The following is a 57,671-nucleotide window of genomic DNA, read 5'->3' as shown; positions in this document are numbered from 1 at the left end:
TTTTAAATAGAGTAAGGAAAAACCATTTTGTATAGTCTAGGACACTAGAATTATTTGAAATATCAGGTAATTCAAAAATTGATTGACTTTCATCTCCTTCTAGAAATAATTTTATTGAATTGTAAAATTCTGTTTTAATTATTTTTTCTTGAGCAGCTATTAACGGTAAATTCCAATTATTTTGAAATTTAGCTTTTTCTTTTCCTATGATTTCTATTGCATCAAATGCTTTTTGTGCACTTGCATCTGTTATGATTGGATTTATATCATCAATCTTATCTTTATATTCTCCGGTAAGGTCAATTATTATAACTTTGGTATTATCCGAAATTATTTGCTTAATTAGGTTTCTAGTAAAAACAGATTTTCCAGAGCCAGTTATCCCTAATATTGCTGTATGGTGAGTTATTGCAGTTTCTTTATTAAGAATTACCGGATAATTTGTATTTGGAATATTTCCAATTGTGAATTCATTTTCTTCAATTGCAGTATCTTCAATTGAGGAGGATAAATAAATGGGCGAATTCACCTCTGGAACCCAACCAAATTGTTCAAATTGGAATTTTTCAGTGTCCCAAGTTCCTAATTGTATGGCCTCACCAACTATTATTCCGGTTTGGTTTTTGTTTTCTAGCTGTTCAATTTTTGTAATACCTTCTATTATTTGATAAAGAACTTTTTGTCCTTGAATTGAAACTTCTAAAAGCTGACCCTCACTAACTTTTATTTTTGAATTGTAAATGAAACGAATTTTAAAAATTGTACTGTTTTCGGTTACAATACCAATAAATCTTTTTAGATAATCATTTTCGGGAATATTATTAATTCTGTAAACAACATCCGATTTGTGATTTTCAAATATATTCTTGTCAAAAATTTTCTCGATTTCATTATTTGATAATACTTTAACCCATTGTTGTTGGTTTAATAAATACGTGTCTAATAATAAGCCTTTTCTCACCTTTTTATCTGTTGAATATTTAAATTCAACGAAGTCAAATATTCTTGTATTTACAATTCTCTCTGATGAATCATATAGTCGAATTAGAAAAGTATTTTTTGATTGAACGCCAAATATTTGTCCAAGTGCAAGTTTATTGCTTTTATCCTTGCCAATAGCAAACAAATCTTCTATCGATTTGGCTAATGAGGGAATATTTAAAATTATAAAAATTGCCCAAAATAATAATAATCCATTGAACTGATTGTTACCTGTTCCAAACTGTTTGTAAACTCCCCAAATGAAAAAGCTGGAAAAAAGTGTTTCAGGTTTTCCAATTTCTCTATTCACTCTAGCAATAAGACGAATAAACTTATTTTCTAAACCAAGACTCTTCTGTCTTAACCAAAGTAGTGCATAACTACTTATAGTTAGATAACTAATTATTGATAGAAAAACCCAAAAAATAAAATCTCGATTATTATCATCTACGATTAACAATGAAATTCCAGCTGTTATTGCATTGATAAAAATGTTTGAATCTTTGGAAAAATGTGGTTGGTCAATTAGCGAGAGAAGTATTAAAAGAAGCAATCCAGATGTAAACCAAAAATGATTTAGAAGGAATTCACAGCTTCCAGTCAATATATAACCTAAAATGGTTAAGGTAATAAATGAAATTCCTAAAAAAGAAAGCCTGTAAGTTTTACTCATAGTTGGTTTTCATAATGACTGGTCGCCATTGGATAAACGCAATGGCGTTTATTCCTATTATATTATTTTTAAAAGGTAATAATATATACCCATAAACCTAATACCGTAGTTATTAAAGCACAAGCATCCAAGATACCGTTTTAATTCAACAAATAAAATACGTAGTTATACGTAATTTTTGGCTCATAGCTCCGCAAGGTCTGCGTCAGGTTTCCTTAAGGTCTCCTTCAGGTCAACCCGTTGCATTCCTGCGCAGGCAGGAAATCGAAGATTCAGCGAAGCTAATCTCTTTTAGATCCTGAAACGAGTTCAGGATGACAAGAAAGTATAAACCAATTCCTGCGAAGTAGGAAGCAAGCGACCTATTAAATCTGGTCGTTAAGAATAGTCCATAAGAATCCGTTAAAAAGCTTCTGCTTGTTCGCATTCAGCGCAAGCTGAAAAGGTCAGAAGGTTTAGGATACGTTGGACTATTTAGACAAGATTTAGTAAGTCTAGCGTTTTTTGTTTCTTTTTTGGGCAATGCAAAAAAGAATACAGACAAAACAAAACACCAAACCACACTCTTTGTCTTTCCGCACTTGATGCGGAATCCATTTTAGATCCTGAATCAATACTGAAGCAAGTTCAGCACAAGGTTCAGGATGACAGGTTGTTTTTAGATTTATGTGCCACGTCAGTTCGAGTGTTCCGACCGCAGCGTCGGAATGTATCGAGAACCCTAAACCCGAATTCTTGTGCAGCAGGAAGCCGCTGTAGTCAGTATAGATAACCAAATACCGTAAAGAATTTTTGAAGCCTTGTAAAAAATTCAGGTATTTGGTTATGGTTTTTATGGTTAGCGAAGAACCATAAAAAATACCTATCTACAGCAAAAGTGCTTTTTGGTCCTTTTTTGCACTTTAAAAAAGGACATAACATCAATGACCAATAGGAATAAGTCTAGCGCTTTTTTTTTTCTTTTTTTGGCAATGCAAATGCGAAGCATTCATGAATACCTTTAAATAAAATAGTAAGCCATGAATAAAAAAGAATAGAAAACTATAAGTTAATGCACTACTTAATAAGCTGATACATCCCATTTACAAACTCATAATGCTTATACGGCAAATGGGTTTGATTCACAGAAACCACCATGGTAATACCCGCTTCCGGATTGTAAAACACATCACTACCCCAAAATCCCGAATGCCCATAAAAGCGCAAACCATCAAAATCATACAGAAACATACCAAAACCATAGCGGTCTCTAGAATCTGTAATCATGGCTTGAAACAAATGGTCTTGTTTGATAAGCTGTTTGCCAAAAAGCGCTTTCATAAACAAATTGAGGTCGTAGGTCGTAGATACCAGTCCGCCACCAGCCCAATCAAAAGACGTGTTGATGTTGGTGTTAACTTCTATATCGCCCATATACAAACTCGGAAACGCTAACGTGTTGGTAGCCGCTTCATGATACTCCAAATACGTATGGCTCATGCCTACAGGCTCTAAAATGTAGGTTCTATAAGCTTCCACAAGCGGCATAGCGCGATACTTTTCAATAATAAGCCCTAGCAGAAAGTAATTCATATCGGAATAGTAAAAGCTGTCTCCGGGTCTAAAATGCGCACGATGATGCAACCCAAACTGATAATAGGTTTCAAAAAGATCTTTAACCGACCATTGTTTTTGTGGGTTCTCAAAGATAAGGTTCATAAATTCCTCTTGCGTATCGGTAAAAATATCGGCTAATCCAGACGTGTGATTGAGCAACTGACGTACCGTAATGTCATGGCCAAAGTTTTTACCATCCAGCATCATCAGCTTGTCGAACCCCACAAATGTTTGGTCACCAATCAAGCTGATAATAGGGTCATCAAGCTTAAGCTTCCCCTCTTCAACCAATTGAAGCATGAGCGTTGCCGTAAACAGTTTCGTGATGCTGGCAATTTTAAACGGACTATTGGGACTTACAGCCGTATCATCTGAAACCGATAGGTTTCCAAAACCTTTATGGTAAACAAAATCCTTTTTCTCATTTTCCAGATAGACCAGTATGTTGGCAACAGGCTGATCGGGATTTTCCGATAGGTGTGCCTTAAAGAAGTTATCAAGGTCTTTTGTTAGTTTTTGTGCAGGCATCATGGCGATAACCGCAACAGTAAATAATAATAGGAGTAGGGTGGTTCTTTTCATCATGTTTTATATTTCTGGCAAAACTAAAGAGACCATTCCAAATGGTAATTGACCTAAGTCAATTCGTGCTTTTTTCGTATTCTGCTCAAGCGTTCTTTTGATATCCCTAGAAAAGAGGCAATATCTTTTAGAGGGATTTTATTCACCAGCTTGGGCTGTTTGAGCAACAAATTGATATAGTTCTCTTCGGCTGTATGGGCTTTAGATTCCAGATGCCGCTGAATCAACACATCAATATATTCTAACAATATAGATTGCATGATATGCTCTGAAAACTTTTGACTCTCGATTTGCTTATAAAAGGCCTCACGCGATATTTTTAGACAAGTAGTGTTGCAAATAGCATCAATGGTTTCTTTACTAGGTACAGCCGTAATAAAAGAAATGGGTGACGCTTCCAAGTCACCCGGAAAGGTGAAACCAAGCACTACTTCCTTATCATTAACAAGGCGCCAGGTTCTTAAGATACCTTCTTCCACCAAGAGTATAAAATCAGCTTTACCACCTTCCGTAAAGACCACATCATCCTTTTTATAAAATACTTGAGTACCAATAGCACGCAAAGCATCAAGAAACTTTTGATAATTATCTGGGTCTCTTATGGTGTTTGCCGTGTTTAGGTTGAGGTTCATTGGTTTTGAATAATGGTGTGAATTTAAATCATAAGAAGCTATAAAACATAGCCCAACTTTTAAGTAAACGAAGTTACTTTTTTAAAACCAGAAATTCAATATGCATCTATACGTAGTTTCTGGTCATAACTCCTTAAGGTCTACGTCAGGTTTTCTTAAGGTCTAATTAAGGTCTCCTTCAGGTCAACCCGTTGCATTCCTGCCTTTCGATATTTCGACAAGCTCAATACAGGCTTGCTCAAGATAAACTCCAGCAAGAAGCAAGTAGCTTACTCAATCTGGTCTTTAAAATAGCCCATAACCATAGCTTAAGAAAGGTTCACCCGTGTTTACGCCATACACTAGCCATACTTAAGCCATACTTAAGCCATGCACTAGCCGTACTTGATGGCTCGTCCTAAAATAGCTATATAGGTAATACATAAATACTGATATCCTTATACAATTGACCTATTCTAAAATACAAGTTATAATCAATCGCTTAAACCTTGTTTTCAAATTCTGGACAATCTAAACGAATGTCTGTATCTAACAAGGGCTCGTTTAATAGATTGCAAAAGTGGTTATCGTCTGGCTTACTGTAGTATTTGCAACCAAAGCACATACGTTGTACGCTTAATACACCCGTTCTGTTTAGGGTATAAATAACAGTACTTAAGGCCTTAAACAAATGGTCTTGTGCAAGTGGGTCTATACCGCTTAATGCCGTTTGAATAGGGTTGGCGAATTCTTCGGTTTCTTTTACAATACGTTTTCCAGAATCGGTTAATTGAACGGTATAGCTTCTGCTATCCGTTGTGGAGTATCCCTTTTCAATAAAGCCTTTATGGTTTAATACCTTAATGGCATCGCTAATGGTGGGTTTGGTTACATTAAACTCACTGGCCAAATGGCTAACGTTGCACAGGTCGTCATTATGGTTATCAACAAACAACACAATCTGAATTTGAATAGGGCTTAAGCCCAATTGCTTGGCTTTATCCCAAAGCAACACTTTAAAGGCTTCAGATATGCGCTGCAAGGCGACAACAATTTTACTGTTAGTGTCTTGGTTTTCTAAATTAAAGGGTGTGTTGGTCATAATACAAAAAGATGCCTATTAACGGTAAGCAGTCAATAGGCAAATCTAATAAATTTAGGAATCCTAACAAATAGGGATAAAAAAATTATCCTCTTACATCGGCAATAGAAGCCCCAAAGTTAATGTGCAGCACATTACCATTAGGTGTTACCATAGCTGGCACGGATTGTACGCCTGCTTTTTCGGCTTCATCAATGCGGTCTTTGGTTTCGCCAATGTTTACAATTTCTACATTGTTTTTGCCTACTAGTTCTACAATGTCGTGCTCTGCACTAACACAAATTGGGCATCCTGCGTGATAAAAAATGGACTTACTCATAATAGTTGTTTTTTTAAGTTATTAATTCTTTGACACAAATATAGTAAGGAATCCTAACTAAATAAAATATTTCTGAAAATTTAACATTTTGATGTTGTGGAACTTTTCATCATGCTTGAATAAACTTAAGTCCTAATACAGCTTTTTTAAGGTGTTTGTATGATGCTCCACATGGTAAGCAGACCACATAACGAGTTCGCGCACTGGCATTTTACCCATTAAAGGGTGAGGAAGAATTACGGTATTTAGGCTATTGTCTTTCCAACGTCGTGTTTTAGCCTGTAACTTTTTTTGTTCAATTTGTAAGCGGTTCAGCAAGTAGTCTTTATCCTTTATTGAAGGCACCTTCATGTTTTGGGAACCTTTAAAGGTTTTACCTTGGGCATCAACTAGCCGCTCATCGTAGCGTTTACACACCGTATCGTAGTTTCGGACGTCTCGGTTTGCCTTTCCAAATTTATATTTTAAAACGAATTTGGGCATACTCATGGCTTTGTTAAGTGGTTTAATACTTTGTAAAAGATGCAAGGTGTGTTGGCCTGTGGTCCATTTGCCTTCTGGACCAGTTTCCCACTTGCTATCGTCCTGTAGGTTGAGCCATTCAATAAGATTGCTGTATTTTTCTTCTAGCAGTTCAGCAATAGCTTCTTTTTCCATTATTTATCCTTTTTATACAAAGGAATAAGATAGGAAATATTATAACCGAAGCCAAAGCCAAAGTTGCTACTCTCAAAAACCTTGTTAAAGCCCGGGATGTATAAATTTTCAAATTGGTCAGGATGGCTTTGGGAAACCATGTATTTGAACTGTAGGTTGGCACCCAAGAACAAGTTGTTAAGGACTTCAGCTTTAATACCTGCTATAAACTCTACCCAAAAGGCATTAAGTCCTGAACTTTCTATTGGACTATTAGACGAGAATTGAGGTGTCCAATATTGGTTTTGATTATAAACCGTGAAACTATTTAAGGTTTGGCTAAATGTACTACCAGCTACACGAAAACCACCATAAATCATATTATCCATGCCGTACCAATTGTCGTAGGCATTATAATCTGCACCAGCTTTAAAATAAGAACCTTTGGCGGTAACGTTTAAAAAGTCTTCAACACTGGTTTGTTCCTGCACACCAAACTCACCGGCAATAAACCATTTACGTGTAATACGGTAATCACCCATAATTTCAAATCCGGTAAAATCTTCGTCTATAAACGAGGTAACAATTCGGCTCAAATCAGCCCCAACACGTAAACCGTATTTAAGTTGTGTTTTTAGGGTATCGGTTTCTTTGCTGTTTTTTGGAATGCTATCGTTTTGTGCAAATGTTGGCGCGCCAAACAAAACACAAAACACAAGGGTTTTAATGATATATATTGAAATTGGTCGCATTTTCATCTGCTATTATTTGGTTATCGTTTACGGTTTGAATGACTTGTATCCATCTATTGCCATCATCGGCCACACTCATGGTTATATTTTCAAAAACAGATTTAAACCCACACCCTCTGGAAACATATTCCTGACGTGTTGTATAGGTAATGGTTATGACATCTGGATTTCCAGTTACTGTTCCATTTTCATCTACTTGATAGTTTCTCCAAATAGTATATTCCGTTGTGAAGGATTCTCCATTAGGATCTTCAGTAGTTGTTTTTAAGGGTAGGAGGATTTTTTGTTTACGTGAGGTGCCATCTAGATCCGGTACAGGATTTTCGTTGTCGACACCTTGCGCTCGTAACCGAGCCACGTTTTTTGGGTTTTGATCCTCAATAGTTTCAATATCAAAGAATTCAATGGTTAATCGCGGTGTGGTTACTGTATCGTCTGGACAGATGTCGTCTTTTTCACATCCTAATGCCATAAGTAACACCAAAAAGAGGGCAATTTTTTTCATAAACTAGTTTCTTCTTTCCAAAAGTACAACATTTTCCACGTGATGCGTTTGTGGGAACATATCAACGGCTTGTGTTTTTGCAACTTTATATTGTGCATCCATTAACGCTAAATCGCGTGCTTGTGTTGCACTATTGCAACTTACATAAACTATTTTTTCTGGACTAATATTTAAAATTTGATTAACAACATCTTTGTGCATACCGTCACGAGGTGGATCTGTAATGATGATGTCGGGTTGCCCATGCGTGTTTATAAATTCAGTATTAAACACCGTCTTCATGTCGCCAACATAAAAATCGACATTGTTAATGCCGTTTAATTGAGCATTTTCTTTAGCAGCTGTTATAGCATCTGGAACCGCTTCGACACCAACGACTTTTTTGGCTTGTTTTGCCACAAATTGCGCGATGGTTCCCGTGCCTGTATATAAATCGTATACCAATTCGTTTCCGGTTAAACCAGCAAAGTTTCTGGTGATTTTATACAATTCATAAGCTTGTTCTGAATTGGTTTGGTAAAACGACTTGGCGTTTATTTTAAAACGCAGGCCTTCCATTTCTTCAAATATGTGGTCTTTGCCTTTATAACAAATTACCTCTTGATCGTAAATGGTATCGTTGGCCTTTTCGTTAATAACGTATTGTAAAGATGTTATTTCTGGAAATGATTCTGCTATATAATCCAATAACAACTCGCGCTTAACCTTATCATCTTTAAAAAACTGGATAAGCAACATAAGATCTCCTGTGGTTGAGGTACGAATCATCATGGTTCGCAAGAGTCCTGTTTGATTTCTGGTATTGAAGAATTCCAAGCCCTTATCAATGGCAAACTGTTTTACCGCATTCCGAATAGCGTTTGAAGGGTCTGCTTGCAGATGACACTTTTTTATATCCAAAATTTTATCCCACATACCTGGTATGTGAAAGCCCAATGCGTTTTTATCGCCTAAATCTTTATCCGATTGAATTTCCTCTAATGTCAACCAACGGCTGTCACTAAAAGAAAACTCCATTTTATTACGGTAAAAATAGGGTTCTTTGCAACCTAGAATTGGTGTAACTTCAGGTAGCTCAACATGACCAATGCGTGTTAGGTTGTTGGTTACTTCTTTTTGCTTGTAGTATAATTGGTGTTCGTAACCCATGTGTTGCCATTTACAGCCACCACAAGTTCCAAAGTGTTCGCAAACGGGTTCGGTACGCTTGTCAGATAGTTTGTGAAAAACGGAAGCTTTACCCTCGTAGTAGGCTTTTCTTTTTTTAAAGGTTTGCACATCAACTACATCTCCAGGAACAGCATTAGGTAAAAAAATGACTTTTCCGTCCGGTGCTTTAGCAACAACTTTGCCTTTAGCACCTGCATCAATAACTTCTACGTTAGTAAAAACTTGTTTTCTATTTCTTCTAGACATGCTGCAAAAATAATAATAGCTTTAAATAAAGTGTATGTAAATAGAATTATCTTTAATAAGATTTTTACTTTTTAAAGAAATAAATGAACCTTTTTACATTTTTTATGTCATTACTATAAAAGCGTTTACATGCTATGCAACAAAACAAAGCCACATCTGATGGTGATTTAATTAGAAGTTATCTAGAAGGTAATCCCGATAGTTTAAAGTTGCTGATTGAAAAATGGCATGTGCATTTTTGTAACAAAGCTTTTTGGATTGTTAAAAATGCAGACCTATCAAAAGATATAGCCCAAGACAGCTGGCAAGTTATATTGAATAAGTTGGTGGAGCTAAAACATCCGGATAAGTTTCAATTTTGGGCATCTAGAATAGTTTATAACAAATCTATTGATGCATTAAACAAGGCTAACAAAGAACTATTGGAGTTAAAAAGCTTCAAGTATTCAAACTCCATTTTGGATACAGATAATTCAGACAACGAGAAATTGAATACACAATTATTGAAAGCTATAAAAACATTGCCGGTAAACCATCAACAAGTTTTACATTTATTTTATTTAGAGCAGTATTCTATAGTTGATGTGGCAAAGAAGCTAAACATATCAAAAGGAACAGCAAAATCGCGTTTGTTTTATGCGCGTGAAAAGTTGAAGAACTACTTAAATGGAAAATATTATTAATAAGATTCCTGCCTTCGCAGGAATGACAAATAAATTATATTATGAAAACTAATATGGAAGACATTGACAAAATAATTAAGGACACCTTAACCCAAGAAGAAGCAAAATTTTATGATGCTTTAGATGAACAAAACGTTTTACAGATGGTTTTGGGTTTGTTTAAAGGCAAGAACAAATGGATTATGTTTTTAATGAATGTTATGACACTTGTGTTTTTTGCACTATTCATTTACTGTATCGTACAGTTTTTTAAAACCGATATTCAAAAAGATTATATAAAATGGGGCATAGGTAGTGTGGTATTCTTATTAGGAGTAAGTATGCTAAAGCTGTTTGCTTGGATGCAAATGGACAAGAACGCCTTATTGAGAGAGATGAAACGCTTGGAATTACAGATTTCATCATTATCTGGAAAAATCTCTGAATAACATTTTACCAAGCAGGTAATATTTAGTATTTTGCAAGCCCTAGGGATGATTTCTTTCCCACGCTGAATTTTCGAATCTTTTCGGAAGGATAAAGGTAGATAAGGAATGGTTATTTATTAATTTAAAACAAATTAAGATGGCTGTTTTAGACCACATTTCATCGCAAGAAGCGATGGCTTTAGAAAACAAGTATGGTGCTCAAAATTATCATCCACTTCCAGTTGTGTTGAGCAAAGGGGAAGGTGTTTATGTTTGGGACGTAGAAGGGAAGAAGTATTACGATTTTTTATCGGCTTACTCTTCATTAAATCAAGGGCATTGCCACCCTAAAATTGTACAGGCAATGACAGATCAGGCACAACGTTTAACCTTAACTTCCCGTGCCTTTTATAACGATATGTTGGGTAGGTACGAAAAGTACGCCACACAATATTTCGGGTTTGATAAAATGCTGCCTATGAACTCTGGTGCCGAGGCTGTTGAAACGGCTTTAAAGCTTTGCAGAAAATGGGCTTATGAAGTTAAAGGCATAGACCTTAATAAAGCAGAGATTATTGTTTGTAAAAATAATTTTCACGGTCGTACTACGACTATAATTTCTTTTTCAAACGATCCTGTTGCCCGTAAAAACTTTGGACCTTATACTGATGGCTTTATTAAAATAGAATACGATAATTTGGCTGAATTGGAAGCCGTGTTGAGTACAAATCCTAATGTAGCTGGTTTTATGGCAGAACCTATTCAAGGTGAAGCTGGTGTTTATGTGCCAAGCGAAGGGTATTTAGCCAAAGCTAAGGCACTATGTGAAAAGTATAATGTACTGTTTATTGCAGACGAAGTTCAAACGGGAATTGCTAGAACCGGTAAGCTGTTGGCAGTAGACCATGAAAATGTAAAACCAGATGTTTTAATTCTTGGTAAGGCCTTAAGTGGTGGCTTATATCCCGTTTCAGCAGTTATGGCAGATAATGATATAATGAACGTTATTCAACCAGGTAATCACGGTAGTACGTTTGGAGGAAACCCTATTGCCGCAGCTGTAGCTATTGCTGCTTTAGAGGTTGTTAAAGAGGAAAATTTAGCTGAAAACGCTGATTACCTTGGAAAAATATTTAGAGCAGAAATGAATAAGTATATTGAAACAAGCTCTATAGTTAATTTAGTAAGAGGTAAAGGTTTATTGAATGCTATTGTTATCAATGATGATGAAGATAGTGATACGGCTTGGAATATTTGTTTAGCGCTTCGCGATAATGGTTTGTTGGCTAAACCAACCCATGGAAACATAATCCGTTTTGCGCCACCATTAGTGATGACAGAAGAACAGTTGTTGGATTGTGTATCAATTATCACTAAAACCTTAAAAGAATTTGAAGAGTAAAACTATTTAGATTCGAAGTATAAAAAAAGCGACCTATAGGTCGCTTTTTTTTATTTAACTAATAAATTTAGTTAGCTTCTTTTACTCCTTGTTGATAGCCTTCCATAAACTCATTAAACATTTCTACCCGTTCTTGATAACCACCTGTTGCTAGATCATAAATGTTGTAAAGCAATGTGATTCCACAAATTATGGTTACCACTAATGCAACTGTTTTAGCTGTATTCATAGCTTTTAGATCTCCTTCATAATCGTCAGGATTTAATTGAGCATCTTTGATTTTTTTGTTTGCCATAAAATATGCAGGAGCAGACAATATAATTCCTAACCCACCAAAGCAGCAACACAAAAGACCAAAGATTGACAATACGTAGATGAGAGTTGTGTTAAGTTGTTTTTTCATAAAAGTCTTAATTGATTAATTTAATTATATAATTACCAACAATAATTGCAACTGAAACAATTGCCAGTATATTGATAACTCTTGTTGCGTGTTTAAATTTAAAGAAAATATTTAGGACTATAATTACGAATAGGGGAATTAACGTATATATAGCTGGATACATAAAAAAGGCTTCAACAAATTCGCCTTTAAAAATTAATGCTACTGAACGTTGTAAGCCACAGCCCATACATTCAAAACCAAAAAGTTTTTTGTTTAAGCAAGGAATCATGTAATCTTCTACAGAAGACATAAATGGTATTAATAAATTTCAATCAAAGGTATAAAACTACAACGAAGAATTAATTTTTATTTGCAACAATAACTTTTTTACTGATTTCTTCACCTGACTTGAGTTCAATTTTAGTGATATATACACCATCGCTTAAGCTTTGGGTAGAGAATTTATAGTTGTCTTTTAAAGGTAAATTTGTTTCGTTTAAAATGTGTTTACCAGTAATGTCAAACAAAGTAACTTGATTAATGCTTAATCGTTTAGGGTTTAAAATAGTAAGCTGCGAATTGGAATTATCCTGATATATTGTAAAATCATTACTAGTTATTTCATCGGTACTTAAAGATTCAGATGTAAATGTAATTTCAAATCTATCAGAATATAATCCTTGGTCTAAAATTAATTCATAGGCTTGAACTGTTAAATCAACGTACACATCGTTGTCTATATCGTGAATGTATATAGGTTGCGACTCCTCAAAATTTTGGACATCGTAGATTCCGAATCTAACCAATTGCTGATTTTGGACCTTTACCACCAAAGGAATGCTTAAGGTTTCATCAAAATTAAAAGCTTGAATGGTATATGGTGTACCCTCAAGTGTCCAATGCGCATCTGAATTTAGTAACTCGCTAATTTGGGCTTCTAAACCATAATCAAAACCGTTTGTAGCGGTACGATGAAAATTCATTAATAATTGTCGGGTATAAGAGCCAGAACCGTTGTTGTCAAAACCTACATTTATTCTAAAGCGTTTAAAGTCTTCAGGAACCACATTGTAACCTTCATCGGTATATTGTGTTTCTGAAGTTCTATTGGCGTGCGCCCCATCGGTTCTAAAGAAACTACTGTTGGCATCAGACTGCTTATAATACACTCTGTGTGAATTCTTAAAAATAACGCTACTTGCACTCCCAGAGCCCTCCATCATGAAACCCTGTCCAATAGGGATGTACCTATAGGCTGTTTTAGGCATGGAGTTCGCAATTGGTGGACCAGAAGCAATAGAGCCATCTAATAAATACATGTAAAAAACGGCAGGTGTAAAAGAATCTACCACAGTGTCATCGGTTAAATCGGCAGGTGTTCCATTATTATTTGTTGCTGCATTAGTATACAAAGCATACCCACCAACATAGTCAGCTAAATTATGGGAACTAGATCCAGGATGCTGTTGCCAATATTTTAATACTCCAGTAGTATTGGTTTGATTATGTGAATCGTGAATAAAATAGTACGAGTCAATAGCAGAGGGATAAGGATTCCCCACTAAAGTTTCTTTATTCGGGTTAATGGTTGCAGAAATGTCCCCTTTATTTGGTCGTCCGCGAAAATCATATTGTTGCGCTCCACTTGGGTTACCTTTCATGGTAAATCCATAACCAGGGGCAAGGGTTCCGCTAGGGTCGCCACCAACAGGTAGTGAACCACCACCAAGACCAATCCAATCTTCATAAGGATTGGTTGTAGCAGGTAAACCAATATAGGTATATAACCAATAACTGGCAATTTGGGTGGCAGTACCATCATATCCGCTTATAAAACCAAATGGCGTACTTGTGATTGGTGCAGCAGTTTCCCTGTAAAAATTAATATTGGGTGTAAACACAGAATTCCCAGCTGGACCACTGTTTATACCAACAGGCGAACCCCAATAATTATATTGATAGGTATTTGAGTTTCCAGTTTGGTAAACACTTAATCTACCGGTTCCAGAATTTCCAGTAACACCATTGCCTTGAAATAGTTGCGCATCATCTCGTAAATAAATGGATGCATTGGTACCATCTAAATTAATAGCGTTGGTTACAAATAATGGCGCTGAGGCTCCAGAGGCATCAGAGCTAAACCCATCGCCATCAACAAAAACATAGCTGTTATTACTGACGTATAAGTCAGATTGAGCGTATGTTAAATTGAAAAGAATAATTATAAGAAACGTAAATATGTTTTTCATATAATCGATATTTTATTTGTCAATTGATTGACTATTTCAATAGATTTTATATTAAAATTAATTTTATTCATCTGATTTATAAGCGCCTATAGATTTAAGTTCTGGTGCTTTACTTTTCAGAGTATCTTGAGCTATGTCTTTATTTAGATTACTGATAACAACAGAAGATGTATTTAATTTAGGAGTTGCATTACTTTTTTTTAAAAAACTTAAACTATCTTTTCTTACTTGTAATTGATTCTCATTCATACCATAGCTTTTAAGAATCGGTTTCTCAATTTTATCGCCACTACTTTTTTTGTTTTGTGAAAAACTCACACAAAAAATTGATAAAAAAAGTAACGTTAAATAATATCTTTTTTGAATCTTCATGATTAATTATTGTAGTACAGTTAATGTAAGGTGATGGTAATCTGGATTGGTGTTAGCAAATATTGCTGCATTAGGGGTTCCAAAGATTCCGCCAACTTGTCCTTGTAGCTGTATCGTATAAGTATTGCCAATTGTCAATCCAGTTAGTAATTTATTAAAAGCTAGACTCCAAGGAGTAACAGTACCAGTTAAATCATCATAACTTTGTATTTTGGTATTGGAACCACCAATTGAAGTTGTACCATTTCTTGCCCTTATTTGAACAAAAGCCATTGAATTAGTATAACCAAATCCAGATGCCGTAAACATAATTAGTACTGAAGTTTTAGTTGCAGTAAAGGTTAAAGATGCACCAGTAATATTTGTCCAACTAGCAGAGCTTATCTGAAAATCAGTATTTACGGAAACACTTTGAATAGGTGCTGTTTGCTCAACACGAACCCATCTAGAACCATTGTTATAATATTGCCCTGGTGTAACATCATTTATAGTGGCAGTGTTATAAACAGACATTCCTTGAACATGAGCACTAAGAGGCGCAAAGCTAGCTGTAGAGGTAAGATTCATTCGTGGCAAAAGTAAACCACCAACATTTGTTGAGGCATCAATATCTAGCAGAGCATTGCTATTCGGACTGGTTGTACCAATACCAACTTGTGCGTAAGTTGAAAAGCACATTGTAATTATTAAAGCGAAATATAAGGAGCCTTTAATGAGTTGTGTGATTTTTTTCATAAAATGTTCTGTTTAAGTGAAATAGACATTATAAAATAAGAAAAAAATGACACATATTTATTTGTTGTTCTGTCATTTATAATTATTTTCGACCAATAGTTAATTTTTCACGATAATTGTATATTTAAATTGAAATATTTTAATTACTTATTGATTGTAATTGGCTGCGCTGTAGCTATTTACGCACAGGCGGAAGTCAAGCAGAATGAACTGGTTTTGATTTCTGGAATCGTTATTTTAATGCTTGGCGTTTATAGGATTTCTAAAACTATTCCGAGTAAATTTGCTACTAAAGACAATGACGTTATAGATGAAGAAGAATAAGCTTGAAATTGGAGATTTTGTTTCGGTTTTAGATGATGATTTATCGGGAACAGTAACTAAAATGAATAACAGCAATATTACCATTGAGACTGTGGACGGATTTAATTTGGATTTTGAAGAAAGCGAGTTGGTAAAAATCAATAAACCATTGCGCATATCCATGTCATCTCAAGATATATTGGAAAAAGAACAACCTGTTAAAAAACAAAGGCCAAGACAAAGAACCAAGGAGCGTTTTCAGCCTACTTTAGAAGTGGATTTGCATATCCATCATCTTACCGAAAACTCAAATATAATGACTAATCATGAGATGCTTACCTTGCAATTAGATACAGCAAGACGGCAACTGGAATTTGCTATACAGAAACGTATTCAGAAAGTGGTCTTTATTCATGGTGTGGGAGAGGGCGTTTTAAAAATGGAATTGGAATACTTGTTTGGCAGGTATAACAATGTTAAACATTATGACGCCGATTACCAGAAATATGGACTTGGCGCCACCGAAGTCTATATTTATCAAAATGTAAACGCAGAATGATTTTAAAAATCGGGAGTTACAATACGCGAACTCTCTAATCTATCATCGCCTTCTAAAGTCCCAAAATCAAATTCGTTTAGGTCAATAGTTGGTAGTCTAACTTCTTTAATTTCTAACTCTACAGTAAATTTTTGATTTATCACATGTGGTCTGTAGGCTGTAGCTGGTACTGTTGTATTTACCACAGGGTTTAGGTAATCAGCTATTGAAGGGTCTGTAAAATCGTTTGCTGGGTTTTGATCCTCAGAAAAATTTTCTTCGTCAATAGTTAAAACACCATCTCCATCATCATCATCATCCAGGTAATTTGGTATACCATCCATATCGGTATCTGCAGGATTTGTGAGGGGATCCCCATCGCCATCCAAGTCTGGATCGAGATCCAGCTCGGTACTTGTTAATACATTGTCGCCATCGTCATCAAAATCTAGATAGTCGGGAATACCGTCACCATCTGTATCAGTTGGGTTGGTAGACGGATCGTTATCTTCATCTAAATTCTCATCTTCCATGTCTGCAGGAATACCATCCTCGTCGTCTTCCAAAAGAAAGATGTATATTCCGGCTTCTCCTTCAGTGCTCAGTAAATCTTCAATTATTTCAATACCTGAAGGTGGTACAGGACTGCAAAACAATGTTGTTGGGTCTGAATTATACGTTCTGTAATTAAACTTGTTAGTATCTCCGTTAATGTTTACAATAAGTGTGTCTGTAACTAATTCGCCATCGTCATCTACCTCCAACAAGTCGTCTAAAGTTACTGATGGGTCGGTAATTTGAAGCGATAAGCTTTCATGGGGAAACTCTTTTATTTGGAAAAACACCAATTCGCCACAGGTTTTGAAGGTGTCGCCAAATTCAATTTCTACGGTTATAATATCACCATCGTCACAAGATGTTGTACAAATAAGTAGGGTAAGTAACCAAAAAAGTTTGCGCATGAATAGCATATTTTTAAGCAAAAATAAAAGAATATCTAAATATACAACGTAGCGAATTATAAATAATTTTATTTCAAGTATTTTTGCAATTCAATTATTTCTAGATTAGATACAAGCGCACAATTTATGAAGACAGTTTATTTTGATAATGCGGCAACAACCCAAGTTAGAGACGAGGTGATCAATACCATTACCGATGTTATAAAAAATAATTTTGGAAATCCTTCATCAACACATAGTTTTGGAAGATCATCTAAAGTTTTAGTTGAACAATCTAGAAAAACAATAGCCAAGCATTTACATGCTACTGCTAGTGAAATTGTCTTTACCTCTGGAGGAACAGAAGCCGATAATTTTGCCATTCAATGTTCGGTTAAACATTTGGGTGTAACACATATTATTACGTCTCGCTTGGAACATCATGCAGTGCTTCACACGGTTGAGGAACTTGAAAGAAATGGAAGGGTTCGTATAAGTTATGTAAATGTAAATAGTAATGGAGAAATTGATTATAATCATCTGGAGAGCTTGCTACACGACGATGAAAAAGCACTAGTAAGTTTAATGTTAGTTAACAATGAAATTGGCAATATTTTAGATGTTAAACGTGTTGGTGACTTATGCAAAACCCATGGGGCTTTGTTTCATTGTGATGCGGTACAGTTTGTGGGGCATTTTAAAATTGACTTACAAGATGTTCATGTGGATTTTCTAGCTGCAAGTGCCCATAAGTTCCATGGGCCTAAAGGTGTTGGGTTTGCTTATGTTCGAAAAAATTCAGGATTGAAAGCACTACTATTTGGTGGTGAGCAGGAGCGTGGTTTAAGAGCAGGAACAGAAGCTGTTCACAATATTGCAGCTATGGAAACCGCTATACAGGTGGCTTATGATGCATTAGATGAAGAACGCCAATATATTACAGAACTGAAATCTTATTTTATTGTTGAAATAACAAAAGCCATTCCAGGTGTAACGTTTAATGGCTTGTCTGGTGATTTAGATAAAAGTACCTATACTTTGGTTAATGTTTGTTTACCATTTACAGCGGACCAAGGTCAGATTTTATTATTTCAATTGGATTTGAAAGGTATAGCTTGTTCAAAAGGGAGTGCATGCCAAAGTGGAAGTTTAAAAGGATCCCATGTTTTATCCGAGATTTTATCTGAAGACGATATGAAAAAACCATCAATCCGGTTTTCTTTCAGTATTTATAATACCAAAGCGGAAGTTGATTATGTAATAAGTGTTTTGAAAGCGTTTAACCCAAATTAATTTGGTAGATGGGTATTTCTTTCGTAAACTCGTTATATAATTATAACATTAAGCTTTTTTTATTATGGGTAACTCAAGACTATTTCGGAATACATTTTCAATACTTTGTTTGGTTTTATTAGTAATCAGTTGTAGTAGTGATGATGATAATTCGGGAGAAATAATTGCCCCTCAACCAAAAGTTTTTGAAGGCGATGTGGTGCTATCTTCACAATCTGAAGTAGACGATTTTGGTACAAATGGCTATAATGTTATAGATGGTTTTTTATTTATTGGTGTAAACAATCCTAGTTCACCAGATCAGACAACTGATATTAGTGATTTGAGTGCGCTTTTGAGTATCAGTTCTGTTCAATATGGGGTTACAGTTTATAACAATCCGCTATTGAATAATTTAGAAGGGTTAAATAGTTTGACATACATAAATGGTGGAGCTTTAAAAATTGATTCTAATGAAAGTTTAGCTTCTATAAATGCGCTAACGGGTCTTGTGTCTTTTAGATCGTTAGAAATAGTTGGCAACCCAATGCTCTTGAATATTAATGGTTTAGAAGGTGTGCAGTCATCTCGCGAGTCCATCATTATTAGTGACAATCAAGGCCTATTAAACATTGATGGGTTGAGTGGTTTAAGAACTGTAGGAGGTGAGTTTTTATTTATTGCCGATAACGAGTCTTTAACCAATATAGATGGTTTAAGCAATTTAGAGAATGTTGATAGAGATATTGTTATTAGCAGTAATATAGAATTAGCCAACTTAAATGGATTATCTAGTTTAGAGCATGTAGGCGAAGATATCTATATCAATTTTAATGATGGTTTGATTAATTTTTGTGGATTGGAAAACTTGTTTATGGATGGTTCATTGGTAGGCTCGTTCAATACACTTGGTAATGGTTATAACCCTACTTCTGATGATATGATTAATGGAGACTGTAGTTTGTAATCGTTTTCCACATTAAGAATTTATTCACAACCTACAACATTTAAAAACGCATGCTGGTTCTAACGTTAAAAACTCTTGGCGTTAAGTAATTAGGAATTCCATATTGGCGTTTACTGTAGGCGTCTCTTACCCATGTGTTTGTAATTGAGTTTTGAACGTCAAATACATTAAAAATTTCAAACCCTACTGAAAGGTATTTAAACGGTTTGCGCCAGCCTTTGTTAAAATTGTCATTATCATCAACAATTACATACGAGAAGCCTACGTCAGCACGTTTATAATCGGGTAGTCTATTTTGATATTGATAAGGGTCTGCATAACTCGGTGCACCACCAGGTAATCCTGTATTATAAACTAAATTCAAGTACATTTTTAGCTTTGGTAGGCTAGGTACATAATCTTGAAATAAGGCTGCAAATTTTAAACGCTGGTCTGTTGGTCTGGCTATATAACCTCTATCATCAATATTTTCTTCAGTCTTTAGATATCCAAAGCTAAACCAGGATTCTGTACCAGGGACAAATTCACCATTCAATCTCATATCAAGTCCATAGGCATAGGCTACAGCATTGTTTTTTGCCTGATAGCGAATACGAACATTATCTATATTATACGGGTTTACATCGGTTATGTTTTTGTAAAAAATTTCGGTGTTGAGTTTAAAAGGGCGTTCCCACATTTTAAAACTGTATTCATGCCCTAAAACAACCTGAATGGATCTTGGTGCTTTAACATCTGGTTGAACAGTTCCTGAAGAATCTCGAAGCTCTCTGTAAAAAGGCGGCTGGTAATACAAACCACCACTTATTCTAAATAGCATGTCGGCATCCCAATTGGGTTTAATGGCAAATTGTCCTCTAGGACTTATAACAGTCTGACTAGAGCTTTCAATGCCATCGCCACTAACGTTCCAATTATGGACACGTGCACCAATGTTAAACCAAACATCGTTATCTCCAATTTCGGTTCGTCTACTCCATTGCGCATAGGCTTGAACTCTATTGATTTGTACATCGTTAAAAGCTCTAACATTTTGATAGGCTTCCAACGGACCTCCATAAGGCGCGTAGGGTTGTTCGTTAAACGCATCGCTAGAAGGTGGATTAATGGCAAATCCTGCAGAGTCAATCACTTCCCATTCAACTAATCTGTCGCGAATGTCTTCGTTAGTGTACTTTACTGAAAATTTTAAATCATTTTGTTCAACGGTGTAGTCTGCATTAACTTCAACATTTGTTATAAAAGCATCTAAATCATTACGACCATGATTAAGTTGTGAACCAATACCTTCGGTAAATTCCACTTCCCCTAAATCCTCATCACCGATATTAGTGTTAACTTCCCCTAAGCGGTATTCTGCTAAAATATCAAAATGTTCTTGCTCTGTAGTATGAAATGCAGATACAATGGCATTGACAGTTAAATTGTCGTTGGCAAAGTATGTTCCTTTTAAGGCTCCAAAAAAAGTTTGATATTCATCTTGTTCTTGGCCCTCATAAAACACCAATAATGCTAAGGGGTTTTGTAGTGTGCCAAAATTGGTTTGTCTGGTTTCAGGCTCGTAATTATATTGATTGATTGAAGCGTTTCCTAAAAAGCTCAACTGAAACTTATCGGTAAATTTATAGGTTATGTACGATTGAATATCGGCAAAGCGCGGATCGTAATTGGTTTCAGTTTCTTTGGCTTGAACCAAAAGACTGTTATCACGATACCTAACACCTAAAACACCCGACAACTTAGAGTCCTTGCTAATTGCTCCAACTGAAGCACTGGCGCCTAACAGGCTTAAGTCTACAGTTGCACCAAAATCTACAGGCTTTTTGTATGTGATATCTAAAACAGAAGCGAGTTTATCGCCATATTTAGCCTGAAATCCACCTGCAGAAAATTCAACGTTTTGTACTAAATCAACATTGGTAAAGCTTAAGCCTTCTTGCTGACCAGAACGAATTAAAAAAGGTCTGTAAACTTCAATGCCGTTTACATACACCAAATTTTGGTCGTAATTTCCGCCGCGAACCATATATTGTGTACTTAACTCATTATTTCCACTTACTCCAGGGAGTGTTTTTAATAAATTTTCAATACCAGGATTTGCTCCAGGAATTTTTCTAATGGTTTGTGGTTCTAATGTCGTGACACCTTCAACAGCTGTTCGTTTCACGTTTGAAATAACAACGGTTGATATCTGCTCGACATTGACATCCATAACTGGGTGAAATTCGATTTCCTCTCCGTTTTTAAGATTAAAGGTAGCCACAACACGTTTATGTGATAAGTGCGTGAATTCTATCCTTACATCTTGATTTGCAGGAATTTTTACAGTAAAAAAACCGTTTTCGTTTGTAGTAGTACCAGTATCTCCAGCATTTACATTAACATCTGCAATGGGATTGTTCGATTCATCTAAAATAACACCTCTTACAGTTCCGGTTTGGGCAAACCCTATGGCAGATAGAATAAAAAGTAAAGGAAAAAGAAAATTAAGTTTATAGTTCAAGACAGTTATTTTTATTTTCTGTAAAACATAGTTTCAAATGTAGTAGAATTTCCAACATTATCGGTAACAATTAGCTTGAAATTATTTTTGGTTTCTGTTGATACCTTATCATTAAAGTCATATTGTAACAATTTGGTTTTATAATCATATTCCATAAGAATCCATTTTCCATTTATGGTGGCCCGATAATTTGATATTCCAGATTCCTTATCATCAATTTGTATTTTTAAATACCGATAGTTACTTATCCATTTACCTTCAGAAACGTTTATAGGTTTGATGGTTGGTGCAATATTGTCACTTACTAGTGCATAGGTTCCTAATGTTTTGGTTGATGTTGTTAATATATTGTCTTTTCGATATGTAGGTGAGTAGATGGTATACTGCTTTCTGTAACCTACTAATCTTGCAATGAATAGTTTATCCGAGTCTTCTGGTCCATAATTGCTGATGTCATAACTAATGGAAAAATTATTTTTTACAGGAACTGTATCGTCATGAAGTGTTAAGGTATCATTTTGCACTCTAAAATCTATAAAGAAATCATCGTAAAATGTGTTTTGCGGAAAATGGACCTCTATAGTTTTGTCTACCAACTCGTTGGTTTTATTGGCATAGATAAAAAAGTCGGAACTAAACTTATCTTTTTGTTCTATGTCTTGCGACTTGTTACCTTCAATATTAATTGTTATCCAGGAGTTATTATTTTTAAAATCTTTAACACAAATTTTATACACTGATGCTATACTATCATTTATGGTTAAATAACCATCGTTATCTAAATTTTTGTACATGCTCAAAGGATTGTTTGGTTCAACAAACAATTTCTGAATGCGTTTTTTCTTGGTTTTATAATGTTCATAATCTATTAACCGGTTTAGATGTCTAGTTTCATCAAACGAAAAGCGTTTAAAATCAATTTCAAATTTCATATTACCATTAAACAACGCCTGAATATTGCTAACGCCATTGTTGTTGGAAGCTAGATCTTGACGATCATTGGCCTCAACTCCAAAACCAATTTTGCCAAAGGCCTTTAAGTTTTCAACCGTGTAATCACCATTGTCAAGCCTAATAAGTCTTAATTTTTGTCTTTCATTTGAGTTGTTTACATGCGAATCTTCATTAATAGGGTAGGCATAAACGTTTTTAATATCTGGAGCTGTTGTATCTTTTATGTCTAGTCCAAATAACATGGGATTAATAGGGCGTTCTTCGTTATCGCGAATTTCAAAGTGCAGGTGTGGGCCACCAGAACCTCCTGTATTACCACTGTATGCAATAACGTCTCCTTTAGTGAGTATGAGTTCATCAGAATTTGGAAACACTTCAATTTCAAAAGATTCTTTTTCGTATTGTAGTTTTTTAACATAAGCTTCAATAGTCGGAGAGAATTTTTGAAGGTGCGCGTAAACTGTAGTATAACCATTAGGGTGGGTTATATAAAGCGCTTTTCCATAACCATAATGCGATATTTTTATCCTGCTGATATAGCCTTCAGCCGCAGCATAAACTTTTAAGCCTTCACGACGTTGTGTTTTAATATCTAAACCCGAGTGGAAGTGGTTGGAGCGCAATTCGCCAAACGTACCAGACAATACTAGTGTAACATCAAGAGGGTTCCTAAAATAATCTTCAGGATATGGATTTTGGGCGTTGCAATAAACCGAAAAGAGAATTACAAATGACAGTAATTTTTGCATAAAATAAGTATTAATGCTAAAGTATTAATTTGTGTGAAATTGGCAAAAGAATAAAAATATATTGCTATTTAACTGATTACGAGATTTAACTGATAGCTTTTATTTTTATTGCAAAACTATTGTTATTTATCTTTAGGTATGTTAACTTTGTGATATAAGTATTGATATTGTAAATGAGTAAAATTGAAGACATTGTAGATACGCTTGAAAACAAAATCAGTAAAGTTTTACATAAGCAAGAGGTTTTAAAACAGGCCAATAGCAAATTAAAGCAAGAACTACAATCAACTCAAGAGGCTTTTCAATTACAACAGCAAGAATTAGATTCTTGGGAAGAAAAGTATGAAGCTCTAAAAATTGCAAATACAATGCTTGGCAGTGACAATAATAAAAGAGAAACAAAGCTTAAAATAAATGCATTAATTCGCGAGATTGACCATTGTATAGCTCAACTTTCAGAATAATGTAACATAGTTTTCAATGTCAGACAAGCTTAAAATAAAGCTATCAATAGCTAATAGAGTGTACCCTCTAACCATTGCACCAAGTCAAGAAGAGGGTTTGCGTAAAGCAGCTAAAAATATTGATGCTATGATTAAACAATTTGAGCAAAACTATTCTGTTCAAGATAAGCAAGATGTTTTGGCCATGTGTGCCTTGCAGTTTGCTTCGCAAGTAGAGCAGAAATCAATAGATAAAGACAATGTAAATGAACATGTTGAACAAAAGCTTAATGCCATCAACAACTTGTTACAGGAGCATTTGAACTCTTAAACGTTCTTTAAAATAAACAAAGGTTACTGCCTGCATTAGTTATTTTTTTGATAAACTCAACGCTAATTCTTTAAAAAGGGTGAGTTTAAGTTGTAAAAGCGAGCTGTTAGTACTGATTTTTTCAGTCCTTGGACAGATACTTGATCAGCTTGGTATCCCTAAACTTGTTTTAAGGAGTTTATACAAAACGTTATACTGATGCAGGCTTTTTTTTTATAAATAAATTAACTTGAACATGGATAATACAATTTTAATAATTGTTGGAGGAATATTACTAGGTATTATTATAGGTTTTATTGTTGCTAAAGTTTTAGAACGAAACAATGCATCAAAACTTGTAAAAAGTGCCAAAAAATCTGCGGCAGCTATAATAAAGGAAGCTAATCATGAAGGTGAATCTATTAAAAAAGATAAAATACTTCAGGCTAAAGAAAAATTTATTGAGCTAAAATCGGAACACGAAAAGGTTATTTTAGCCCGTGACAAAAAAATGGCTGAAGCCGAAAAACGAACACGAGATAAAGAATCTCAAGTTTCTGGTGAACTATCAAAAAACAAAAAGCTTAATGATAGTTTAGAAGAAAAAATAAAAGATTACAACCATAGGTTGGATATCTTACAAAAGAAAAAAGGGGAATTAGATAGACTTCATAAAAGTCAAGTCGAGCAGCTAGAAGTTATCTCAAGCCTATCGGCAGAAGATGCTAAAGCACAGCTTGTAGAGTCCCTAAAGGGTGAGGCTAAAAACGATGCTATGGCCTATGTTCAAAGCACGTTAGAAGAAGCTAAGCTGACTGCCCAACAAGAGGCTAAAAAAGTTATTATCAACACCATTCAACGTATAGGTACTGAAGAAGCGGTAGATAATTGCGTGTCTGTATTTAATATTGAATCAGACGACGTTAAAGGACGTATTATTGGTCGTGAAGGTCGAAACATACGTGCTATTGAGGCTGCCACTGGTGTTGAAATTATTGTTGATGATACACCTGAAGCTATTATCTTATCATGTTTTGATTCTGTTAGGCGTGAAATAGCGCGATTATCTTTGCACAAGTTGGTAACAGACGGCCGTATTCATCCAGCTAGAATAGAGGAGGTGGTTAAGAAAACGACCAAGCAAATTGAGCAAGAGATTATAGAAGTTGGAAAACGTACCGTAATTGATTTAGGTATCCACAACCTTCACCCAGAATTGGTTAAGGTTGTAGGACGTATGAAATACCGTTCATCATATGGGCAAAACTTACTGCAACACTCTCGTGAAGTTGCAAAATTGTGTGGTGTTATGGCAGCTGAATTAGGATTGAATCCTAAATTGGCAAAACGCGCTGGATTACTTCACGATATTGGTAAGGTGCCAGATGCTGAAGCCGATATGGAAACACCTCATGCTATATTAGGTATGCAATGGGCTGAAAAATACGGCGAAAAAGAAGATGTTTGTAATGCTATAGGCGCTCACCATGATGAAATAGAAATGAAATCCCTATTAGCACCCATTATACAGGTTTGTGATGCTATTTCTGGTGCCAGACCAGGAGCGAGACGTCAAGTTTTAGATAGCTATATTCAGCGTTTAAAAGATTTAGAAGATATAGCCTTTGGTTTTAATGGTGTAAAGAAAGCCTATGCTATTCAGGCTGGTAGAGAATTACGTGTCATTGTGGAAAGTGAAAAGGTTGATGATCAAAAAGCTGCCGATTTATCATTTAATATTTCACAGAAAATACAAACCGATATGACCTATCCTGGGCAGGTTAAAGTAACTGTTATAAGGGAAACACGAGCCGTTAATATTGCTAAATAAAAGTTTATAAACTATAATAATTTTAAAGGTTCATAATTAGTGAACCTTTTTTATTTTCTAGGGTGATAAGTTTGTATAGCTTTTTTGAGCTGTTTTTTGTCAAGGTGCATATAGATTTCGGTAGTTGTAATACTCTCATGTCCCAACATGAGCTGTATAGCCCTCAAATCGGCACCATTTTCCAATAAATGGGTTGCAAATGAATGTCTAAAGGTGTGCGGCGAAATGGTTTTACCCAGATTAATGGCTTTAGCCAAGTTTTTAATAATGGTAAAAACCATGGCACGCGTCAATTTTTTACCTCTATTGTTTAAAAACAGTGTATCGTTATCTTCTTTTTGAACATCAATAGCTGTGCGTATCTCCTGTGTATATATGTTGATAAATTTTTGTGTTTGTTGGCTAATGGGCACAAAACGCTGTTTATCACCTTTTCCGGTAACCTTAATAAAGCCTTCGGCAAAGAATAAATCGGAAAGCCTTAAATTAATGAGTTCACTTACGCGCAGACCACAGCTGTAGAGCGTTTCAAGCATGGTTCTATCGCGTTCACCAATTCTTACACCATTGTATGTTTTTGAAAGATCTATAGCGCCAATAAGATTGTCAATATCGTTTAGACTTAAGGTATCTGGAAGCTTACGGCCAATTTTTGGCGATTCAATTAAATCAATGGGGTTAGTAGTTCTGTAATCTTCAAAAACCAAATAGCTGAAAAAACTACGTAATCCAGAAATTAAACGGGATTGTGAGCGTGCATTTAATGTTTTTGCTTTCTCGTAAATAAATTGTTGTATGGTTTCCGATTCAATTTTTAATGGTGAAATAGAAATGCTGTTATCGTTTAGGTAAGAAACCAATTTATCGATATCCAGACCATAGTTGTCTATGGTATTTTGAGATAAGCCTCGCTCTATCTTTAAATAGAGTTTAAAATCGCTAATACTATTCTCCCAGGTCATTTGCTTTGTTTGTATGGTAAAGTAACAATTCTTTAAAATAATACCCTAAAAACGTGTGAAATATTAACTTCTAAAGATGAAAATTAACAAATTATGTTAATAACAATTATTTTAAAGCACTGAAAATCAATTAACTGAAATTTATTGTTGATTAAATTGTTAATAAAGTAGTTAAATAGTTTAGATATGTAACAAAAATGTATTTAGTTTGCCCCAATCAATTAATAAACTTAACGATTATGAAAAAATTATTTTTATGTGCTGCTATTGCAGTATTTGGATTGTCGAATATTTATGCACAAGGAGGTTTTAAACTAGGTGCAAATGGAGCGTTACCAATTGGAGATGCTGGTGACGTATCATCTTTTAGTACAGGTGTAGACGTTGCATATTTTTTCGATATTAATGAAAAATTTATTGTAGGACCTGCTGCTGGTTTTACTAATGCTTTTGGAAAGACAGAAACTATTACTGTTGGAAACACTAATATTGAGTTTAGTTACGATGATGTTCAGTTTATGCCAATTGCTGGTGCTGCTCGTTTTTTACCTACTGACAAATTTTATGTTGGAGCTGATATTGGATATGCTATTGGTATTAACGATGGAAATGATGGTGGTTTTTATTATAGACCAAGAGCGGGGTATAGTATTACTGACTTGATAGGTGTTAATGTATCTTATACAGGTATTAGTGCAGATGGTGGAGATTGGTCAACTATTGGAGCAGGAATAGAATTCTCATTCTAATTGTTGAATATTTATATTATAACAAAAAAACCGAAGTTAACTACTTCGGTTTTTTTGTTTCTAAATTTATTAATCATATATTTAGTACTATTAATCAATTAAATACTTAATAATCATGAAAAAACTATTACTATTTACAGCTCTTGTAATCTTTAGTTTAAATGCCAAAGCACAAGATATTGAAGAAAAAATAAAAGGCGGCGGTTTTTATGTTGGGGCTAACATTGGGTTACCCATTAGCACAGCTGCAGATGTATCGTCTTTTAACTTTGGTGTTGATGTCGCATATTTATTTGAAGTTATTGATAATTTAGAAGTTGGGCCCTTACTTGGGTTTACAAATTTTATTGGAGACGGCGAGTATTATGCTTACAGTAATACTGATGTAGAGTTTAGGAGAGATTATAAGGATGCCTCTTTCTTGCCAATAGCAGCTTCTGCACGTTATTATTTTGCAGACGATAGATTCTTTGGTGGTATCGATTTAGGTGTTGCGGTAAATGTTGCTGGAGACGCAAAAACAGGTTTTTATGCGAGACCAAAGTTTGGTTTTGATCTTGGTGTAGTAGCTTTAATAGCGTCATTCCAAAGTATTTCTGGTGGTGTTGATTATGGTGATACTTACTATGGAGGTACTTATGTATCTGGTAGTGGGTTTAATTCATTTAATTTTGGTGTAGAGTTCGGATTTTAATTCTACCAAACAGCATACTAAAAGAGTAAACCATTATGGCTTACTCTTTTTTTAATTACTTAAATTCGTTTAAAACCAAAACTAATGAAAAACTATTTTATTACCCTTATTACAGCATTATTGTTTAGTGCGTTTACGTATGCACAATCTGGTTTAAATATTGGAGGCAGTATTGGATTTCCATATGAAAACTATGAAGGCTACGACTTTTCGTTTGCTTTTTCTGCAGATATCAATTATATATTTGAAGTCAACCAAGCCTTTGGTTTAGGTATTGCCACCGGATATGGACAGGCTTTAGGAGAAGATTTCTATTTAGGGCCAATTAATTTTGAAACACCCGATTACCAATTTGTTCCTCTTGCGGCTGCTGCACGATTTGGAGCTGGGAGATTAGTATTTGGAGCAGACATTGGTTATGCGTTTTCAGTATCAAGCGCTAAGGATGTTTTTAATAACGATTATTATACCGGAGGATTTTATTGGAGACCTATGTTTGGGTTTAACCTTAATGAAGCCTTCCAATTAAATATAAATTATATAGGTATTAGCGATGACTATTTTTACTATTCATCATTTAATATCGGTTTTATGGTAAACATCAATTAAATTAGTTTATAGAATATAAACCGAAGCCAGTGCTTCGGTTTTTTTTATACCTTTACTTTATGAAAAAACTCATAATCATTAATGGTCCTAATTTAAATCTGTTGGGAAAACGAGAACCTAATATTTATGGGAGCTTAACCTTTAATGAATTTTTTGATACCATTAAAAGCAAATATTCAGATGTCACTTTGGAACATTTTCAATCCAATATTGAAGGCGAATTGATTGACAAGTTGCATGAAGTTGGTTTTGAATATGATGGTGTTATACTAAATGCTGCAGCTTATACGCATACTTCGGTAAGTATAGGCGACGCTGTAGCAGCCATTGATGCTCCTGTTGTTGAAGTACATATTTCAAACACTTTTAATCGCGAAGAATTTAGACACCAATCTTTTGTGGCGCCTCATGCCAAAGGCGTAATTGTTGGTTTTGGATTACAAAGCTACGAATTGGCTATCCAGAGTTTTTTATATTAGAATTCCTATAATTTCTCCTGTTTTTTAAAAAGTTTATTTTACTGTGACTTTATTTGTTTTTATGTGTCTAAAATTGAGAACATAATTTTAACCTTGGAAGATTTAAAAATAGACTCCTCAATTTCTGATGAAAAGTTAGTCGAACTTATTGTAAATACAAAGAGTTCGGAGTTGTTTTCAGTAATTTATGACCGATATGCAGCATTGGTTTATAACAAATGCTTGAGTTTTGTTCAAAATAAGGAAGAGGCACAGGATTTAACACATGATATCTTTGTTAAACTCTATATTAAAATTAAAACCTTTAGCCATAAGTCTAAATTTTCTACGTGGCTATATTCTTTTACCTACAACCATTGCGTTAATTATGTTCAAAGAGATTTAAACAAGCGAAAAAGCAAGTTTCTTTATACAGATGACGAAAACGAACAGGATTATTTAAATGCTGTTTTAAACAATAGAAATGATGAAATCATCAACAGCATGGATTCGGAAAAATTGAGTAAAGCTCTTGAACTCATTGATCCAAATGATAAAACTATACTGTTTATGAAGTACCAAGACGATATGAGTATTGAAGACATTCAAGACGTATTGGATTTGGGAAAAAGCGCTGTAAAAATGCGATTGAGTAGAGCTAAAAATAGATTGGTTAAAGCCTATGAAACTATTTGATTATGGAAAATCCTTTTAAGAAAGTAATACACAGCGAAAAACTTCCAGATATCATTAAGGATAAAGTTATGGATGATATTAATGTTGTGAAATTGGCATTAGATGTTACCGATTTACTCACCATTAAATATCCTGAAACCATAAATGATATTTTTAACCTTTCGAAAAAAAATAACAATAATACCGACTAAAATTTTTACTATGAAAAATGATTTAGACTTCAACCTTTTAGATGAGTTAATGCAAAACATATATAATTTTCTTCCAAAAATTATTTTTGGAATTATATTTATAATAGTTGCGTGGTTGTTGCTTAAACTGATATTGTTTGTGATTAAAAAATCACTTAAACTTACTAAAATTGGATATTTGTCTGAAAAGTTAAATGACCTCCCTTTTTTGAATGGTGCGTTTAAAATTGATCCAGAAAAAATAATTTTGGTTTTTGTTAAATGGTTCTTCATTTTAATTTTTGTTATTATTGGAGCTGAAATTTTAAACTTTAGTCTGATTTCTAATGAGGTTGGTAAGTTAATTAGGTATTTACCCCAATTCTTTAGTGCATTGTTAATTTTTGTGTTGGGTATTTATGGAGCCAATTATTTAAAAAAGACTTTACGCACTTTGCTAAAAGCTGTTGACATTAATGGCTCTAAAGCTATTAGTAATATTCTTTTTCTAGTATTGGTGCTAATGGTATCTATTATGGCGCTAGATCAGGCTGGATTCAATACAGATATTATAACCAATAACTTATTTTTAATTCTAGGTGCCATTCTTGCTTCCTTTACAATAGCTTTCGGTTTTGGATCACGCGATATAGTCTACAGGTTATTATTGGGCTTTTATTCCAAACGAAACTTTGCTGTAGGTCAAAAAATTGTCATAGATGAAAAGGAAGGTGTTATTGAAGCTATTGATAACATCAGTATGGTTGTTATTTTCAACGAGAAAACAGTAGTGTACCCTATTAAATATGTAACCAATAGAAAAATTGAAATAATCAAATAAGATGGTGACCTTATTCTGAATTTGGTGTCTAAAAAATAAACCAACAAATTTAGAACGTATTTATGGTCACCAACTATGATGTCAAGATTATTATCATTTTTTTACTGGGTATTATTTTAATTATGTTAGTGGTGTTAACAATAAGTGTTTTAAAAGACCATAAAACGTCTTTTAGGTTTTATAAATCCATTGCTGAAGAAAAAGATAAAAAAGACTCTAAAAGGAGAAAAAGAAAATAACTATCAGGAAATAGATATTATGTTATGGAATATCTTTGTTGATGTTGTAAAAAAAAAGAGCCTGTTCTAGGCTCTTTTTGATTTTAGATTATGCTTTTAAGCAATAAAATACTACTTTAAACAAAATTTCACTTTCATTATGAAACCTATTTGTCGCCTCTTAATAGTTAGTTTATGTTTTGCTCATTTTGCACATGCACAATCTAAAACAGATTTTGGAATTAAAGGTGGTGTAAACCTTACGTTTTATAAAGTTACTGAAGCTAGTTTTGGTGATAACCCAGAAGTGGGCGTAGGGTATTACGGTGGTTTATTTGTTGATATCCCTATTGATAATAGATTGTCGTTTCAACCTGAAGTGTTATTTGTTGGCCTGAATGATTTCAAATTTTTAAATGCACCACTATATTTAAAATATGAAGCAGCGGATAGGTTTTATCTTTTAATAGGGCCCAGTATGAATTATTTTTTCGATTTCTTTTCAAATAAATTTAAGGTGCGAGCCGATTTAAGTGTTGCATATCAAATTTCTCGAGTTTTAGATATCCATATGAAGTATTCTTTAGGTTTTGAAGAAATTACACCTAATGGTTTATTTTTAGGATTGGATTGGAAATTATAGCACAAAAAAAACGACTCATATCTGAATCGTTTTTTAATTATATAATTAAATATTTGTTATAAATGTATCACTTCATCGTAAGCGTCGGCAACAGCTTCCATAACGGCTTCACTCATAGTAGGGTGAGGGTGAACTGCTTTTAAGACTTCGTGTCCTGTTGTTTCCAGTTTTCTTCCTAGAACGGCTTCAGCAATCATATCTGTAACTCCAGCACCAATCATGTGGCAACCTAACCACTCGCCATATTTGGCATCAAAAATAACTTTTACAAAGCCATCTTTGTTTCCACCAGCACTGGCTTTACCAGACGCAGAAAACGGAAATTTACCAACTTTTATGTCTAAACCTTGTTGTTTAGCTTGTTTTTCAGTTAAACCTACAGAAGCTATTTCTGGGGAACAATAGGTACATCCAGGAATATTTCCATAGTCAAGAGCTTCTACATGTTGTCCTGCTATTTTTTCAACACACAATATACCTTCAGCAGATGCAACGTGGGCTAAAGCTTGTCCAGGAGTAACATCTCCAATGGCATAATACCCTGGAATGTTGGTTTGGTAATAATCGTTTACCAAAATCTTATCACGATCTACAGCGATACCAACATCTTCTAAACCTATATTCTCAATATTGGATTTAATTCCAACAGCCGACAAAATAATATCAGCTTCAAGAACTTCTTCCCCTTTTTTCGTTTTTACAGTAGCTTTAACACCTTTTCCTGAAGTATCAACTTTGGTCACTTCTGAAGAGGTCATAATCTTTATACCGCTCTTTTTAAACGAACGCTCTAATTGTTTAGAAACATCTTCATCTTCAACAGGAACAACATTAGGTAAGTATTCAACTATAGTTACTTCAGTTCCCATTGAATTATAGAAATAGGCAAACTCAACACCAATAGCACCAGAGCCCACAACAATCATTCTTTTAGGTTGTTTTGGTAAGGTCATGGCTTCACGATACCCAATTACTTTCTTGCCATCTTGTGGTAAACTAGGCAATTCGCGAGATCGTGCTCCTGTTGCTATAATAATATGGTCAGCAGCGTATTCTTTACCATCAACGTCTATCTTTTTACCAGGCTTCACTTTTCCGTAGCCTTCAATAACGTCAATTTTATTTTTTTTCATTAAAAATTTAACACCATTGCTCATGCCATCGGCAACACCACGACTGCGCTTTACAACTGCATCGAAATCCTTATCGGCTTCCTTTACTGATAGGCCATAATCTTCAGCATGCTTTAGGTATTCAAAAACTTGAGCTGATTTTAAAAGTGCTTTTGTAGGAATACAGCCCCAGTTTAAGCATACACCACCTAAACTTTCTTTCTCAACAACTGCTGTTTTAAAACCTAATTGTGACGCGCGTATAGCTGTCACGTAGCCACCAGGACCACTTCCAAGAACAATAACATCGTATTTACTCATTCGTCTATTTTTAATCGTTTTTTGAAGCTACGAATTTACGAAATAGGAAGCGAATAATAAATAATATTCATTTTTAAAATTTAGATAAGTGTATTATAAATTTATCCTTCAGGAATAAATTCCAAAGCCACTCCATTTATACAATGCCTTTTGCCTGTTGTATCTCTTGGGCCATCGTTAAATACATGTCCTAAATGACCACCGCAAGTTGCGCAATGTTCTTCATTACTTTCATAGCCATTTCCGTATGCAACATTTCCTTTAATCTCACGGTCAAAGCTTGGCCAACCAGTTCCGGAATCAAATTTGTGCTCGCTCTCAAACAAAGGTGTACTGCAAGCAGCGCAAACATATACCCCTTTTTTATAGTTTTTGTTTAGCGGACTGGAAAAAGGACGTTCGGTACCAGACTGCCTTAAGACATAGTACTGTTCTTTAGTAAGCTCTTGTTTCCATTCAGCATTAGTTTTAAAAACTTTAAAGGTTTCTGTTTGTTTAGTTTCTTTTTTTTGGGCATTGCTGTTGCAACTTAAAAAAAGGGATAATGATAATAATAGGATAAATTTGTTCATTGTCATTTTTTTTTATTGTGTCGTTATGGCTCTACTCAAATTACAATAAGAACCATAATAATGATTTTATGCGTATATTATTAAAGTAATCGCATTTGTGACCAAAAAACATATTGTGTGTCGAAAATTAAAAGATGATTATTGTAAATTTGATTAAATAAAAACTATTAACTATATGAAAACAAAAAATATAATAATAACAACTGTAGCAACTCTATTGTTTCTTTCTTGCTCCACCAATCCTTTTACAGGAAAGCAAACCATGGCATTTGTGTCTAACGACCAATTATTCCCTGCTGCCTTGCAACAGTATAATCAGGTACTTTCTGAAAACAAAGTGATAACTGGAACACCAGCTTCAAAAATGATTACACGTGTTGGGCAACGTATTGCAATTGCAGCAGAGCGTTGGTTAAATGCCAATGGTTATGAAGGTTATTTAAAGGACTATGTATGGGAATATTCATTAATAGATTCTGAAACCGTAAATGCATGGTGCATGCCAGGTGGAAAGATTGCCTTTTATACAGGTATTTTGCCAGTTGCGGAAAACGAAACGGCTATTGCAGCTATAATGGGACATGAAGTCGCCCATGCTTTAGCTAACCATGGTCAACAGCGTATGAGTGCGGCTTATATTCAACAAGGGGTTGCGGTTGCTGGAAATGTTTTGTTGGAAGGTGATGAAAATATTGATATATATAATCAGGCTTATGGAATTGCATCAAATGTTGGTGGTATGTTACCATTTAGTCGAGCCCATGAAACGGAAGCTGATAAAATTGGACTGTACTTAATGGCTATTGCAGGTTATAATCCTAACGAAGCTGCAAAATTATGGGAACGTATGGAAGCAAAGAGTGGTGGACAAGCACCTCCTGAATTTTTAAGTACGCATCCTGCCAATCAATCGCGGATTGATGAGTTGAATAAACTTGCTCCTCAAGCCATTGCTGAAGCTAAAAATTTTGGTGTGACTACATTTAGACCGTTAGGAAAATATTAGTATTTAAATTATTTGTTTTAATTTAGGAGCTGCTCAATAAAAGGGCAGTTTTTTTATGAAATCATATCAAAAAGGCAGTAAAAAACTATTAAACGCTTGGGCGTTTTACGATTGGGCAAATTCAGTTTATACGTTAACTATTGCATCGTCAATATTTCCCATTTTTTATTCTAGTTTGTTTACATCTGCTGATGAACCCGTTTCGGCTTTCGGTTTTGAAATGAAACAGACTGTTCTTATATCAATTATAACGGCGTTTACATTTTTGGTTGTCGCATTTTCTTCACCAATTTTATCAGGAATAGCTGATTATGTTGGTAACAAAAAGTTCTTCCTTAAGTTTTTTTGTTATATGGGAGGCTTGGGTTGTATAGGATTGTATTGGTTTGATTTAGACTTTATTCACACCAGTATTTTGTTCTACTTTATGGGATTAATGGGATACTGGGGCAGTTTAGTGTTTTACAATTCCTATTTGCCAGACATTGCGTTCGAAGAACAGCAAGATGCCATTAGTGCCAAAGGATTTTCTTTAGGTTATGTGGGTAGTGTACTACTACTATTAATAAACCTGGCAATGGTTATGAAGCCAGACTGGTTTGGATTTGATATCGGTACTACAGAAACTGAAAAGAATGCAGCTTCAATTGAAGCTATGAAAATTTCATTTATTACAGTTGGGCTTTGGTGGGTTCTGTTTAGCCAATATACATTTTACTATTTACCCAAAGGGGTGTCTTCTGGACATAAAGTAACAAGAGATGTCGTTTTAAAAGGATTTACAGAATTGCAACAGGTCTGGAAACAGCTTAAGCAAAATCTACGATTAAAGCGGTATCTGTATGCCTTTTTTGTATTTAGTATGGCTGTACAAACTATTATGCTGATGGCCGTTTATTTTGGTGAGAAGGAAATAGCATGGGCAGACTCTGATGAAAAAACGCAAGGATTAATTGTCAGCGTATTGGTTATTCAATTAGTGGCCATTATCGGAGCTATTTTAACATCAAAGGCTTCAGAAAAGTTTGGAAACATAAAAGTATTGATTGTTCTTAACTTTATTTGGATGAGTATTTGTTTCTATGCGTATTTTATGGAAACACCTGTTCAGTTTTACATTGCCGCGGGTATTGTTGGGCTTGTTATGGGTGGAATCCAGGCTTTAGCACGTTCAACGTATTCAAAGTTTTTGCCAGAAACCGAAGACACCACATCCTATTTTAGTTTTTATGACGTAGCCGAAAAAATAGGGATTGTTATAGGTATGCTTATTTTTGCCGTGGTTGACTACAGAAGTTCCATGCGTGATGCTATATTATTCTTGTTTGTTTTTTTTCTTTTTGGGATAGTATTACTTTTTAGAGTTCCTAAATCAAATAAAGGTTAGTTTTAAAAAAAACCTTATGTTTACTGAAATTATTTAAACATATTATGAAAAACTTCAAACTAACTACTTACTTTATTCTATCTTTTTTAATATTCTCGCTTAATTCTTGTGAAAACGAACCATTGGACAGTGGTTTTGATATAGGAAATGGGAATACCCAAGGTAATACTGATGGAGATACCGACGGTAATACAGATGATGATAGTAATTCTACAGGCGACTATTGGCCAAGAGCCATAGGTAATACTTGGACATATAACGCCTTGTCAGGGGAGGAAGAAGTGTACAATATGATTGAAACCGAAATGTTTAATGGTGATGAATATTATGCTTATGATAGTTTTTTAGGCCTTCCAACATGGCTACGAAAGCAAGGTGTTAATTACTATGTTAGAAATGAAGTTTTTTATTCAATTCCTGGCTACGATGTACAATCGACGCCGTTTGTTGTAAATATGCTTAAAGATGATGCTGAAGTTGGTGAAAGCTGGTCTTCTGACATAAATTATACAATTTCATTTATAGCAACTGCTGGTTCACCAGAAATTCCAGATACATCTGTGAGTGCAACCTATTCTTTTGAAATGATTGGACGTGATTTGTCTAGAACTGTTGAAGGAAATACGTATGAAAATGTGCTGCATGTAAATTTAACGGTTTCAGCTTTAGGTCAAAATGAAACTGCAGATTATTATTACGCAAAAGATGTCGGCATGATTGAATATGTTTCCAATGGTGGTTCCGTAACTTTAATAGACTATACCTTAAACTAACAAAAACAAAGCCCTATATTTAAAAACTATATAGGGCTTTTTTTATAATTTATATTAAGAAATTAATTACCTCGTATAGTGCCAGAACCCGACACTTTAGTATCCTCTTTTTCAGGATTACCTTTATAAGCTATATCTCCAGATCCAGAAACACGGCCTCTAATACTCTTATTGCTTACAACTTGGGCATCGCCAGATCCTGAAATAGATACTTCAGTATTATCAGAGTTTAAATTAAAACCTTCAAAATCTCCTGAACCTGCAATGTTGGCTTCAAGGTTTGTGGTGTTACCAGATAATGTAATGTCACCAGAGCCTGCTATACTACTTTCCACTGAAGTAGCTTTGACGTCTAATTTAACATCGCCAGAACCGGCTAATGATACATTTAGATTAGTAGAAGTAATTGTAGTTTCGCTCCACAAATCACCTGAACCAGCAAGAGAAACACTATTGATATCCTGTATAGGTATGGTTACTTTAATGGTTTTTCCTAAACTACTTTTTAGGTTAATGCCATTTTCAGACTTGACAACTAATTTACCGTTTTTTACTTCTGTAATAATGTGTTTTAATAAGTTTTCTTCGCCCTCAAGTGTAATTTTTCCTTCAGTACCAGCTACTAAAACATAATCAAAAGATCCGGCGCAACTTACACCATCATAATCACTTGTGGTTCGTGTTTCCGTTGTCATATTACCATTTCCAGAAACTTTTTTCCAATTTTGCGCACAGCTAAATGCTGTAACAAATAAGACAGATAATAATAATACTTTGTTTTTCATGGTTTGTGTGTTATTTGATTGATATTAATTTCTATTTAATTTTACGCTACCGTAATCAGAGTTTATCTTTATTAAGTTTCCAGAATTATTTGAGCCATAATATCCTGCATAATATTTTTCTCCAGACTCTTCTCGACTTTTATTGAATTCCAAGTCATCTTTTCCACTTAATGAGGCATATTCCAAATTCATTTCAAAGTTAAATTTATAAGCGCTATCGTAACCAATATGAATACCTACATAGTCAGAGTTTATGGTTATGTTCCCTGCATTGGCAGTCATTCGCTTAATTTTAATAGACCCGTAATCCGCATCGATAGTTACATTTTTATAAATATCACCTAAAACAACCGTTAAGTAGTCGCCATTTCCGGTTACATTATTGGCTTTTTCAGCGGTTAAGGATCCGTAATCACAATCATAGGTAATATCTTCGGCTATTTCAAATTTTGATTGCGTATAGTCTGCTGATAGTCTAATGTTTTTGGCTTTGGCTACGGTAAACCCACTATAATCAGCATCTATTGTTCCGCCACCTATATATTCAAAGTAACACCCTTGACTGTAGTCAAAATTCAATGAATTATCTGTGCTCATTAATTCTTTAGTTGTAATTTTTCCATAATCACAGCTAATTGAAGCTTTACCTTCTAATCTATCTAAATTTATACTTCCGTAATCATTGTCTAGTTTTACAGAATTAGTAATGGGCATTTTTATTACATAATTAACACTCATTTTCGAGTTCCCATTGCTGCCCCAATTCCACCAAGATTTAGATTTATTTTTATTAAAAATTGTTTTGGCGTAAACTTGGTTTGAACTGGCATCAAAGTCTACCGTAATTTCATCTAGTTTTTTAATGACTTTGTCTTCGTTGCTACCTTCGACAGTTATGGTAACTTCGATATCAATACGGTTTTCGTTCCAAGTTACAATGTTTAGATTACCATAGCTGTTATCTACCTTTAATTCGGCATAGCTATTTACATTAAACGATTTTGTAATGGTTTTCTCTTTCTTGTGCTTTGCTACTTTGTTTGGGTTTACTGATGCTATAATAAGTGTAGGCATCAATAAAAGCACAATTAGGGTTTTAGATAGTATTGTTGTTTTCATGTTTACTGTTTTTTAATTGTTCAACTATTTCAATTTGTTGTAAAGTATTCTGTAATATTTCAATGCGATTTTGAAAGTTTGAAATCATAGCATAAATAACACGCTGGTCATTCCCGCTTTCAGTTAGATCTGTTATTAACGATTCATATTCGATTTCTAAACGTTTCATTTGATTAAGGGCATCCTGAATGAGTACTTTGGTTTCAGGATTGGTGGCATCTTCAAGTTTCTTTAATTCCATAGCAATAGTAGAGGTAAAGAAGTCTTGGGTTTGTGCCATTTCTGGAGATACACTAGCTAAACCGTTAGCGTTTGCATCTTGATTATTACCGAAGGTCAATACTAATATTAAGACAATAGAAGCTGCTATACCAACTAACGGTTTCCAAATAGCCCCATGTTTTTTGCTCACGTCAACCGTTTTGTTTTGATTGTTTAGTTTAGCCATAAACCGTTTTTTATGGTCCTCATGAGGTGTTTCATTATCAAAACTACCTTGTAGATCTTTAAAAAGAGTGTCTAAATTATCTGTGCTCATAATACGGTTTTTAATAATTTACTATTGGTTTTAGTTTTTTACGCAAACTTTCTTTTGCTCGTGAAATTGTTGTTCTGCAATTGGCATAAGAAAGATTCATGATATCTCCAATTTCCTCGTAATCATACCCTTCAATTAAATGTAATGTTAAGGCAATTCTGTAATTGTCCTTTAATTGGTTTAAAGTATTCAAAACCAACTTTGCTTTATCGCTTGAGGATGATGTATCGCTATCAAGGCCTTGATGAACATCATCTTCAACTTTATGCATTACATGCTCAAAAGGAACGTTTTGGTACTTACTGTTTTTATTGAAACGGTAAATACTGTTGTTAATAACAATTCGTTTTAGCCATGAACCAAATGTCACTGTATCTTTAAGGCTATCAAGTTTTGAAAAAGCAGTTAAAAACGCATCTTGCATGACGTCTTCTGCTTCAAAGCTATCTTTTACAATCCTAAATGCTACGTTATACATGGCTTTATAATAACGATTGTAAACTTCCAATTGCGCAAATTGGTTTCTAGCCCTACAGAGCTCTACAAGCTCTTCGATATTTTTGGTGGTTAGTGTCAAAAAATCAAATTGTTATATTAAAGAGTAGCCAGATTTTGATTTGTTACACTTTTTGAAAAAAAACTTTTTAGTATAATATTCATGGCATATAAATTGAACTTATAATAGCGTTATAAATACAATAATTAAATTAAATAGTTGATTATTAGTTTTATAGCATAAATGTTAATATTTAAAAATACAATAGAAATTCTGTTATTTGAAGTAAAAATGACAGAATGACTTAAATATATCTATGAAAAAATCTAATTTTTTAAGCCTTGACAGTTTGTCATTACAGGATTTTGATGAAAATTCAGAATTAATTCCCTTAATGACACCAGAAGACGAAGAAGAAATACGAAAAGAGGAACTTCCCAACTCATTACCTATACTTTCACTACGTAATACGGTATTGTTCCCAGGTGTTGTTATTCCTATCACAGCGGGTCGGGATAAATCTATTAAGTTAATTAAAGATGCCAATAATGGTAGTAAAGTTGTAGGTGTAGTATCCCAAAAAGATGAAGCGGTTGAAGATCCAACGGCAAAAGATATTTTTAAAACCGGAACGGTTGCGAGAATTTTAAAAGTACTGAAAATGCCTGATGGTAACACAACTGTTATTATTCAAGGTAAAAAGCGTTTTCAGGTTAACGAAGTGGTGTCTGAAGAGCCTTATTTAAAGGCTACTGTAAACGAAGTGCCTGAAGCTAGACCTGCTGCTAAAAACAAAGAGTTTGAGGCGATAATAGACTCAATTAAAGAATTGTCACTTCAAATTATTAAGGAGAGTCCCAATATTCCAAGTGAAGCCTCATTTGCCATTAAAAACATAAAAAGCGATTCGTTTTTAATAAACTTCGTGTCCTCTAATATGAACCTATCAGTCACTGATAAGCAAAAATTATTGGAAATAAATGACTTGAAAGAACGTGCGCTAGAAACTTTAAAGTATATGAATATTGAGTTTCAAAAATTGGAATTGAAAAACGATATTCAGTTAAAGGTTCAAAGTGATATGAGCCAACAGCAGCGTGAATACTTCTTACACCAACAAATGAAAACCATTCAGGAAGAGCTTGGAGGTGTCAGTCATGATGAAGAGTTGGATGACATGAAACAACGAGCCAAGTCTAAAAAATGGCCTGAAAAAGTAGCCAAACATTTCGATAAAGAGCTGGCTAAAATGCATCGCATGAATCCTCAAGTTGCAGAGTATTCTATCCAGCGCAACTATTTGGATCTCTTTTTAGATTTGCCCTGGAATGACTACAGTAAGGACAAATTCGATTTAAAACGCGCCAAGCGTATTTTAGATCGAGACCATTACGGTTTAGATGATGTTAAGCGACGTATTATAGAACATTTGGCGGTTATTAAACTCCGAAACGACATGAAATCGCCAATACTCTGCTTATATGGACCTCCAGGTGTTGGTAAAACCTCTTTAGGTAAATCTATAGCAGAAGCTTTAGGAAGAGAATATGTGCGTATGTCATTAGGTGGTTTGCGTGATGAGGCAGAAATACGTGGACACCGAAAAACATATATTGGTGCCATGCCTGGTAGAATTTTACAAAACCTAAAAAAAGCAGGTACTTCAAACCCAGTTTTTGTTTTAGATGAAATAGATAAACTTTCAAATTCGCATCAAGGCGATCCATCATCGGCTATGCTAGAGGTATTGGATCCAGAGCAGAATAGTGAATTCTATGATAACTTTTTAGAAATGGGTTATGACCTTTCTAAAGTGATGTTTATTGCAACCTCAAATAGTTTGTCTACCATCCAGCCAGCATTATTGGATAGAATGGAGGTTATTAACGTTACAGGTTATACCATTGAAGAAAAAGTTGAAATAGCCAAGCGACACTTATTGCCTAAACAACTAAAGGAGCATGGTTTAACAGAAAAGGATTTGAAAATAGCTAAACCACAATTAGAAAAAATAGTTGAAGGTTATACAAGAGAATCTGGTGTTCGTGGTCTGGAAAAGCAATTGGCAAAAATGGTACGCTATGCAGCTAAAAATATTGCCATGGAAGAGGATTACAATATAAAAGTAACCAATGAAGATATTGTTGAGGTTTTAGGTGGACCAAAATTGGAGCGTGACAAATATGAAAATAATAATGTTGCTGGTGTAGTAACAGGATTAGCTTGGACACGTGTAGGAGGTGACATCTTGTTTATAGAATCTATCTTATCTAAAGGCAAAGGTAACTTAACGGTTACTGGTAATTTAGGTAAAGTCATGAAAGAATCGGCTACCATAGCTATGGAGTATATTAAGGCTAATGCTGATGAATTGGGTATTAATTCAGAAATTTTTGATAAGTATAATGTGCATATCCACGTACCTGAAGGCGCGACACCGAAAGATGGGCCTAGCGCAGGAATTACCATGCTTACTTCATTAGTGTCTTTATTTACACAGCGTAAAGTAAAGAAGAGTATAGCCATGACAGGTGAAATTACACTTCGTGGAAAAGTGCTTCCTGTGGGTGGTATTAAAGAAAAAATCTTGGCCGCAAAACGCGCTAGAATTAAAGAGATTTTACTTTGTGAGGACAACAGACGTGATATAGAGGAAATTAAACCTGAATATTTAAAAGGCTTGACTTTTCATTACGTTACAGATATGAGTGATGTAATTAAATTAGCATTGACAAATCAGAAGGTTAAGAATGCTAAATCGCTCTAAAACATATGATTAATAGTAAAGAACCTCGATTTAAACTCGAGGTTTTTTTATGTATTAAAAATAATTTATACTTGCAACCGTTTTAAGATAGATTTAGTTACTTTGCAACTTTATGATTAAGAGAGTTACCACTGTTATTTGTGTTTTTTTCAGTGCATATTTATGCGCTCAAGTTGGTGGTGAAACTACATATCAATTCCTTAATCTTATTGCTTCGCCTAGACAAGCAGCTTTAGGTGGTAAAGTATTTACAAATATAGATTACGATGTTACACAAGCCTTAACAAATCCTTCAGCAATTAATGTTGAAATGGATAATCAATTGGCTATAAATTACTCAAGTTATTTAGGAGGCATTAGTTATGGTACTGGAGCATATGGATATACTTGGGATAGGCGTGTGTTAACGTTCTTTACAGGTATTACCTATATTAATTACGGTAGCTTTGATGGTTATGATGAACAAGGTAATCCTACAGGATCTTTTAGCGGTAATGAAGCGTCTTTGTCGTTTGGACATTCTAGACAAATTGGGTATTCTGATTTTTATGCTGGAGGAACTATTAAACTAATCACTTCAAAACTAGAGCAATATTCATCATTTGGGGCTGCCATTGACGCTGGCTTGATGTATATTAATGAAGATATTGAATTTCAAGCCACATTGGTAGTCAGAAACCTAGGGATGCAAATAACTACCTATGCTGGGCAAAATGAACCCTTGCCTTTTGAAATTGCTTTTGGAATGTCTCAAACATTAGAGAATGTACCTTTACGTTGGCATCTTACACTAGAGAACTTACAGGTTTGGCCATTGGCAGTTAGTAATCCTGCTCGAGCAGAAACTGATTTGGAAGGCAATCAAACACAAGAAAAAACAGGGTTTTTCACTAATCTTTTGAGCCATACAATTCTTGGCGCAGAACTTTTTCCTGAAGGTGCATTTAACATTAGATTGGGTTACAATTTTAGGAGAGGACGTGAATTGCGTATTGATGAGCAACGAAATTTTTCGGGAATTTCGGCTGGAATAGGCTTGCAACTCAATAAATTTAGATTTAGCTTTACCCATGTGCGCTATACCAGTGCATCGAATGCTAATTTCTTCGGAATGCAAATAGATTTAAGATAAATGCAAAAGATTACGATTGCTATAGATGGTTATTCTTCCACTGGGAAAAGTACTGTTGCAAAACAACTGGCTAAGTATCTAGGATATGTTTATGTAGACTCTGGAGCGATGTATCGTGCCATTACGCTATTTGCTATGGAGCAAGGTTTTATAAGCGACGATCATTTTGATGTTAAGGGTTTAATTTCAAATCTAGAACTAGTTCAAATTTCATTTAAGCTAAACAAAGAAACACATGTGGCAGATGTGTATTTAAACGGTATTAATGTTGAAAAAAGGATTCGAACGTTAGAAGTTTCCAATTTTGTAAGTCAGGTAGCAGCCATATCTGAAGTAAGGAGTATGCTGGTAAAACAACAACAACAGATGGGAGAAGAAAGAGGCGTTGTTATGGATGGGCGAGATATAGGTACTGTTGTGTTTCCTAAAGCCGAATTAAAGATTTTTATGATAGCCTCTGCCGAAAAACGTGCGCAAAGACGTTATAAAGAATTAATAGAACGTGGAGATAATGTGGATTATAGCGAGGTTTTGCATAATATTCAAGAACGTGATTATATAGACACACATCGAAAAGATTCTCCATTAATTAAGGCTGATGACGCCATAGAAATAGATAACTCTAACCTGACTTTAGACGAGCAATTTCAAAACATATTGCAACTTACCACCCAAGTGTTAGAAGGCTTATAATAAATATTTAATTTTCAGTCAATAAGCTATTGTTTTATTAAGGAAAAAGTAGTATTTTTGCACTCCTTTTTAGCAATGCATTGGAAATTAAGAAGGGAAAACGAAATATAATATAACACTTCTGTGTGTTAATTGCTTAAAATTTCCAGAACATAACAGAATACAAATTATTATCAGCATATGGCTGAAAAAGCAAAACAAGCGGAAGTTGAAGCAACTGAAGCACAAGCAGTTGAAGCAACTGAAACTGAAACTCAAACAGTTGAAGCTCCAGTAGTATCTGAAGCTCAAAAAAATCCTGAAAAATTCTTAAAAGATTTTAACTGGCACAATTACCAAGAAGGTATTGATGAGGTTGAAGATTCTCAATTAAAAGAATTTGAAAAATTAGTAGCAGAAAATTTCGTTGACACTTTAGATGATGAAGTTGTTGAAGGTGAAGTTATCCACATTACAGATCGTGATGCCATTATTGACATCAACGCTAAATCTGAAGGTGTTATTTCATTAAACGAATTCCGTTACAATCCAAACTTAAAAGTAGGAGACAAAGTAGAAGTATTAATTGATGTTCGTGAAGACGCTACTGGTCAGTTAGTATTATCACACAGAAAAGCACGTGTTATCAAGGCATGGGATCGTGTGAATGCTGCTCACGAAAGTGGTGAAATCGTTAATGGTTTCGTTAAGTGTAGAACTAAAGGTGGTATGATTGTAGATGTTTTTGGAATTGAAGCATTCTTGCCAGGTTCTCAAATTGACGTGAAACCAATTCGCGATTACGATCAATACGTAAATAAAACAATGGAATTCAAAGTGGTTAAAATCAATCACGAATTCAAAAACGTTGTGGTTTCTCATAAAGCACTTATTGAGGCTGATATAGAGGAACAAAAGAAAGAAATTATTGGTCAGTTAGAAAAAGGACAAGTATTAGAAGGTGTTGTAAAAAACATTACTTCTTATGGTGTGTTTATTGACCTTGGTGGTGTAGATGGTTTAATCCACATTACAGATCTTTCTTGGTCTCGTATCAACCATCCAAATGAGATTGTTGAGTTAGACCAAAAATTAAACGTTGTTATCCTTGATTTTGATGAAAACAAATCAAGAATCCAATTAGGTCTTAAGCAATTATCTAAGCACCCATGGGATGCTTTGGGTGAAGACGTTAAAGTTGGTGATAAAGTAAAAGGTAAAGTAGTTGTTATTGCAGATTACGGTGCCTTTATTGAAGTTGCTGATGGTGTTGAAGGTCTTATCCACGTTTCTGAAATGTCATGGTCTACACATTTACGTTCTGCTCAAGATTTCGTTTCTGTTGGAGATGAAGTTGAGGCTCAAATCTTAACATTAGATAGAGAAGATCGTAAAATGTCTTTAGGTATTAAGCAATTAACACCAGATCCATGGACAGATATTACATCTAAATACCCAGTAGGTTCTAAACACACTGGTACCGTTCGTAACTTTACAAACTTTGGTGTATTTGTTGAATTGGAAGAAGGTATTGATGGATTAATCTATATTTCAGATTTATCTTGGACCAAGAAAATCAAACACCCAAGTGAGTTCTGTAACGTTGGCGATAAATTAGACGTTGTGGTTCTTGAGTTGGATGTTGAAGGGCGTAAATTAAGTTTAGGTCACAAACAAACAACTGAAAACCCTTGGGATAAGTACGAAGAAGAATTTGCTGTTGGAACCGTACACAAAGCTGAATTGACTGAAATAGTTGACAAAGGTGCAACTATCGATTTTAATGAGGATATTGTAGCTTTCGTTCCTTCTCGTCACATGGAAAAAGAAGACGGTAAGAAACTTAAGAAAGGTGAAGAGGCAGAATTCAAGATTATTGAATTTAATAAAGAGTTTAAGCGTGTAGTTGCTTCGCATACAGCTATCTTTAGAGAAGAAGAAGCTGCTAATGTAAAAGCTGCTGCTAAAAATGCTGCTGCAGAGGTTAAGCCAACTTTAGGTGATGCCAATGACACATTGCAAGCTCTTAAAGATAAAATGGAAGGGAAATAATAAGCTCTCCATTATTAAGCGTAAAAGCCTTCCAATTTTTGGAAGGCTTTTTTATTTTTTTGCATTATCTTTGTTCTCCAAACACGTTTGGATAGTTTATGAGTCAAAAAGTTTTACTTAACGCTAAAGAGGTAAACATCATTCTTCATCGATTGGCTTGTCAACTTATTGAAAACCACAACGACTTTACCAATACAGTTTTAATAGGCTTGCAGCCAAGAGGTAGATATATGGCTAACCGGTTGGCCCAAATGCTAAAAGAGGAGTATAAAATAAAGAATTTGCAACTCGGGCATTTAGATATCACATTTTTTAGAGACGATTTTAGAAGAAGCGATAAGCCTTTGGAAGCCAATACCACAGAAATTAATTTTCTTGTTGAGAACAAAAAAATTGTTTTCATAGACGATGTGCTGTATACAGGTAGAAGTATTCGGGCGGCATTAACCGCTATTCAGTCTTTTGGTCGACCAAACGAAATTGAATTGTTAACTTTAATAGACAGGCGTTTTAGTAGACATTTACCCATACAACCCAATTATAAAGGACGGCAAGTAGATGCTATTAACGAAGAAAAAGTAATCGTACATTGGCAGGAGGAGCAAGGTGAAGATGCGGTTTACTTAATAAACAAATAAAAGTATGAGCGAGTTAAGTGTCAATCACTTATTGGGAATCAAATATCTTAACAAGGAAGATATTAAGCTTATTTTTGAAACAGCTGACCACTTTAAGGAAGTGATTAACAGACCGATCAAAAAAGTGCCATCGCTTCGTGATATTACTATTGCTAACTTATTTTTTGAAAACTCCACTCGAACAAAACTGTCTTTCGAGTTGGCTGAAAAACGCCTTTCAGCAGATGTTATAAACTTTTCGGCATCACAATCATCTGTTAAAAAAGGGGAAACTTTAATAGATACTGTCAATAATATTCTTTCTATGAAAGTGGATATGGTGGTCATGCGCCATCCAAATCCAGGAGCTAGTGTGTTTTTATCCAATCATGTTAATGCGAGTATTATTAACGCTGGTGATGGCGCACACGAGCACCCAACCCAAGCCTTGTTGGATTCGTATTCCATTCGTGAGCGGTTAGGTGATGTAAAAGGAAAGAAGGTTGTAATAGTTGGTGATATATTGCATAGTCGCGTGGCTTTGTCAAATATATTTGCTTTAAAAACGCAAGGTGCTCAAGTTATGGTTTGTGGGCCAAAGACCTTAATTCCGAAGTATATTGATAAGTTGGGAGTTAAAGTTGAAACCAACTTGAGAAAAGCCTTAAATTGGTGTGATGTGGCCAATATGCTTCGTGTGCAGAATGAACGCATGGCGGTTAGCTATTTTCCTTCCACAAGAGAGTACACGCAGCAATATGGTGTCAATATGGAATTGCTAAATTCATTGGATAAAGACATTACCATTATGCATCCTGGTCCAATAAATAGAGGAGTTGAAATTACCAGTGATGTAGCAGATTCAGATCAAGCCATTATATTGGACCAAGTACAAAATGGTGTAGCCATTAGGATGGCTGTTATTTATTTATTAGCTTCAAAAATAAAACAGTAACACTATGATATTTGATAAACAAGATAACATAACTGTTATAACCCAGGAAAAGGCATCAGTTATAGAGCTAGTCAAGAAATTAGACGTTTTATTCGATCGTTTTAAAAACGATAATATCATAATTAGCTTAACCAGTTTGCGGCAAATTCCGCTTAGTGATATGGTGGAGTTTTTAAATTTATCAAACACGCACAGGCAAGCTAAAAATTCCTTTGTAATTGTTACCGACAAAGTGAATTTTGATGAGATGCCAGATGAGCTGGTTGTTGTTCCTACAATGCAGGAAGCTTATGATATTATTGAAATGGAAGAAATGGAACGCGATTTAGGGTTTTAGTGTGAAATGATTATTGTGCATTCCACCTAGCCTCTAAAAAACAATGCATATTAATAGATGAAATTAACCATATTAGGTTGTCATAGTGCTACGCCACGTGTAGACACCCATCCAACCTCCCAAGTATTAGAAATAAAAAACAACATTTTTTTAATTGATTGTGGTGAGGGTACCCAAGTACAATTGCGGAAAAACAGGGTTAAGTTTTCCAGAATCAAGCATATTTTTATTTCCCATCTTCATGGTGATCATTTTTTTGGCTTAGTAGGGCTTATTTCAACATTTAGGTTATTAACCAGAGAAACCGATTTACATGTTTACGGTCCCAAGGGTATAAAAGATGTTATAACACTCCAATTAAAACTGGGTAATTCCTGGACGGATTATAAGCTAATTTTTCATGAACTCACTTCTAAGGAATCAGAATTAATTTACGAAGATGATAAAGTGACCGTGCATACCATTCCCTTAAAGCATCGTATTTATACCAATGGTTTTTTGTTTCGGGAGAAATTGGGTGAGCGTAAATTAGACTTAAACGCTACTTTAAACGCTAATATTGATAAATCTTACTACCGAAAATTAAAACAAGGTTTTGATGTGGTGAATGAAGATGGTAAACTTATTCTAAATGCAGATGTAACTAAAGATCCGGCAAAACCAAAAAGTTATGCCTATTGTAGCGATACCGCATACACGGAAACGATTATTCCTATTATTAAAAATTCAGATGTATTGTATCACGAATCCACATTTTTAGAAAAGCATGCCCATCTATCAAATCCTACAAAACACAGTAGCGCTATTGATGCAGCTACTATTGCGCAAAAGGCAGAAGTTGGTCAGTTGGTACTTGGACATTATTCTACACGTTATGATGACATTTCGGGTTTTAAAGAGGAAGCACAAACTGTTTTCGAAAATGTAGAATTGGCAGAGGCGGGAAAAGTGTTTACGTTTTAAACTCGTCAAGATTTTGTATCCAGTGAATGGCTTCTTCTAAACTAGAACAGCGTTTTAAACTGTTTTTAGTGAATTGTTTTTCAAGAGTTGCATTCATATAACCAAAATCATCATGAATAACAACAGCACTAGCTACTATAAAGCCAAACTCTTTGTTAAAAGCAGACCATAAATGAGGATCAATAGAGTAGGAGTTTATTCTGTTGGAGATATATCCAATCTTTATTTTATTTCCATAATGTGCTATTAATTCATATGAAACTTCTTGTATTTTTTCCCAGTCAAAGTGAATGCCTTCATGTAATTCTGAAATAATAAAGTTTTCAAATAAATAAAATTCACCGAAGGGGAATACTAGTTTTCTGTGTTTTAACCGGTTAAAATAAATACTATTTTCAAATTTCATTTTTGTAATTAATCCTTAAATTTATATAAAAAATTAAACAAGACAAGAGCGAATAGTAATTTATGGATGCAGATTTAAGTAATTATAGAAGGTCGTATGAAAAGAATGAATTGTCGCTTTCTAAAAGCCCAGAAAACCCCTTTGAATTGTTTAGGGATTGGTTTTTAGAAGTAGATGAGCATTTTCCGGAAGACGAAAATAATGCCATGACTATATCTACACTGGGTTTAGATGGCTTTCCAAAAAACAGGGTTGTTCTGTTAAAGCGCTATACTTATGAAGGTTTTATATTTTATACCAATTATAATAGTGAAAAAGGCAGAGCCATTCAAGCGAATCCTAATGTATGCTTGTCCTTTTTTTGGCATGGTGCCGAACGGCAAATTATAATAAAGGGTAAAGCCGAAAAAATTGCTGAAAACTTAAGTGATGGTTATTTCGAATCTCGACCAAGGGGAAGTCAGCTAGGCGCTTTAGTTTCTAAACAAAGTGAAGTTGTTGAAAGTAGGGCAGTGCTTGAAAATAAATTAAAACGATTGGAAGAGCAATTTGTGAATAAAGATATACCAAGACCAGATTTTTGGGGAGGTTTTATGGTAAAGCCTATTGAGTTTGAATTTTGGCAAGGACGCGCCAATAGACTGCATGATAGAATTCGCTACAAGCTTGATAATGAATACAATTGGGTAAAAACACGATTATCGCCATAAAAACATCGGTAAAGTGTGGTTTTAAGGCGGTAAAAAACACTAAATATCGATTAAAAACATTAAAAATCGATAAAATGCATGTATTTTATCGATTTTAACATTTCATTAACAGTCTTTTTAGGTTAGGAAGTTAATTTTACTATCCCAAATCTAAATAACCTAACAATGAAAAGACCTACGTTACTACCAGTTGTGGTTTTATTTGCTATGTTCATGTTTTCATGTTCATCAGATAACCTGGATGAAAAAGCCGAAGCTTATAACGCCAATCTAGTTATTCCTGAAGCGAAGAGTATTGAAGTTGAAATTCTAGAGCTTATAAACGATCATAGACTTAATTTAGGTTTAAACCCATTGTCTGACATGGGTATAATTAAATCACAAGCTTATAATCATACTACATATATGTTGGCACAAAATGCTATTTCGCATGATAATTTTTTCTTGCGCAAGTCGTATTTGCAAAGTAATGCTGGAGCAAATAAGGTTTCAGAAAATGTGGCCTATGGTTATACAAGTGCGCAATCTGTAGTGAATGCCTGGTTGAATAGTGATGGGCACCGCGCCAATATTGAAGGTAACTTTACCAATTTTGATATTTCGGCAGAGCAGGATAACGATGGTAACTGGTATTATACAAACATATTTGTAAAGAAATAATTAGAATATTGATTAATAGCAATTCACGATTACTTTACATTTAAAAAGCGACTTTATAGTCGCTTTTTTGTTTAAAGCATATTGGGCTTTGGTTACAAGTTTATTAAATGTTTAACTCAGTTCTTTGTTGGCAACTGGCTTTTTATTCTATATGATACCATTGATATTCTTTTCCGTTCCAAAATATAATTCCGCCACCGTGAGATTCTTCAACGCTTATATAAATTCCGTTTCCAATAAGTTTGAAATTCTTGCTTTCGTCTTGTCCGATTATATCTCCCGTTTCTTCGTCAACTAAAGTCGGTGAGACAATTTCTCCTTTTGGTAACATTTCAAAAACTTCAATCCAATCCAAGTCTGTCATTTCAAACACTTCTTTTCCTGCCCCGAAAATGTAACTTTCGTAATTTACAGAATTGTGAAGTATTAGAACTCCAATTTTTTGATTGATTTTATTTTTTACGATAGAGGCGAAGTCAGTTTTGTTATCTCCGTTAAAGTCTCCTTTTAGATTTTTGTCAGTAACTAATTCTAAAGAATCAGGGACTTTTGATAAGTCAACTTTTTCAATCGGTTCAACTTTCGGTTTATTCGATTCGACTTTTAATTCAGTTTTTTCTTTTTTAGGTTCAGTTTTTCTTTCCGTCTTTTCTTTACAAGACGAAAAGCATAAAATCAGAACTAAAATTGTTATTGTAAATCTCATTTTTCAGCTTGTTGCCAACGGTTGGTGTAAGGATAGTTGCGTGATTAAGCAACTAACTTACCAAAAATGGAATGAACCAGAGGAAAATCCTCAGGATTTTCCGAGTAGGCTAGAACCAAGCAATTATTTTTACACTTTTTTGTAATGCGTTTTTTATTCTATTATGTTTTTATGAATGTCCGTTTGATAAATCTGGTGTTTAAAATCATTTGTATCAATTAAAGTGTCCAGTTTTTTGCTAAAATCTATTTCAAAAACATCGTTGTCAGATTCAGCAACTTTGATTTCGAAACAGTCATTAATTTTAATTCCAATTTTTTCTATTTGTCCGTCTGGTAAATCCTCAATTAAATGAAAAATAGTATCGTTTTTTTTATAATACAGATAGATAACATCTTTTCGGCTTACAAGACCTTTACCTTTTAGGGAATGCGGTTTTAGCTTTTCCACTATTCCATATACCTTGAAGTTTCCGTTTTTAATTTCGTCCGATTTGTTATCAGCTTTTTTCTTGTCAATAAAAATTCCGCCAATTATAATTCCAACGAAAACAACGAAATAAATTATTATCTGTTTTAAAGAGTATTTTGGCTTTTTTTTCTTTCCCAATTAGTTTTGTTTAATGCATTACAACATTAAAATAACACCACTAGTGATGTATTTTATATTATATATATACTTACAAATCTAGTATTTTTTATTTATAAAATTTAAAAGCCACTCGCAAGGAGTGGCTTTTTAGTTAATAAGATTATTGTTAGGAAGGTTTTAATAAATGTAAGCTTATTAAATCAATTTTCTTAAATCTTAATAACTATGTATTGTATGTTAAGACTTAAGCCTTCTTAATTATTATCACTTAATATTATAAATTTAGAACGTCTGTTTTCTTGATGCTTTTCTTTAGAACATTTTACACCATTTGAACATTCGTTAACCAATTGTGTTTCACCATAGCCAATAGCGCTTTCTATACGCTCTGTAGCAATACCTCTAGAATATAAATACTCTTGGGTAGATTTGGCACGACGGTCTGATAACTTCATGTTATATCTGTCACTACCACGACTGTCTGTATGCGATTCAATTTTAATTACCATGTTTGGATGCGCACGCATTACCGAAACAATGTTTTCTAATTCGTAAGCAGCGTCTGGTCTTATGTTCCATTTGTCAAAGTCAAAGAATATAGGATTAATTACAATTTCGTTATCATTAATCAATGGAATTAAATTAAGGTCAACAGTATGTTCTTTGCCATATTCGGTGGTGGTTTTTAATTCCTCTAAAGCATCTTTGTAGTCTTGTTTAGAGCCTAGAATTTTGTATTCCTTATCACAATCGGCTTCTAATTGGTACTCACCATTTTCATCTGTTGTTACTTCAGAAACAATTTTACCAGATTCTTTGTCTATTAACTGAACCGCTACCATAGCAAGAGGAGTTAATAGTTTGCTATCTCTGGCAGTACCTTTTATAATTTGCTTGCATGGCAATTCTTTAAAACCATAAACATCGTCTCCACCTTTTCCTTCTGGTCGGTTAGAGGAGAAGTATCCGGTTTTGGAATCGCTGTCCATAAAGAATGCGAAATCGTCGTAACCACTATTATATGGCGCTCCTAAATTCACAGGTTCTTCTTGAGATCCGTTTTTTAGTATATCGGATTTAAAAATGTCTAATAAACCAAGGTTTAAAAACCCATCTGAAGAGAAGTACAAGGTACTGTCTTTTGCTACAAAAGGAAACATTTCACGCCCTTCAGTATTGACAGTTGCTCCTAAATTTTCAGGAGTTCCATAGCTATCACCGTCAATGGATACTTTATAAATATCTGTCTGTCCAAAACCACCTTCACGATCTGAAACAAAATACAGTGTTTTATTATCTGGACTTAAGGCTGGATGACCTGTAGAATATACATTGTCATTAAAGGGTAATTCTGTTACATTACCCCATTCTTCACCATTTTTAGTGGCCTTGTAAATTTTTAAATGCGAAGTTCCTTTTTTATCGTAAACAGGTCTGTTTCTACTATTCACGTTATCACGAGTAAAATACAAGGTGTTACCATCGTTAGTAAGACATGCACTAGCCTCGTGAACATCGTTACGTTGTTTGTCTTCAAAAGCCAGTAGGGTTACATTGCTAACAGTAGCGGTACCATCTTCTTCGTTTATAGAAATATCACCTTTGTAGATATCTAAATAAGGTTCTCCATTCCATTTGTAGATTTCGTTTTCGGTATTTCTAGATGAAGAAAAATAAAGCGAACCTTCATGAATAAAACCTCCAAAGTCGGCATAATTTGTATTGCTATCTAAATTTTTTGTCTCAACGTATATACCAGTTGTAGATTCTAGTTCTTCATAAATACTCAAATTACCTACACTTAAATCGGCTACACGACTATCGGAACTTTGAATGTCTTTAAATTTAGACAACCATTTATCAGCTTCTACATAATTACCCAAACTACGTTGTGTTTGGATATACTTGTAAATATATTCAGGGTTGATATCTGAATATTTATTTAAAGCTTTTTCATACCATATGGCGGCTTGTTCTGAATTAGAATTGTTGTAATAACAGTCTCCCAAACGTGTTAAAACATGCTCGCTGCTATCACCTTTTTTTACAGCTTCCTGATATAAATCAGCTGCTTTTAAATAGGCATAATTCTCGAAGAATTTATCTCCTACTTTGCTTTGCGAAAATAGAATTGTACTACTTAATGCAATTATTGCGAATATAACTTTAGTTTTCATACGATTTTATTTTTTAGAAGTATCTAGGTGATTTAATTCGTTTCATTTTAAATAGCTCAAACATGATAAGCACTTCATGTGTTCCTCCAGTATAAGCATTAATATCAGATAATGGATACTCATACGAATAACCAATTCGTAATTGTTTAGAGACTTGAAAATCTGCAATACCAGCAATTGCTGATGTATTTTGATCTAATCTGTAGCCACCACCTATCCAAAACTTTTCGTAGAACAAGAAGTTGGCTGTTACATCATAAGAAAGTGGAGCACCATTAACTGCTTTTATTAAAAAGGCTGGTTTTAATTTGGTGTTTTCACCCAAATCGAATACGTAACCACCTGTAAAATAGTAACCAACGCGTTCTAGTGCAGCATATTCTTGTCCATTATTATCTTCATCATTATAATCATTTGTTAGAATTCTTGGAGCTGACAACCCTAAATACCATCTGTTAGTGTGCCAATACACACCAGCACCAATATTAGGACTCCATCTATCATCTATTCCATATATACTTGGATCTGATGCACTGAAGTCTGCAGAATATCTATCAAGTGTGTAACTTGTAAAACCAGCTTTAATACCAAATGCTAGTTTAGTGTTTTCACCTGTTTTAATGGTATATGAAAAGTCACCATATAAGTATGTGAAACGTTCATCTCCTAGTTTATCATTAATAAAAGACATACCGACACCTATTTTATCATTTCTCAATGGAGAGTTAATAGAAAGGGTTTGGGTTATTGGTCCTCCATCAAAGCCAACCCATTGACTTCTATGTAGGCCAACTATACTCAATGTTCCTCTACTACCTGCATATGCTGGGTTAATAGAGATAGTATTATACATGTATTGTGTGAATTGCGGTAATTGCTGTGCAATTCCAACCGTACAACTTAATAATGCTAACGCAATTATATAATGTTTAACAAGTTTCATAGGTTAAAGTTTTATTTGGTTCCTACGTAGAAGTAACCAGTAATTGGTTTTAATCCACTGTTTTTTAAATTAACAATATAGTAATATGTCCCAGTTGGTACGGTATCTGCGCCACCAAATGATGATTTATGTGCAGAACCATTCCAGTTATTTTGATAATTGTCAGTTTCAAAAATCATTGCTCCCCAACGGTTAAATACTTTAATATCAATTACAAATCCACATTCTTCAATACCAGTAACTTCAAAGTACTCATTATATTGGTCACCGTTAGGTGTTACTGCAGTAGATATTACAACATCTTCTAAACCACATGGCAATACAATACAATCATCATTAACTGTTATCGTAACTTCAGTTGTGCTTAAACAACCGTTATCCATAACCGAATAGCTGAAAATGTAATCGCCAAGCTCAACATCTAGAGGATCAAAATAGCTTCCGTCCAATGTGGTGTCTCCAGATTCCACAACCCAAGTTCCAGAATCATCAGTACCACTATAATAGTCGAACAAGTCAATTATTCCATCTTCTGTACATCTACTGTCCGAAATTTCAGTTACAAAGTTTTCATTAGTTACAAAAACATATTGTTCAATCATATCTTTATTACCACAATTGTCGATTACAGACCAAGTCCAAATAATTTCATAATCATTTTCAGAACCATCAGACGTGTTAGTTACAACAAAATCTACAATAGTTACATCGCCTGAGCATTCATCAAATTCTAAAGTTGGCGGTTCAGGAATTTCACTACAAACAACCGAAAGATCAGATAAATCGTTTGTTGCCTGCGGAGGAATTGTATCTATTACATTAATAGTCTGTGAAACCGAAGATGAATTGTTACAGTCATCAGTAAAGGTCCAAGTACGTGTGATGATAATGTTACACGGATCAGAACTATCGGTATTGTCCACACCAGTCACGGTAATATCACCGGCACAGTTATCGTTAGCAGTCAGGTCACCCGGAGCAGGCACATCTGCGATACACTCGTAAGTGATATCAGCAGGAGCCGAAGGCGCAACAGGCGCTATGGTATCAGCCACCGTAATAGTCTGTGAAACCGACGATGAGTTGTTACAGTCATCAGTAAAGGTCCAAGTACGTGTGATTATAATGTTACACGGATCAGAACTATCGGTATTGTCCACACCAGTCACGGTAATATCACCGGCACAGTTATCGTTAGCAGTGAGGTCACCCGGAGCAGGCACGTCCGCGATACACTCGTAAGTGATATCAGCAGGAGCCGAAGGCGCAACAGGCGCTATGGTATCAGTCACCGTAATAGTCTGTGAAACCGACGATGAGTTGTTACAGTCATCAGTAAAGGTCCAAGTACGTGTGATTATGATGTTACACGGATCAGAACTATCGGTATTGTCCACACCAGTCACGGTAATATCACCGGCACAGTTATCGTTAGCAGTCAGGTCACCCGGAGCAGGCACATCTGCGATACACTCGTAAGTGATATCAGCAGGAGCCGAAGGCGCAACAGGCGCTATGGTATCAGCCACCGTAATAGTCTGTGAAACCGACGATGAGTTGTTACAGTCATCAGTAAAGGTCCAAGTACGTGTGATTATGATGTTACACGGATCAGAA

General features: G+C 34.6%; 61 protein-coding genes and 1 other RNA gene (1 of these 62 running past the window's edge). 32 read left to right on the top strand and 30 right to left on the bottom strand.

Translation table 11 applies throughout. The features are described 5' to 3' along the window. The 9 genes from MTX13_RS00310 to rlmD form a co-directional block, all read right to left on the bottom strand. A protein-coding gene (locus MTX13_RS00310) for an ATP-binding protein (RefSeq protein ID WP_250432382.1) crosses the window boundary here: on the bottom strand, positions 1-1,654 show its 5' portion. The gene continues 440 nt to the left of window position 1, outside the view; only the first 1,654 of its 2,094 coding nucleotides appear in the window; the start codon lies at positions 1,652-1,654; its stop codon lies off the left edge, out of view. Positions 1,655-2,710: 1,056 nt separating this feature from the next. Continuing rightward, positions 2,711-3,835: a serine hydrolase domain-containing protein gene (locus MTX13_RS00305; protein WP_250432381.1), complete on the bottom strand. Its 1,125-nt coding sequence runs from the start codon at positions 3,833-3,835 to the stop codon at positions 2,711-2,713. 50 nt (positions 3,836-3,885) lie between these two features. Next, a complete protein-coding gene (locus MTX13_RS00300) occupies positions 3,886-4,464 on the bottom strand; it encodes a Crp/Fnr family transcriptional regulator (RefSeq protein ID WP_250432380.1) in 579 nt (192 codons plus the stop codon). 481 nt (positions 4,465-4,945) lie between these two features. Further along, positions 4,946-5,545 carry a MarR family winged helix-turn-helix transcriptional regulator gene (locus tag MTX13_RS00295; protein ID WP_250432379.1) on the bottom strand — a complete coding sequence of 200 codons (600 nt, stop codon included), beginning with the start codon at positions 5,543-5,545 and terminating at the stop codon, positions 4,946-4,948. Positions 5,546-5,630: 85 nt separating this feature from the next. Beyond that, positions 5,631-5,864 (bottom strand): thioredoxin domain-containing protein, encoded by a 234-nt coding sequence (locus MTX13_RS00290; protein ID WP_250432378.1) that lies wholly within the window; start codon positions 5,862-5,864, stop codon positions 5,631-5,633. Positions 5,865-5,996: 132 nt separating this feature from the next. Beyond that, complete coding sequence (locus MTX13_RS00285) at positions 5,997-6,521, bottom strand: DinB family protein (RefSeq protein WP_250432377.1); 525 nt, start codon at positions 6,519-6,521, stop codon at positions 5,997-5,999. Then, positions 6,521-7,258 (bottom strand): DUF6048 family protein, encoded by a 738-nt coding sequence (locus MTX13_RS00280; RefSeq protein WP_250432376.1) that lies wholly within the window; start codon positions 7,256-7,258, stop codon positions 6,521-6,523. The genes MTX13_RS00285 and MTX13_RS00280 overlap by 1 nt, the downstream gene beginning before the upstream one ends. Next, a complete protein-coding gene (locus MTX13_RS00275; protein ID WP_250432375.1) occupies positions 7,224-7,757 on the bottom strand; it encodes a DUF6452 family protein in 534 nt (177 codons plus the stop codon). Before MTX13_RS00275 ends, MTX13_RS00280 begins: the two co-directional genes overlap by 35 nt. 3 nt (positions 7,758-7,760) lie before the next feature. Further along, on the bottom strand, positions 7,761-9,173 hold the full coding sequence (gene rlmD / locus MTX13_RS00270) for a 23S rRNA (uracil(1939)-C(5))-methyltransferase RlmD (protein WP_250432374.1): 1,413 nt from the start codon (positions 9,171-9,173) through the stop codon (positions 7,761-7,763). Between the two features lie 134 nt (positions 9,174-9,307). Here rlmD and MTX13_RS00265 point away from each other — a divergent pair, with 134 nt between their 5' ends. The 3 genes from MTX13_RS00265 to rocD all read left to right on the top strand — a co-directional run bounded on the left by MTX13_RS00265 (position 9,308) and on the right by rocD (position 11,665). Then, positions 9,308-9,856: an RNA polymerase sigma factor gene (locus tag MTX13_RS00265; protein WP_250432373.1), complete on the top strand. Its 549-nt coding sequence runs from the start codon at positions 9,308-9,310 to the stop codon at positions 9,854-9,856. A gap of 41 nt (positions 9,857-9,897) precedes the next feature. After that, entirely contained in the window at positions 9,898-10,284 is a 387-nt protein-coding gene (locus tag MTX13_RS00260) for a DUF6768 family protein (RefSeq protein ID WP_250432372.1), read from the top strand. 136 nt (positions 10,285-10,420) lie between these two features. Beyond that, complete coding sequence (gene rocD, locus MTX13_RS00255; RefSeq protein ID WP_250432371.1) at positions 10,421-11,665, top strand: ornithine--oxo-acid transaminase; 1,245 nt, start codon at positions 10,421-10,423, stop codon at positions 11,663-11,665. Positions 11,666-11,732: 67 nt separating this feature from the next. On the opposite strand, the gene MTX13_RS00250 is transcribed toward rocD, so the two are convergent. The 5 genes from MTX13_RS00250 to MTX13_RS00230 all read right to left on the bottom strand — a co-directional run bounded on the left by MTX13_RS00250 (position 11,733) and on the right by MTX13_RS00230 (position 15,406). Beyond that, a complete protein-coding gene (locus MTX13_RS00250; RefSeq protein WP_250432370.1) occupies positions 11,733-12,068 on the bottom strand; it encodes a CCC motif membrane protein in 336 nt (111 codons plus the stop codon). 7 nt (positions 12,069-12,075) lie between these two features. Next, positions 12,076-12,360, bottom strand: a complete 285-nt coding sequence (locus MTX13_RS00245) for a DUF2752 domain-containing protein (protein ID WP_223033520.1) — start codon at positions 12,358-12,360, stop codon at positions 12,076-12,078. 49 nt (positions 12,361-12,409) lie between these two features. After that, on the bottom strand, positions 12,410-14,299 hold the full coding sequence (locus MTX13_RS00240; protein WP_250432369.1) for a T9SS type A sorting domain-containing protein: 1,890 nt from the start codon (positions 14,297-14,299) through the stop codon (positions 12,410-12,412). Between the two features lie 63 nt (positions 14,300-14,362). Next, complete coding sequence (locus MTX13_RS00235) at positions 14,363-14,671, bottom strand: hypothetical protein (protein WP_250432368.1); 309 nt, start codon at positions 14,669-14,671, stop codon at positions 14,363-14,365. A gap of 6 nt (positions 14,672-14,677) precedes the next feature. Further along, positions 14,678-15,406 carry a hypothetical protein gene (locus tag MTX13_RS00230; RefSeq protein ID WP_250432367.1) on the bottom strand — a complete coding sequence of 243 codons (729 nt, stop codon included), beginning with the start codon at positions 15,404-15,406 and terminating at the stop codon, positions 14,678-14,680. Positions 15,407-15,535: 129 nt separating this feature from the next. Between MTX13_RS00230 and MTX13_RS00225 the strand changes: the two genes are divergently transcribed. Both MTX13_RS00225 and MTX13_RS00220 read left to right on the top strand, forming a co-directional pair. Next, the gene (locus MTX13_RS00225; RefSeq protein WP_250432366.1) at positions 15,536-15,730 is read left to right on the top strand and encodes a hypothetical protein; all 195 of its coding nucleotides are present in this window, start codon (positions 15,536-15,538) and stop codon (positions 15,728-15,730) included. Beyond that, positions 15,717-16,268: a Smr/MutS family protein gene (locus MTX13_RS00220; protein ID WP_250432365.1), complete on the top strand. Its 552-nt coding sequence runs from the start codon at positions 15,717-15,719 to the stop codon at positions 16,266-16,268. The genes MTX13_RS00225 and MTX13_RS00220 overlap by 14 nt, the downstream gene beginning before the upstream one ends. 2 nt (positions 16,269-16,270) lie before the next feature. Here the strand turns inward: MTX13_RS00220 and MTX13_RS00215 are convergent, their stop codons facing one another. Continuing rightward, positions 16,271-17,209, bottom strand: a complete 939-nt coding sequence (locus tag MTX13_RS00215) for a hypothetical protein (RefSeq protein ID WP_250432364.1) — start codon at positions 17,207-17,209, stop codon at positions 16,271-16,273. Positions 17,210-17,335: 126 nt separating this feature from the next. Here MTX13_RS00215 and MTX13_RS00210 point away from each other — a divergent pair, with 126 nt between their 5' ends. Both MTX13_RS00210 and MTX13_RS00205 read left to right on the top strand, forming a co-directional pair. After that, positions 17,336-18,481: a cysteine desulfurase family protein gene (locus tag MTX13_RS00210; protein WP_250432363.1), complete on the top strand. Its 1,146-nt coding sequence runs from the start codon at positions 17,336-17,338 to the stop codon at positions 18,479-18,481. A 64-nt stretch (positions 18,482-18,545) separates the two neighbouring features. Next, positions 18,546-19,427, top strand: a complete 882-nt coding sequence (locus tag MTX13_RS00205) for a hypothetical protein (RefSeq protein ID WP_250432362.1) — start codon at positions 18,546-18,548, stop codon at positions 19,425-19,427. A 40-nt stretch (positions 19,428-19,467) separates the two neighbouring features. On the opposite strand, the gene MTX13_RS00200 is transcribed toward MTX13_RS00205, so the two are convergent. Then, positions 19,468-21,930, bottom strand: coding sequence for a TonB-dependent receptor (locus MTX13_RS00200; protein ID WP_250432361.1), 2,463 nt, complete (start codon positions 21,928-21,930; stop codon positions 19,468-19,470). An 11-nt stretch (positions 21,931-21,941) separates the two neighbouring features. Continuing rightward, positions 21,942-23,633, bottom strand: coding sequence for a M23 family metallopeptidase (locus MTX13_RS00195; protein ID WP_250432360.1), 1,692 nt, complete (start codon positions 23,631-23,633; stop codon positions 21,942-21,944). Between the two features lie 173 nt (positions 23,634-23,806). Here MTX13_RS00195 and MTX13_RS00190 point away from each other — a divergent pair, with 173 nt between their 5' ends. The 4 genes from MTX13_RS00190 (at position 23,807) to rny (ending at position 26,217) form a co-directional block, all read left to right on the top strand. Next, positions 23,807-24,097 (top strand): hypothetical protein, encoded by a 291-nt coding sequence (locus MTX13_RS00190; RefSeq protein WP_223033530.1) that lies wholly within the window; start codon positions 23,807-23,809, stop codon positions 24,095-24,097. Between the two features lie 16 nt (positions 24,098-24,113). After that, the gene (locus MTX13_RS00185) at positions 24,114-24,407 is read left to right on the top strand and encodes a cell division protein ZapA (protein ID WP_250432359.1); all 294 of its coding nucleotides are present in this window, start codon (positions 24,114-24,116) and stop codon (positions 24,405-24,407) included. A gap of 54 nt (positions 24,408-24,461) precedes the next feature. Further along, positions 24,462-24,587: non-coding RNA, 6S RNA (gene ssrS, locus MTX13_RS00180), on the top strand. 55 nt (positions 24,588-24,642) lie between these two features. Continuing rightward, positions 24,643-26,217, top strand: coding sequence for a ribonuclease Y (gene rny / locus MTX13_RS00175; protein ID WP_250432358.1), 1,575 nt, complete (start codon positions 24,643-24,645; stop codon positions 26,215-26,217). Positions 26,218-26,267: 50 nt separating this feature from the next. On the opposite strand, the gene xerD is transcribed toward rny, so the two are convergent. Continuing rightward, the gene (xerD, locus tag MTX13_RS00170) at positions 26,268-27,179 is read right to left on the bottom strand and encodes a site-specific tyrosine recombinase XerD (protein WP_250432357.1); all 912 of its coding nucleotides are present in this window, start codon (positions 27,177-27,179) and stop codon (positions 26,268-26,270) included. A gap of 239 nt (positions 27,180-27,418) precedes the next feature. Here xerD and MTX13_RS00165 point away from each other — a divergent pair, with 239 nt between their 5' ends. The 8 genes from MTX13_RS00165 (at position 27,419) to MTX13_RS00130 (ending at position 32,257) form a co-directional block, all read left to right on the top strand. Further along, positions 27,419-27,928 (top strand): outer membrane beta-barrel protein, encoded by a 510-nt coding sequence (locus tag MTX13_RS00165; protein WP_250432356.1) that lies wholly within the window; start codon positions 27,419-27,421, stop codon positions 27,926-27,928. 115 nt (positions 27,929-28,043) lie between these two features. After that, the gene (locus MTX13_RS00160; protein ID WP_250432355.1) at positions 28,044-28,622 is read left to right on the top strand and encodes a hypothetical protein; all 579 of its coding nucleotides are present in this window, start codon (positions 28,044-28,046) and stop codon (positions 28,620-28,622) included. 84 nt (positions 28,623-28,706) lie between these two features. Continuing rightward, on the top strand, positions 28,707-29,231 hold the full coding sequence (locus MTX13_RS00155) for a hypothetical protein (RefSeq protein WP_250432354.1): 525 nt from the start codon (positions 28,707-28,709) through the stop codon (positions 29,229-29,231). 59 nt (positions 29,232-29,290) lie between these two features. After that, positions 29,291-29,710 carry a type II 3-dehydroquinate dehydratase gene (gene aroQ / locus MTX13_RS00150; protein ID WP_250432352.1) on the top strand — a complete coding sequence of 140 codons (420 nt, stop codon included), beginning with the start codon at positions 29,291-29,293 and terminating at the stop codon, positions 29,708-29,710. 93 nt (positions 29,711-29,803) lie between these two features. After that, positions 29,804-30,385, top strand: a complete 582-nt coding sequence (locus MTX13_RS00145) for an RNA polymerase sigma factor (protein ID WP_250432351.1) — start codon at positions 29,804-29,806, stop codon at positions 30,383-30,385. A 2-nt stretch (positions 30,386-30,387) separates the two neighbouring features. Then, positions 30,388-30,576, top strand: a complete 189-nt coding sequence (locus tag MTX13_RS00140; RefSeq protein WP_250432350.1) for a hypothetical protein — start codon at positions 30,388-30,390, stop codon at positions 30,574-30,576. 10 nt (positions 30,577-30,586) lie between these two features. Beyond that, a complete protein-coding gene (locus MTX13_RS00135) occupies positions 30,587-31,396 on the top strand; it encodes a mechanosensitive ion channel family protein (protein WP_250432349.1) in 810 nt (269 codons plus the stop codon). Between the two features lie 378 nt (positions 31,397-31,774). After that, positions 31,775-32,257, top strand: a complete 483-nt coding sequence (locus MTX13_RS00130; protein WP_250432348.1) for an outer membrane beta-barrel protein — start codon at positions 31,775-31,777, stop codon at positions 32,255-32,257. A 56-nt stretch (positions 32,258-32,313) separates the two neighbouring features. Here MTX13_RS00130 and lpdA read toward each other — a convergent pair whose 3' ends face one another. Further along, positions 32,314-33,690, bottom strand: a complete 1,377-nt coding sequence (gene lpdA / locus MTX13_RS00125) for a dihydrolipoyl dehydrogenase (RefSeq protein ID WP_250432347.1) — start codon at positions 33,688-33,690, stop codon at positions 32,314-32,316. A gap of 101 nt (positions 33,691-33,791) precedes the next feature. Continuing rightward, entirely contained in the window at positions 33,792-34,262 is a 471-nt protein-coding gene (gene msrB, locus MTX13_RS00120) for a peptide-methionine (R)-S-oxide reductase MsrB (protein WP_250432346.1), read from the bottom strand. 175 nt (positions 34,263-34,437) lie between these two features. Here msrB and MTX13_RS00115 point away from each other — a divergent pair, with 175 nt between their 5' ends. Genes MTX13_RS00115 through MTX13_RS00105 form a run of 3 tightly spaced genes read left to right on the top strand, consistent with a single transcriptional unit; the run spans position 34,438 to position 37,428 of the window. Further along, entirely contained in the window at positions 34,438-35,268 is an 831-nt protein-coding gene (locus MTX13_RS00115) for a M48 family metallopeptidase (protein WP_250432345.1), read from the top strand. 55 nt (positions 35,269-35,323) lie between these two features. Then, the gene (locus MTX13_RS00110; RefSeq protein ID WP_250432344.1) at positions 35,324-36,655 is read left to right on the top strand and encodes an MFS transporter; all 1,332 of its coding nucleotides are present in this window, start codon (positions 35,324-35,326) and stop codon (positions 36,653-36,655) included. A gap of 44 nt (positions 36,656-36,699) precedes the next feature. Continuing rightward, the gene (locus MTX13_RS00105) at positions 36,700-37,428 is read left to right on the top strand and encodes a hypothetical protein (protein WP_250432343.1); all 729 of its coding nucleotides are present in this window, start codon (positions 36,700-36,702) and stop codon (positions 37,426-37,428) included. 62 nt (positions 37,429-37,490) lie between these two features. On the opposite strand, the gene MTX13_RS00100 is transcribed toward MTX13_RS00105, so the two are convergent. Genes MTX13_RS00100 through MTX13_RS00085 form a run of 4 tightly spaced genes read right to left on the bottom strand, consistent with a single transcriptional unit; the run spans position 37,491 to position 40,447 of the window. Continuing rightward, positions 37,491-38,213: a head GIN domain-containing protein gene (locus MTX13_RS00100; RefSeq protein WP_250432342.1), complete on the bottom strand. Its 723-nt coding sequence runs from the start codon at positions 38,211-38,213 to the stop codon at positions 37,491-37,493. Positions 38,214-38,237: 24 nt separating this feature from the next. Continuing rightward, positions 38,238-39,332 (bottom strand): hypothetical protein, encoded by a 1,095-nt coding sequence (locus MTX13_RS00095; protein WP_250432341.1) that lies wholly within the window; start codon positions 39,330-39,332, stop codon positions 38,238-38,240. Then, complete coding sequence (locus MTX13_RS00090; RefSeq protein ID WP_250432340.1) at positions 39,310-39,870, bottom strand: hypothetical protein; 561 nt, start codon at positions 39,868-39,870, stop codon at positions 39,310-39,312. Before MTX13_RS00090 ends, MTX13_RS00095 begins: the two co-directional genes overlap by 23 nt. A gap of 10 nt (positions 39,871-39,880) precedes the next feature. After that, positions 39,881-40,447: an RNA polymerase sigma factor gene (locus MTX13_RS00085; protein ID WP_250432339.1), complete on the bottom strand. Its 567-nt coding sequence runs from the start codon at positions 40,445-40,447 to the stop codon at positions 39,881-39,883. 235 nt (positions 40,448-40,682) lie between these two features. Here MTX13_RS00085 and lon point away from each other — a divergent pair, with 235 nt between their 5' ends. The 8 genes from lon (at position 40,683) to MTX13_RS00045 (ending at position 49,861) form a co-directional block, all read left to right on the top strand. Then, positions 40,683-43,133, top strand: coding sequence for an endopeptidase La (gene lon / locus MTX13_RS00080; RefSeq protein ID WP_250432338.1), 2,451 nt, complete (start codon positions 40,683-40,685; stop codon positions 43,131-43,133). Between the two features lie 112 nt (positions 43,134-43,245). Continuing rightward, the gene (gene porQ / locus MTX13_RS00075) at positions 43,246-44,265 is read left to right on the top strand and encodes a type IX secretion system protein PorQ (RefSeq protein ID WP_250432337.1); all 1,020 of its coding nucleotides are present in this window, start codon (positions 43,246-43,248) and stop codon (positions 44,263-44,265) included. Further along, positions 44,266-44,958, top strand: a complete 693-nt coding sequence (gene cmk, locus MTX13_RS00070) for a (d)CMP kinase (protein WP_250432336.1) — start codon at positions 44,266-44,268, stop codon at positions 44,956-44,958. It begins immediately after the preceding gene. A 180-nt stretch (positions 44,959-45,138) separates the two neighbouring features. After that, the gene (gene rpsA / locus MTX13_RS00065) at positions 45,139-46,989 is read left to right on the top strand and encodes a 30S ribosomal protein S1 (protein WP_250432335.1); all 1,851 of its coding nucleotides are present in this window, start codon (positions 45,139-45,141) and stop codon (positions 46,987-46,989) included. A 98-nt stretch (positions 46,990-47,087) separates the two neighbouring features. Continuing rightward, complete coding sequence (gene pyrR, locus MTX13_RS00060; RefSeq protein ID WP_250432334.1) at positions 47,088-47,627, top strand: bifunctional pyr operon transcriptional regulator/uracil phosphoribosyltransferase PyrR; 540 nt, start codon at positions 47,088-47,090, stop codon at positions 47,625-47,627. Positions 47,628-47,631: 4 nt separating this feature from the next. Then, positions 47,632-48,561, top strand: a complete 930-nt coding sequence (locus tag MTX13_RS00055; protein ID WP_250432333.1) for an aspartate carbamoyltransferase catalytic subunit — start codon at positions 47,632-47,634, stop codon at positions 48,559-48,561. Between the two features lie 4 nt (positions 48,562-48,565). After that, complete coding sequence (locus tag MTX13_RS00050; protein WP_250432332.1) at positions 48,566-48,898, top strand: ribonuclease Z; 333 nt, start codon at positions 48,566-48,568, stop codon at positions 48,896-48,898. A 57-nt stretch (positions 48,899-48,955) separates the two neighbouring features. Beyond that, entirely contained in the window at positions 48,956-49,861 is a 906-nt protein-coding gene (locus MTX13_RS00045; RefSeq protein WP_250432331.1) for a ribonuclease Z, read from the top strand. On the opposite strand, the gene MTX13_RS00040 is transcribed toward MTX13_RS00045, so the two are convergent. After that, positions 49,851-50,267: a hypothetical protein gene (locus MTX13_RS00040; RefSeq protein WP_250432330.1), complete on the bottom strand. Its 417-nt coding sequence runs from the start codon at positions 50,265-50,267 to the stop codon at positions 49,851-49,853. The genes MTX13_RS00045 and MTX13_RS00040 overlap by 11 nt on opposite strands. 62 nt (positions 50,268-50,329) lie before the next feature. Here MTX13_RS00040 and pdxH point away from each other — a divergent pair, with 62 nt between their 5' ends. Together pdxH and MTX13_RS00030 are read left to right on the top strand one after the other, a co-directional pair. Beyond that, positions 50,330-50,977: a pyridoxamine 5'-phosphate oxidase gene (pdxH, locus tag MTX13_RS00035; protein WP_250432329.1), complete on the top strand. Its 648-nt coding sequence runs from the start codon at positions 50,330-50,332 to the stop codon at positions 50,975-50,977. A gap of 165 nt (positions 50,978-51,142) precedes the next feature. Then, positions 51,143-51,637, top strand: coding sequence for a CAP domain-containing protein (locus MTX13_RS00030; RefSeq protein WP_250432328.1), 495 nt, complete (start codon positions 51,143-51,145; stop codon positions 51,635-51,637). Positions 51,638-51,779: 142 nt separating this feature from the next. Here MTX13_RS00030 and MTX13_RS00025 read toward each other — a convergent pair whose 3' ends face one another. The 5 genes from MTX13_RS00025 to MTX13_RS00005 all read right to left on the bottom strand — a co-directional run. Next, positions 51,780-52,343, bottom strand: a complete 564-nt coding sequence (locus MTX13_RS00025; RefSeq protein ID WP_250432327.1) for a hypothetical protein — start codon at positions 52,341-52,343, stop codon at positions 51,780-51,782. Between the two features lie 153 nt (positions 52,344-52,496). Then, complete coding sequence (locus MTX13_RS00020) at positions 52,497-52,952, bottom strand: hypothetical protein (protein WP_250432326.1); 456 nt, start codon at positions 52,950-52,952, stop codon at positions 52,497-52,499. 236 nt (positions 52,953-53,188) lie between these two features. Next, positions 53,189-55,111: an OmpA family protein gene (locus MTX13_RS00015; RefSeq protein ID WP_250432325.1), complete on the bottom strand. Its 1,923-nt coding sequence runs from the start codon at positions 55,109-55,111 to the stop codon at positions 53,189-53,191. A gap of 13 nt (positions 55,112-55,124) precedes the next feature. Beyond that, on the bottom strand, positions 55,125-56,054 hold the full coding sequence (locus tag MTX13_RS00010; RefSeq protein WP_250432324.1) for a PorP/SprF family type IX secretion system membrane protein: 930 nt from the start codon (positions 56,052-56,054) through the stop codon (positions 55,125-55,127). A gap of 11 nt (positions 56,055-56,065) precedes the next feature. Continuing rightward, on the bottom strand, positions 56,066-57,671 hold a 1,606-nt coding region (locus MTX13_RS00005), incomplete at its 5' end, for a gliding motility-associated C-terminal domain-containing protein (RefSeq protein WP_250432323.1).

This window comes from Hanstruepera flava (assembly GCF_023634025.1).
In the GTDB taxonomy this organism is placed as follows: Bacteria; Bacteroidota; Bacteroidia; order Flavobacteriales; family Flavobacteriaceae; genus Hanstruepera; species Hanstruepera flava.
The sequence above is the reverse complement of the archived record's forward strand: the minus strand, read 5'-3'. Positions and strand labels throughout refer to the sequence as shown.

What these genes read in the sequence shown, in the direction of transcription:
- MTX13_RS00305 (WP_250432381.1), bottom strand. Translation starts at nt 3,835, where the DNA reads ATGATGAAAAGAACCACCCTACTCCTATTATTATTTACTGTTGCGGTT.
- MTX13_RS00300 (WP_250432380.1), bottom strand. Translation starts at nt 4,464, where the DNA reads ATGAACCTCAACCTAAACACGGCAAACACCATAAGAGACCCAGATAAT.
- MTX13_RS00295 (WP_250432379.1), bottom strand. Translation starts at nt 5,545, where the DNA reads ATGACCAACACACCCTTTAATTTAGAAAACCAAGACACTAACAGTAAA.
- MTX13_RS00290 (WP_250432378.1), bottom strand. Translation starts at nt 5,864, where the DNA reads ATGAGTAAGTCCATTTTTTATCACGCAGGATGCCCAATTTGTGTTAGT.
- MTX13_RS00285 (WP_250432377.1), bottom strand. Translation starts at nt 6,521, where the DNA reads ATGGAAAAAGAAGCTATTGCTGAACTGCTAGAAGAAAAATACAGCAAT.
- MTX13_RS00280 (WP_250432376.1), bottom strand. Translation starts at nt 7,258, where the DNA reads ATGAAAATGCGACCAATTTCAATATATATCATTAAAACCCTTGTGTTT.
- MTX13_RS00275 (WP_250432375.1), bottom strand. Translation starts at nt 7,757, where the DNA reads ATGAAAAAAATTGCCCTCTTTTTGGTGTTACTTATGGCATTAGGATGT.
- rlmD (WP_250432374.1), bottom strand. Translation starts at nt 9,173, where the DNA reads ATGTCTAGAAGAAATAGAAAACAAGTTTTTACTAACGTAGAAGTTATT.
- MTX13_RS00265 (WP_250432373.1), top strand. Translation starts at nt 9,308, where the DNA reads ATGCAACAAAACAAAGCCACATCTGATGGTGATTTAATTAGAAGTTAT.
- MTX13_RS00260 (WP_250432372.1), top strand. Translation starts at nt 9,898, where the DNA reads ATGAAAACTAATATGGAAGACATTGACAAAATAATTAAGGACACCTTA.
- rocD (WP_250432371.1), top strand. Translation starts at nt 10,421, where the DNA reads ATGGCTGTTTTAGACCACATTTCATCGCAAGAAGCGATGGCTTTAGAA.
- MTX13_RS00250 (WP_250432370.1), bottom strand. Translation starts at nt 12,068, where the DNA reads ATGAAAAAACAACTTAACACAACTCTCATCTACGTATTGTCAATCTTT.
- MTX13_RS00245 (WP_223033520.1), bottom strand. Translation starts at nt 12,360, where the DNA reads ATGTCTTCTGTAGAAGATTACATGATTCCTTGCTTAAACAAAAAACTT.
- MTX13_RS00240 (WP_250432369.1), bottom strand. Translation starts at nt 14,299, where the DNA reads ATGAAAAACATATTTACGTTTCTTATAATTATTCTTTTCAATTTAACA.
- MTX13_RS00235 (WP_250432368.1), bottom strand. Translation starts at nt 14,671, where the DNA reads ATGAAGATTCAAAAAAGATATTATTTAACGTTACTTTTTTTATCAATT.
- MTX13_RS00230 (WP_250432367.1), bottom strand. Translation starts at nt 15,406, where the DNA reads ATGAAAAAAATCACACAACTCATTAAAGGCTCCTTATATTTCGCTTTA.
- MTX13_RS00220 (WP_250432365.1), top strand. Translation starts at nt 15,717, where the DNA reads ATGAAGAAGAATAAGCTTGAAATTGGAGATTTTGTTTCGGTTTTAGAT.
- MTX13_RS00215 (WP_250432364.1), bottom strand. Translation starts at nt 17,209, where the DNA reads ATGCGCAAACTTTTTTGGTTACTTACCCTACTTATTTGTACAACATCT.
- MTX13_RS00210 (WP_250432363.1), top strand. Translation starts at nt 17,336, where the DNA reads ATGAAGACAGTTTATTTTGATAATGCGGCAACAACCCAAGTTAGAGAC.
- MTX13_RS00205 (WP_250432362.1), top strand. Translation starts at nt 18,546, where the DNA reads ATGGGTAACTCAAGACTATTTCGGAATACATTTTCAATACTTTGTTTG.
- MTX13_RS00195 (WP_250432360.1), bottom strand. Translation starts at nt 23,633, where the DNA reads ATGCAAAAATTACTGTCATTTGTAATTCTCTTTTCGGTTTATTGCAAC.
- MTX13_RS00190 (WP_223033530.1), top strand. Translation starts at nt 23,807, where the DNA reads ATGAGTAAAATTGAAGACATTGTAGATACGCTTGAAAACAAAATCAGT.
- MTX13_RS00185 (WP_250432359.1), top strand. Translation starts at nt 24,114, where the DNA reads ATGTCAGACAAGCTTAAAATAAAGCTATCAATAGCTAATAGAGTGTAC.
- rny (WP_250432358.1), top strand. Translation starts at nt 24,643, where the DNA reads ATGGATAATACAATTTTAATAATTGTTGGAGGAATATTACTAGGTATT.
- xerD (WP_250432357.1), bottom strand. Translation starts at nt 27,179, where the DNA reads ATGACCTGGGAGAATAGTATTAGCGATTTTAAACTCTATTTAAAGATA.
- MTX13_RS00165 (WP_250432356.1), top strand. Translation starts at nt 27,419, where the DNA reads ATGAAAAAATTATTTTTATGTGCTGCTATTGCAGTATTTGGATTGTCG.
- MTX13_RS00160 (WP_250432355.1), top strand. Translation starts at nt 28,044, where the DNA reads ATGAAAAAACTATTACTATTTACAGCTCTTGTAATCTTTAGTTTAAAT.
- MTX13_RS00155 (WP_250432354.1), top strand. Translation starts at nt 28,707, where the DNA reads ATGAAAAACTATTTTATTACCCTTATTACAGCATTATTGTTTAGTGCG.
- aroQ (WP_250432352.1), top strand. Translation starts at nt 29,291, where the DNA reads ATGAAAAAACTCATAATCATTAATGGTCCTAATTTAAATCTGTTGGGA.
- MTX13_RS00140 (WP_250432350.1), top strand. Translation starts at nt 30,388, where the DNA reads ATGGAAAATCCTTTTAAGAAAGTAATACACAGCGAAAAACTTCCAGAT.
- MTX13_RS00135 (WP_250432349.1), top strand. Translation starts at nt 30,587, where the DNA reads ATGAAAAATGATTTAGACTTCAACCTTTTAGATGAGTTAATGCAAAAC.
- MTX13_RS00130 (WP_250432348.1), top strand. Translation starts at nt 31,775, where the DNA reads ATGAAACCTATTTGTCGCCTCTTAATAGTTAGTTTATGTTTTGCTCAT.
- lpdA (WP_250432347.1), bottom strand. Translation starts at nt 33,690, where the DNA reads ATGAGTAAATACGATGTTATTGTTCTTGGAAGTGGTCCTGGTGGCTAC.
- msrB (WP_250432346.1), bottom strand. Translation starts at nt 34,262, where the DNA reads ATGAACAAATTTATCCTATTATTATCATTATCCCTTTTTTTAAGTTGC.
- MTX13_RS00115 (WP_250432345.1), top strand. Translation starts at nt 34,438, where the DNA reads ATGAAAACAAAAAATATAATAATAACAACTGTAGCAACTCTATTGTTT.
- MTX13_RS00110 (WP_250432344.1), top strand. Translation starts at nt 35,324, where the DNA reads ATGAAATCATATCAAAAAGGCAGTAAAAAACTATTAAACGCTTGGGCG.
- MTX13_RS00105 (WP_250432343.1), top strand. Translation starts at nt 36,700, where the DNA reads ATGAAAAACTTCAAACTAACTACTTACTTTATTCTATCTTTTTTAATA.
- MTX13_RS00100 (WP_250432342.1), bottom strand. Translation starts at nt 38,213, where the DNA reads ATGAAAAACAAAGTATTATTATTATCTGTCTTATTTGTTACAGCATTT.
- MTX13_RS00095 (WP_250432341.1), bottom strand. Translation starts at nt 39,332, where the DNA reads ATGAAAACAACAATACTATCTAAAACCCTAATTGTGCTTTTATTGATG.
- MTX13_RS00090 (WP_250432340.1), bottom strand. Translation starts at nt 39,870, where the DNA reads ATGAGCACAGATAATTTAGACACTCTTTTTAAAGATCTACAAGGTAGT.
- lon (WP_250432338.1), top strand. Translation starts at nt 40,683, where the DNA reads ATGAAAAAATCTAATTTTTTAAGCCTTGACAGTTTGTCATTACAGGAT.
- porQ (WP_250432337.1), top strand. Translation starts at nt 43,246, where the DNA reads ATGATTAAGAGAGTTACCACTGTTATTTGTGTTTTTTTCAGTGCATAT.
- cmk (WP_250432336.1), top strand. Translation starts at nt 44,266, where the DNA reads ATGCAAAAGATTACGATTGCTATAGATGGTTATTCTTCCACTGGGAAA.
- rpsA (WP_250432335.1), top strand. Translation starts at nt 45,139, where the DNA reads ATGGCTGAAAAAGCAAAACAAGCGGAAGTTGAAGCAACTGAAGCACAA.
- pyrR (WP_250432334.1), top strand. Translation starts at nt 47,088, where the DNA reads ATGAGTCAAAAAGTTTTACTTAACGCTAAAGAGGTAAACATCATTCTT.
- MTX13_RS00055 (WP_250432333.1), top strand. Translation starts at nt 47,632, where the DNA reads ATGAGCGAGTTAAGTGTCAATCACTTATTGGGAATCAAATATCTTAAC.
- MTX13_RS00050 (WP_250432332.1), top strand. Translation starts at nt 48,566, where the DNA reads ATGATATTTGATAAACAAGATAACATAACTGTTATAACCCAGGAAAAG.
- MTX13_RS00045 (WP_250432331.1), top strand. Translation starts at nt 48,956, where the DNA reads ATGAAATTAACCATATTAGGTTGTCATAGTGCTACGCCACGTGTAGAC.
- MTX13_RS00040 (WP_250432330.1), bottom strand. Translation starts at nt 50,267, where the DNA reads ATGAAATTTGAAAATAGTATTTATTTTAACCGGTTAAAACACAGAAAA.
- pdxH (WP_250432329.1), top strand. Translation starts at nt 50,330, where the DNA reads ATGGATGCAGATTTAAGTAATTATAGAAGGTCGTATGAAAAGAATGAA.
- MTX13_RS00030 (WP_250432328.1), top strand. Translation starts at nt 51,143, where the DNA reads ATGAAAAGACCTACGTTACTACCAGTTGTGGTTTTATTTGCTATGTTC.
- MTX13_RS00025 (WP_250432327.1), bottom strand. Translation starts at nt 52,343, where the DNA reads ATGAGATTTACAATAACAATTTTAGTTCTGATTTTATGCTTTTCGTCT.
- MTX13_RS00015 (WP_250432325.1), bottom strand. Translation starts at nt 55,111, where the DNA reads ATGAAAACTAAAGTTATATTCGCAATAATTGCATTAAGTAGTACAATT.
- MTX13_RS00010 (WP_250432324.1), bottom strand. Translation starts at nt 56,054, where the DNA reads ATGAAACTTGTTAAACATTATATAATTGCGTTAGCATTATTAAGTTGT.